The organism is Pseudomonas azerbaijanoccidentalis (genome assembly GCF_019145495.1).
GTDB lineage: Bacteria > Pseudomonadota > Gammaproteobacteria > Pseudomonadales > Pseudomonadaceae > Aquipseudomonas > Aquipseudomonas azerbaijanoccidentalis.
In genome coordinates, this window is sequence record NZ_JAHSTU010000002.1 from 170645 (window position 1) to 226417 (window position 55773).

Consider the following 55773-nt stretch of genomic DNA (forward strand, 5'->3'; position numbering starts at 1 on the left):
GCCAGTTCAGAGTTGGGGATCATGATCATTTCAATGATCGGGTTGTTCGGCTTTGCTTCATTCATTTTTGAATACCTGAGCGCCAGACGCGCGAAAAAAAGGGGCAGATGACACCTGCCCCTTTTTCACCTCAGCGCGTCGCCACCAGAAACAAACGCGGAAACGGCAGCAGCACCGAACCATCGCTCAGCGCCGGATAAGCCTTTTCGATAGCCGCCTGATATTGCTTCAGATACTGCGCCCGTTCTGCCTCATCCAGCGGTTCGAGAAACGGCCGCAAACCGCTGCCCTTGAACCACTCGACTACGCCCGAGGCACCGTCCGCCAGCGGATGATGGTAAGTGGTGCGCCACACATCGACGCGGGAGCAGCAAGCCCTCAGTATCGAGTAATAGCCGCTGGCACTTTCCATGTCAGTTCGCTGGCCAGCGGCGCCCGCCAGTTTGCCTGCCCATGGTCCATCAGCCGCGACTTCACGCATCAAGCGGTGCGAAGGTTCGTTGAGATTGTCCGGCATCTGGATCGCCAGACTGCCACCCGGCGCAAGTTTGTTCACCAGTGAAGGCAGCAACGTGGCGTGATCCGGCACCCACTGCAATACCGCGTTGGCGAAAATCACGTCAAAGGGGCCGTTTTCATTCCAAGTGTCGATATCGGCGATATCAAACTGCACATTCGGCAGGCGCTTGCGTGCTGCATCGATCATGTCGGTGGAACTGTCCAAGCCACGCACCTCAGCGCCGGCAAAACGCTCTACCAGCAGCTCTGTGGAATTACCGGGGCCGCAACCGATGTCCACGGCCGAACGCACATCCCCAGCGGGGATTGCCGCCAGCAGATCACGGGCGGGACGGGTGCGTTCATCTTCAAAAGCGACGTATTGTTTGGCGGACCAACTCATTGCGTTCTCCTGTCGGTGCGTTGTTCAGGCCTCGGCCGACAACCGGTTCCCTACAATACATCGATGGGTGGATTGCGCTCTATTCCACCTTTGGTCAAAGCGTTATTGAACCCTCCACAAATCCACAACCCGTAGCAGCTGCCGAAGGCTGCGTTCGGCTGCGCAGCAGTCGTAAAATCAGAGGTCGCGGTCTGTCAGACAGACCTCACACGCCGGGTCTACGACTGCTTCGCAGCCGAACGCAGCCTTCGGCAGTTGCTACATGGAGCGCGCGGGGGCATCTCTCCAATGGCGGTTCATTCGCGCAACCCCAGCCGAATTTTCAGCCCGCCCCCGATGTCTGAATTTCAGGTTCATCCCCAATAAGGAACACGGCCATGAAATTCGCAAAAGTCGCGCAGAAACTCGCCCTGTGGGCCGGCAGCCCCACCACCTTCATGGGAGCGATCATTCTGATTTTTTTGTGGGCGGTGAGCGGTCCGTTCTTTGGTTACAACGACACTTGGCAACTGGTCATCAACACCTCGACCACCATCATTACGTTCCTGATGGTGTTCCTGATCCAGAACACGCAGAACCGCGACACGGACATTTTGCATTTGAAGGTCGATGAATTACTGCGAGTGACCAAGGAAGCGCAGAACGCGATGCTGGGCCTGGAAGCGCTGGACCTCAAGGAACTGGAGGCGCTGAGAAAGCAGTACCGCAAGCTTGGCGAAGGACAGACGATAAAACTGGAAGGTACTGTTGTCGAAGAAAAGGGCAAGTCAGGTTTGCAGGACTGCTGAAGTTGCTCAGGCGACCGAAGTCGCCTGAGCAATGCAGAGTCTAGCGACTGGCCTGCAACGCCCTGGCCATCTGCAGGTGATTTTGCAGTTTGGGCAGGGTTTCTTCGGCGAAGGCTTTGATTTGCGGCACGTCGGTGGTCTGTGCCGTTTGCTCAAGCTGCTCGATGGCTTCCTGAGTGGTTTTTATCTGGTTTGCGGTGTAGGCCTCGTCGAACGTCGTGCCTTCCATGACCTCTGGCATCAAGGTCTTGGCCTTTTCCACCACTTCTTCGCGCGGGGCCACAGGCAAGTCCAGTTGCTTGGCGATTTTCGCCAAGTGCTGGTTGGCGGTGGTGCGGTCGTTGATCACAACGATGGTGTAGTCCTTGACCTCTTTGGATTCGGACTTTTGATGCGCCAGACGGCTGGCTTCGATTTCGGCCACGCCTTGGGCCGAGGCATCGTTGATGAATTCGGTGGGGGTCTGGGCGAAGGCGCTATTGGCGCACAGGCCCAGTAGTACGGCAAAACCGCTGTTGCGTAATCGGGTGGCCATCGGGCTCATGGTCGCGCCCTCCTCTTAACATTCAAACGGGAGCTTTCGCTCCCGCTTCTCGATCAAAACCACCTTCATCCACTAGCGAGACTTTTGCTCGTTATGTCCGCCTTTACGGCCCATGTCGGGTTTCGCAGGCTCTTTATCGACAGTCGTGGTGGTGGTTTTCCCACCTTTACGACCCGCTTCAGACGCCTTGGTTTTATCGTTGGCGAAATTTCCCGAGTTCGAGTTTCTTGAGTTAGGCATGATTCTCTACCTCTTGGTTTTAGTCGCGGCGAGCTGGGGCCCGCATAGAATCTGAATTTTCGCGCAGCAAAAGGTTTAGAAAACCTGAAATCGTCACGACGAACGGTGGTGATATTTTCAGACGAGCCGCAGGTGATGCTCGCGCTTGGCGGTGTACATCGCTTCGTCGGCGTGCCGGAACAGCTGCTTTTCTTCCGTGCCGTGTTCGGGGTATTGGGCAACGCCGATGCTCGGCTGGATGTTCAGGCTGTGGCCGTCCAGGCGCAGCGGCGCGGACAGCACCTGGCGGATTTTGCCAGCCACGCAATCGGCATCGCCCGAGGCGTGGATGCTGTGCAGCAACACCACAAACTCGTCACCGCCAATGCGCGCCACGGTGTCGGTTTCACGCACGCAGCCCTTGAGCCGATTGGCCACGGTTTGCAGAAGCATGTCGCCCACCGCATGGCCGTGCGTGTCGTTGACTTGCTTGAAGCGATCGAGGTCGACATACAGCAGCGCCATGCGCCCCTGCGCCATACGCGCCGCTTCGATGGCAACTTTGAGCCGGTCACGCAGCAACCCTCGGTTGGGCAGCTGGGTCAACTGATCGTACTGAGCCATGCGTTGCAGTCGCTCGTGCAATTGCTTGCGTTCGATCGCCGTGGCCACCTGGGCGCAGACGTACTGCAACAGTTCTTTGTCCTGCTCGGTGTAGCGCTCGCCGCCGGGAATGCTTTTGACGATCAGTGCGCCGATGGTGCCGTTTTGCGAGTTCAGCGGCACACCCAACCAGCATGGCGAGTTCTGGCCGGTCACCAGCACCTCGAAGCCCTGGGGTGGGTTTTCCTGGTCCGGGGTCAGCAGAATCGGCAGGCCGCTACGGATGACCTCGGCGCACAGGCGCCCGGTGATCGTGCCGGGCTGTTCGGGTTGTGGCTCGTGGTCGTCGACGTGATACGGAAAGTTCAGCTCTGCGCAATGTTCGTCATACAACGCCACGGAAAAATTCAGTGCCGGCAACCACTCACCGATGATCAGGTGGATGCGTTTGAACAACGCCAGCAAGTCCTCCGCCGCATGGGCCGCTTCGGATATCGCATACAGCGCCGCTTGCCGGGACTCGGCCTGCTTGCGTTCGGTGATGTCGCGGGCGACGGCAATACGCAGCTGATCGACCTCCGACCAGCGCGCCGACCAGAGGATGTGTACCACTTGGCCGTCCTTGCGCAAGTAACGGTTTTCGAAGTTGAGTTTGGGCTCGCCGCCCATGATCTCGCGTGCGGCATCAAGGGTGCGCTGGCGATCGGCCGGGTGCACCAGATCGATCATTGGCTGGCCGATCAACTCGTCGGGGCTGTAGCCGAAAATGCGCTCACAGGCAGCACTGACAAAAACGAAGCGGCCTTGCTTGTCGACCGCGCAAACGGCGTCCAGCAACAGGTCGATGTAGCTCGCCATCGGCGCGGAATTTCTGGTGGTCATGGTGCCGAGCGCGTGTCCGAACAATGCAGCAATAAAAAACCATCCCTGACCCGTACGTGTGCGGCTGATGCATCCAAGCGATCAGCGTCAAACCTTGTTCGTCACCAGCCCCGGCAATGCATGGGCCAAAGCGTTGATGGCAAAACCAATGAACATCACCCCGCACAACCGGGTAATCGCCAGCTCATGGCGTTGGTACAAGGTGCGTACCCGCTGCGCCCCGACAATGCCGATGAGGATAGCGTAGGCGATAAGGCCACCGATGAAGCTCAGGAAGATCAGCCATGGCAGCATCGACCACGTCAGCAGCTCGGCTCGGCTCGACAACAATGCGGTGAACGTGGCCACCGCCACCGGGTACGCCTTCGGGTTGGTCAGGCCGAACAGGATGCCGTGCCAGAACGGCTGGCGCGCCGGGCCTTGCGGTGCCTCGGCGCTGTTACGACGAGCCCGTACCGCGCGCCAACCGAGCCAGAACAGATAGAGCCCGCTGAGCACGCCGAGCACGTCAAACGCAGTGCTGCCGATCTCCCGCGCACCGACAATCGCCACCAGCGCGGTGCTGCACCAGATCACATCGCCCAGCAAATGCCCGCAAAGAAACCCCGCCCCAGCCCGTCGACCATGCGCCGCGCCAATGCCAAACACCGCCAGCACGCCCGGTCCCGGGGTGATGCCATAGATGAATCCCGAGGCGAGAACAGCCATCAGCAGCGAGGGGGTCATGGGAAGTCCTTTGAACGATTTGGTGAATGGGCGCCAGTCTATATCAGGTCCTTGCCTGTCGACTGAAACATCTCGACAGACGAACGGGCTAGCTGCGCCCCATAGATGACGGTGTAGTATGTTGTATTACAAACCACTACATCGAAGACCACCATGTCAGTCATGTCTCTGCGCGTACCGGACGAAATTGCGGATACCCTCGCCCGCCTTTCCAAAGCAACTGGGCGCAGCAAATCATTTTTGGCTGTGGATGCGTTGCGCGAATACCTGGCCCGCGAAGCGTGGCAAATCGAGGAAATTCAGAAAGCCTTGAAAGAAGCCGATGAGGGGGACTTCGCTACACAAGAAGAAGTGACCGCCATCGCTGATAAGTGGACGGCCAATGCGCGTTGAGTGGTTGCGTACCGCGTTAAAGAATCTGGATGACGAAGCCGCGTATATAGCAATGGAGAGCCCGAAAGCGGCAGCAGATTTCGTTCAGGCTGTTCTAGCCAGTGTCGATCACCTCGCCCGCTTTCCAGCGACAGGCCGAGAAGGACGTTTACCCGGTACTCGGGAATGGGTCATGCCTGATCGCCCGTATTTGATTCCCTATCGGGTTCGTCAAGGTCAGCTTCAGGTACTGCGCGTATTTCATACGCGTCGACTTCCGCCTTCAAATTGGTAAAGGTCACTCAGAAAATTTTATAGCTTTGACTCTTCTCCAATCCGCTCAAAAGATCGCAGCCTCCGGCAGCTCCTACAGGGATGCGTGGTCCGCGTAGGAGCTGCCGAAGGCTGCGATCTTTTAAAACTTGTCGAGGGTGCGCAGCTTCTGCGGCAGTCCCCACATCAGCAATGCCACGGCGATCAGCGCGCAGACACCAATGACATACAGCGCCGGTGTGGTGCTGCCGGTCAGGTCTTTGATGCGGCCCACCATGACCGGGCTGACGATGCCGCCGAACTGGCCCAGGGTGTTGATCACCGCAATCCCGCCGGCCGCACCTGCGCCGGCACCGGCCAGCAGTTTCGGTGGCAAGGTCCAGAAGCTCGGGATCGAGGCGATGATCCCGGCGCCGAGCAGGCCCAGGGCGACGATCAGGAACGTCGTGTGGTTGGCGAAAATCCCCGCGCAGAAGAAACCGATAGCCCCCACCGCCACCAGGCCGGCGACAAACTTGCGACGTTCGCCGGAGGCATCGGACAAGCGCCCGATCACCACCATGCTGATCGCGCCGCAGATGTACGGAATGGCGGTCAGCAGGCCAATCATCACGGGGCTTTCGGTGCCGGCGCTGCGGATCAGTTGCGGAGCCCAGAAGTTCAGGCCGTAGGACGCGACCTGAATCAGGAAGTAGATCAGGCCGAGGGTCAGGAAGCCCGGAATGCGCAGCGCCGCAAGCAGAGAGCCGCCGCTCTTGTGCGGTTCATGCTGAGCGATACGGCTGGCCAGCAGGGTTTTCTCCGACGACGTCAGCCAATGGGCGTCTTCGATGCGATCCTTGAGCAAGGTCAGCACCAGCAAACCGAGGCCGATGCACGGCACGCCGCCGAGCAGGAACAACCAGTGCCAGCCGCGCATGTCCATGAAGCCGTCGAGGTGTTGCAGTACCAATCCGGAGAACGGCGCACCGACCAGACCGGCGAAGGCCGACGACAGGAACAACATCGATGTAATGCGCCCACGGTAGTGCTGCGGGAACCACAGCGTCAGGTAATACAGCACGCCGGGGGCAAAACCGGCCTCCATCGCGCCGATCACGAAGCGCAGCACGTAGAACTGCCATTCGCTGTTGACGAACACCATCAGTGCAGTCGCCAGGCCCCAGGACATCATGATCCGGGCGATCCAGCGACGGGCGCCGACCTTGTACAGCATCATGTTGCTCGGCACTTCGAAAATCACATAACCGACCACGAACAGCCCTGCACCGAGACCGTAAGCGGTGTCGCTGAGGCTCAAGTCGGTTTGTAGCTGGAATTTGGCGAAGCTGATGTTGATGCGGTCGAAAAAGGCGAACAGGTAGCAGACCATGATCAGCGGCATCAGGCGCCAGGCGACCTTGCTGACCAGGGCTTTTTCTTCGTCGTGGCTAACGGCCGGGCTCGCGCCGGCCTCCAGTGCATTAAGGCTCATTGCGTTTCTCCAGACGGACTTCCCTTGGGGTGTCCGATTGTTTTTGTTATCTGGTTGAAGTGCTTTTTACTGTGGGAGCGGGCTTGCTAATGCGGTTTCGAGTTCAGCATTGATGGCGACTGCTACTCCGCCTTCGCGAGCAAGCCCGCTCTCACAGGGGTTATGTGTTTAGTCAGGAGGGCACTGGGTGCAGGTCGCAGTTGCGTCCGGCCTTGGCCAGTTGGCCAGGCACTTCGTGGCCCAGCAGCGTTGGCAATCCTCGGGATAGCTTGAGCAGCAGCGGCAGATCGATACCGGTGGGAATGCCGATTTCATCGCACAGGTTGACCAGGTCTTCGGTGCAGATGTTGCCCGAAGCCCCGGGTGCGAAAGGACAACCGCCGAGGCCGCCGAGCGCCGCGTCGAAACGCCGTGCGCCAGCCTCGTAGGCGGCCAGCACATTGCACAGGCCGAGGCCTCGGGTGTTGTGGAAATGCAGGGTCAAATCCGCCGGCGACACCCGCTGCAAAACACGGCGCACCAAACGATCGACCTGTCGCGGGTTGGCCATGCCGGTGGTGTCGGCCAGGGTGATGCCCTGGATGCCGAGTTCCTGATAGGCCTCGACGATCTGCAGCACCCGGTCTTCATCAATCTTGCCTTCGAACGGGCAGCCGAAGGTTGTAGCGATGCTGGCATTGAGTCGCACTTTCGTTTCGCCAACGAACTGCACGATTTCGCCAAACGCGGCCAAGGAGTCTTCGCAGCGCATGCGCATGTTCGCCAGGTTGTGCGTCTGGCTGGCGGACATCACCAGGTTCAGCTCATCGGCGCTACAGGCCAGTGCCCGTTGCGCGCCCTTGAGGTTGGGGATCAACGCGACATAGATCACCCCCGGTTGCCGGGCGATGCCTTTGAACACCAGCTCACCGTCGCGCAGCGCCGGAATGGCCTTGGGCGACACGAACGAACCGGCTTCGATGCGGCTGAATCCTGCCAATGACAGTTGATTGATCAGGGCGATTTTATCGACGGTTTCGACCCACGTCGGTTCGATCTGCAGGCCGTCGCGCGGGGACACTTCCTGAACGATCAGGCGCTCGGAATAATCAGTGATCATTGCACCACTCCTTCAGTTTTCAGGCGTTGGATGTCCGCAACGGTCAGGCCCAGTTGCGCGAGGACGCTGTCGGTGTGTTGGCCCAAACCGGGGCCGGACCAATTCACGCCGCCGGGGGTTTCCGAGAGTTTCGGTACGATGCCCGGCATCTTTACCGTGGCGCCGCCCGGCAGTTCGGCGTTGAGCAGCATGTCCCGCGCTTGATAGTGCGGATCGGCAACGATGTCGGCCACCGAATAAATGCGCCCGGCCGGGACTTCGGCGGCTTCCAGCGCGGCCAGCACTTCGTCGATCGGCAGGCTGCTGGTCCAGTGGGTGATGGCCGCGTCGAGCAATCCGCTCTTGGCGGCACGCCCGTCGTTATGGGCGAACTCAGGCGCGTCGGCCAGATCGCGGCGACCGATGGTTTCCATCAGGCGTTTGTAGATCGGGTCGCTGTTGCCGGCGATCACCACGTAGGCGCCATCCGCCGTGAGGTAGGTATTGGACGGTGCGATGCCCGGCAAGGCGCCGCCGCTGCGTTCACGCACATGGCCGAGCATGTCGTATTCCGGTACCAGGCTTTCCATGACGTTGAACACGCTTTCGGCCAACGACACATCGACGATTTGCCCGCCGCCCTGCCCGGTCTTGACCCGCAGCAGCGACATCAGCGCACCGATCACCGCGTGCAGCGACGCCAGCGAATCACCAAGGCTCACGCCGACCCGCGCCGGTGGCGAACCGGGGGTGCCAGTGGTGTAGCGAATCCCGCCCATGGCCTCGCCGATGGCGCCGAAACCCGGACGGTCGCGGTAGGGGCCGGTCTGGCCATAACCGGAAATCCGCACCAACGTCAGGTTGGGATTGAGGGCGTGCAACACGTCCCAGCCGAGGCCGAGTTTTTCCAGGCCGCCGGGGCGCAGGTTTTCGATCAGCACGTCGGCGCTGGTTGCCAATTGCTTGACCAGTTCGATGCCTTCGGGGGATTTGAGGTTCAGCGCCAACGACTTCTTGTTGCGCGATTGCAAGTACCACCACAGCGAAGTGCCTTCGTGCAGCTTGCGCCATTTGCGCAGGGGATCGCCCTGCCCCATGGCTTCGATCTTGATCACTTCGGCGCCGAACTCGGCGAGCATGCGCGCGGCAAATGGCGCAGCGATCAGCGTGCCGATCTCGATCACTTTGATTGCACTCAAGGGGGCAGTCATCGCGGGGTACCTCTAGTTGTTCTTGGAATTGAGGCCAAGGCTAGAGGACCGGGGACCAAGGAATCCAACCTTCAGTTGGCAACGAGCGTTCGCGAAATGCGAACGCCCGCGGAGATCGTGGGACCTTCAAACCGCCATCGCGGGCAAGCCCGCTCCCACAAGGATCTTCGGTGTTCGCACAATTTGCGCTTCACATTGCCCACTGTGGGAGCGGGCTTGCCCGCGATGGGGCCCATGCTACCAGCCAGGATCTTTAGAAAGACCCACGCAAATGCTCAAACAACATCCGGCTCACCGGCGACAGCAACGCCTCATCGCGCACTACCACGATCAAGGCGCGATCCGACCAGTCGTCGGTCAACGGCACCGCCGTCAGCCCCAGTGCCCGACCGAACAATTCATAAGCCCGCTGCGGCAGCACGCCGATGCCCATGTTGGCCTGGACCATGCGGCACATGGCATCAAATCCCGGCACATGGATGCGAACCCGTAACAGTTTGCCGGCCTCACGCGCCGCCGCGTGGGTGCGCATGTTGATCGAACTGGCGGCGTGCAGGCCGACGTAATCGCTGCCCAGCGTATCGGCGAACGCCAGGCTTGAACGATTCGCCAACGGATGATGCGCAGGCATCAGCACCACCAGTTTGTCCTGTCGATACAACACGCTGTGCAAGCCTTTGATGTCGCTGTCGATGGAGCAGATCCCAAGGTCGGCCACGCCATCCAGAACCCCTTGAATCACCCCGGCGCTGGGCCGTTCTTCCAGATCGGTCTTGACCTGCGGGTGGCGCTCGGAAAAGTCCCGCAGGTCTTCCGGCAGGAACTGAATGATCGCTGACAGGTTGGCGAGCATCCGCACATAGCCGCGCACCCCGTGGCTGTGCTCGCCCAACTCCAGGCCCATTTTCTCGACGTTGAACAGCATTTGCCGGGCATGATGCAGCAAGGTCTCGCCGGCTGGCGTCAACGTCATGCCTTTGGCCTGACGCACGAACAGGCTGATCCCCAAGGCTTCCTCCAACTCCATTAAACGCTTGCTCGCCGCCGACACGGCAATCGCTTCGCGCGCGGCGGCACGGGTCAGCGTGCCCTCTTCGTGAACGGCGACAAACAGTTGCAAGGTGATGAGGTCGAGGCGGCGGATCAGGCTTTTCTGCAGCATCTGGGGCTCGGTGAGGTGGGTTCGGACGAAGTCGCAGCATAGCGTTCTTCGCCCGCGCTGTACCCGGTCAGAACACGCAGGCTCAGCGTCCGGTCGTGATAAAGTCGCCGCCCATCAGACCTTTTGCCGTGAGACGAACAACGCAATGAGCGATTTCCAGGATGTCGATGCCCAACTTGAAGACTGGAGCGCCCTGCGCGCCAGCGCTGCGTTCGGCGGCCTGCTGGTAGGCAATGGCGCCAGCCGTGCGGTGTGGGACGATTTCGGCTACGACTCGCTGTTCGAAAACGCCCGTACCGTCGAAGAAAAACCGCTGAGCCCCTCCGAGTTGAGTGTGTTCGAGGCGATGCAAACCCGCAGCTTCGAGCAGGTGTTGAGCGCGCTGAAAACCACCAGCCGTGTGAACAAGGCGTTGGCCGTCAGTTCCGCCGCGCCGCGCAATCGTTACTACGCGATCAAGGAAGCGCTGATCAACACCGTGCACGCGGTGCACATTCCCTGGCGGTTGGTGGTGCCATCGACGCTGGCAACGATCAACCAGGAGTTGGCCAGCTATCGCACGGTGTTCACCACCAATTACGACTTGATCAATTATTGGGCGTTGCAGCACCAGCCCGAGGCGATCACCGATCTGTTCCAGGGCGCCGAACCCGCTTTCGACCTGAGCACCACGGCCACCGACAAAACCCGCCTGCTGTACCTGCACGGTGGCCTGCACCTGGTGCGCAACCAGGACGGCACGGCGCGCAAGCTGATGTCGACCGAGGGCACGTTGCTCGGTAATTTCGCCATCAACAACACGATCAAGACCCTCGACGACGTACCGCTGTTCGTCAACGAAGGGCCGAGTGCAGACAAGCTCAAGACCATCCGCAGCTCGGATTACCTGTCGTTCTGCTATCAGCAGTTACTCGGCCATACCGACGGTTTGTGCATTTTCGGGCATGCGCTGGCTGAGCAAGACAATCACATCATCCATGCCTTGCGTATGGCCAAACCGAAAGTGCTGGCGATCTCGATTTACCCGCGCAGCAAGGCGTTCATCCAGCATCAGAAGCGGCATTACGCGAAGGTGTTTGAGGGAACGGGTGTGGAATTGCGGTTCTTTGATTCGAAGACGCATGCATTGGGCAGCCCGAAGCTGACGGTTCCAGTCGAGGTTTAGATCAAGATCAAAAGCTCGCAGCCTTCGGCAGCTCCTACATAGATCGGTGTAGGAGCTGCCGAAGGCTGCGATCTTTAGCGGGGGTCATTCCTCGGCGCTGTGCACCACCACCAGCAACTGCGCCTGCACCTCGCCCACCGAGCGGATCCGGTGCGGCTTCTGTGAGTTGAAGTGCAACGCATCACCGCGGTTGAGCAGCACCCGCTCACTGACGAAATCGACCTCCACCTGCCCTTCGTGGACAAACAGAAACTCCTCGCCCAGGTGTTCCTTGAAGGTCTTGTCGGTAAATTCCGCCGGCGGATAAGTGATGAACGGCAACAGGCTGCGTTCACTCACTTGGTGGGCCAGTACCGCGTACCCCTGATTGTGCTCGCTGGTGCCCAATGGTTGCCGTTCGTGGCTGCGCACCAGGCTGTAGCTGTCGAGGCTGACGTTGTCTTCGCTGAACAACTCCTCGACTTTCACGTTCAACGCCTTGGCCAGTTTCAACGCAGCCGCAATCGACGGCGTATTGAGCCCGCGTTCGACTTTCGACAGATAACTCTTGGTCATGCCGGATTTTTCCGCCAAAGCCTCAAGGGTCACGCCAAGTTTTTTTCTCAATAATTTCAAACGGATAGACATGTGGAGCGATTAATCCATCAAGAAGGTGACGAATTGTCCTTGCTCATGACACAAGGTGTCATATAGCATCTTTCGTGTCATCTGCATGACTAGCCAAAGAGGACACCGATATGGCCAAGACATTAGCACTGCCCAAAGATCAACTGGTCAAGCAAGCGCTCAGCCAGATGCAAAATACCCTGGCGGATAATACGTGGACCGACCGGCAAAAGCTGGCCCTGACTTGCCGCATTCTGTTCGAGAACGGTCATGATTCCGGCCTGGCCGGGCAAATCACCGCCCGAGGCCCGCAACCGGGCACTTACTACACTCAACAACTGGGCCTGGGTTTCGACGAAATCACCGCGGGCAATCTGTTGCTGGTCAACGAAGACCTGGAAGTGCTCGAAGGCCACGGCATGCCAAATCCGGCCAACCGTTTCCACAGCTGGGTGTACCGCGCCCGGCCGGATGTGAACTGCATCATTCACACCCACCCGACCCATATCGCGGCGTTGTCGATGCTCGAAGTGCCGTTGCAGATTTCCCACATGGACCTCTGCCCGCTCTACGACGACTGTGCGTTTCTCGAAGGCTGGCCGGGCGTGCCGGTGGGTAACGAAGAAGGCGATTTGATTGCCGGAGCGCTGGGCGACAAACGCGCGGTGCTGCTTTCCCACCACGGCCAGCTGTCCACCGGCGCCACCATCGAGGAGGCCTGTGTGATCGCCCAACTGATCGAGCGTGCCGCCAAATTGCAGCTGCTGGCGATGAGTGCCGGAACGATCAAACCGATCATCCCCGAGCTGGGCCGTGAAGCGCACGACTGGATTGCCCGGCCGAAACGCCACGCTGCCGCGTTCAACTATTACGCGCGGCAGAACCTGCGCCAGCACGCCGATTGCCTGAACTGACCACTGACCTTTTTCGAAGGAGAGACACCATGTCCACCACCACCATTCACGGCATCATCGGCTACACCATCACCCCGTTCACCGCCACTGGCGAAGGCGTTGACCTGGACGCGCTCGGGCGCTCCATCGACCGTTTGATCGACGGCGGCGTGCACTCCATCGCCCCACTGGGCAGCACCGGCGAAGGCGCTTACCTGAGCGATGCCGAGTGGGACCAGGTCGCCGAATTCAGCATCAAGCATGTGGCCAAACGCGTGCCGACCATCGTCAGCGTGTCCGACCTGACCACCGCCAAAGCGGTGCGCCGCGCACGCTTCGCCGAGGCCCACGGCGCTGACGTGGTGATGGTACTGCCGACGTCCTACTGGAAACTCAGCGAAGCGGAAATCCTCGCGCACTACCGCGCCATCGGCGACAGCATCGGTGTGCCGATCATGCTCTACAACAACCCGGCCACCAGCGGCACCGACATGTCGGTGGACCTGATCCTGCGCATCGTCAACGGCGTGGAAAACGTGACCATGGTCAAGGAGAGCACCGGCGACATCCAGCGCATGCATCAACTGCAACGCTTGGGCGAAGGCCGGGTGCCGTTCTACAACGGCTGCAACCCGCTGGCGCTGGAAGCCTTCGCGGCCGGAGCCAAAGGTTGGTGCACGGCGGCGCCGAACTTGATCCCGCAGCTCAATCTGGATTTGTACAAAGCGGTGCTGGCCAATGATCTGGGCAAGGCGCGCGAGTTGTTTTACCGCCAGTTGCCGTTGCTGGACTTCATCCTCAAGGGTGGTTTGCCGGCGACGATCAAGGCGGGCTTGCGGGCGACCGATCTGGAAGTTGGGGATCCGCGGCTGCCGGTGTTCCCGCTGAGCGAGGCCGGTTGTGAACAACTGCAAGGGTTGCTCAAAACCCTACGTTGATCTGCCACCCTGCACAGCCCTTTTGTAGGAGCTGGCTTGCCAGCGATAGTGTCATGTCAGACGACACCATCGTTGGATGTGCCGGACCCATCGCTGGCAAGCCAGCTCCCACAGGGGATGTGTCGGGGTTCAAAGCACCGGCAAGGTCTTGTCCTTGATCACTTTGCTCGGGCCGTTGGCCTTCACGCTGGCGATGCCTTTGTCCATGGCAGCGTCGGAGGAATAGGACTCGCTGCTGCCAATGATCTCGTGGTTACCGGCCTTGAGGTTGAAGTAAGGATGGCCGTCCTTGGTGCTTTTTTTCTCGTAGCGCTCATCCAGCGGGCTGTTGGCCTGGACCGACGCGATGCCTTTGTCGGCTGCGGCGCGGGTGGTGTACAGCTCGCTGGTCAGAATGGTTTCGGCGTTCGCCGCCTTCAGCACAAACCTGAACTGACCGCTGCTGCTTTTACTCACTTCGTACCATCCGGACATGCTGTTTCTCCTTGGCGATTGAGAGGTTGCGCGCTTCAGAGTAAAGACCAAGCCGGGATTTCTGTCGCCTGAACTGGCCCTATCGCCAGCAGGCTGGCTCCCACATTGGACTGATGTACACAATCAACTGTGGGAGCCAGCCTGCTGGCGATGGGGCCAATAAGCACGCCGCAAACCTACTTGACTGAACGCTTCACCACCGACAGTTCCGGAGACGCCACCCGCCGCTGACTCAAATAGCGCGTACAACTCACCCGCAAGAACGAGGCGAAGTTCACCACCTCGCCGCGGTAGTCCATCACCTCTTCGTACAGCTTGGCGATCAACTGGTTGGTGGTCATGCCGTCGACCTCGGCGATTTCGCTGAGGATGTCCCAGAACTGGTTTTCCAGGCGCAACGTGGTGACCACCCCACAGATGCGCAGCGAGCGGGAGCGCGACTCGTAAAGAATCGGGTCGGCCTTCACATAAAGCTCGCACATGGACAGGTTCCTCGTTACAGGGTGATTTTGGTGCCCAGCAAACCGAGGAAACCGGCGAGCCAGCTCGGGTGCGCAGGCCAGGCCGGTGCCGTCGCCAGATTGCCTTGAACATGGCCGTCCGTCACCGGGATATCGATAAACGTACCGCCCGCCAGGCGCACTTCCGGGGCGCAGGCCGGGTAAGCGCTGCATTCGCGACCTTCGAGAACCCCGGCCGCCGCCAGCAATTGCGCGCCGTGGCACACAGCGGCAATCGGTTTGCCGGCCTTGTCGAATGCGCGCACCAGTTCCAGGACTTTTTCATTCAGGCGCAGGTATTCCGGCGCACGACCGCCCGGGATCAGCACCGCGTCGTAATCTGCTGCTTTGACCTTGGCAAAATCGAAGTTCAGGGCGAACAGGTGACCGGGTTTTTCGCTGTAGGTCTGGTCGCCTTCGAAGTCATGGATCGCCGTGCGGACAGTCTGGCCAGCGGTTTTGTCCGGGCAAACGGCGTGCACCGTATGACCGACCATCAGCAGCGCCTGAAACGGCACCATCACTTCGTAGTCTTCGACGTAATCGCCGACCAGCATCAGAATTTTTTTAGCGGCCATGGGGAGGACTCCTCTGGAGAATGCTTGGGAGTATTGAAGGTAGTCCGATTCCGGCGGGTCGGGTAACAACCGGCTACTACGGTAAATCACCTGTAGGAGCTGTCGAGTGAAACGAGGCTGCGATCTCTTAAAAACAGAATCAAAAGATCGCAGCCTTCGGCAGCTCCTACGTTGGGGGCTTCGCTCCCAACTGTACGGATAACTCTGCACCTAGCTGTAACAGCGGAAAACCCACGGTTTATGGCTAGATGAAGCCTTACTTCCATCACCCAACATTCTGGTTGCCATCATGTCCTCCCGCGAAAACACCGGCATGGCCCTGGGCCTGCTCGGCGTTGTGATTTTCAGCCTCACCCTGCCCTTCACACGGATTGTCGTGCAGGAACTCCATCCGTTGCTCAATGGCCTGGGCCGGGCGCTGTTCGCGGCGGTTCCGGCGGCGTTGCTGTTGTTGTGGCGCCGGGAAAAGTGGCCGACCTGGAAACAGATCAAAGGACTGAGCCTGGTGATTGCCGGGGTGATCCTCGGTTTTCCGGTGTTGTCAGCGTGGGCCATGCAAACCTTGCCGGCGTCCCACGGTGCACTGGTCAACGGTTTGCAGCCGCTGTGCGTGGCGCTGTATGCCGCGTGGTTGTCCCATGAGCGTCCGTCAAAAGCCTTCTGGGCCTGCGCCGCACTGGGCAGTGCGCTGGTGCTCGGTTATGCGCTGATCAGCGGTGCCGGCAGCATTCAGGCCGGTGATTTGCTGATGCTCGGCGCGATTGCGGTGGGTGGTCTGGGGTATGCCGAAGGTGGCCGGTTGGCCAAGGAGATGGGCGGCTGGCAAGTGATCTGCTGGGCGCTGGTGCTGTCGACGCCACTGCTGATCGGGCCGGTGGTGTATCTGGCGCTGCAACATCAGGGCGAGATCTCCGCCAAGACCTGGTGGGCCTTCGGTTACGTCTCGCTGTTTTCGCAGTTCATCGGCTTCTTTGCCTGGTACGCCGGGTTGGCCATGGGCGGCATTGCCCGGGTCAGTCAGATCCAGTTGCTGCAGATCTTCTTCACCATCGCCTTTTCGGCGTTGTTCTTCGGTGAACATGTCGAGCCGATCACCTGGCTGTTTGCGGCCGGGGTGATCGTGACGGTGGTGCTGGGCCGTAAAACGGCGGTCAGACCCGCGCGCATTGCCACCGCATGAACCCTGTAGGAGCTGCCGTAGGCGGCGATCTTTTGATTTTAAAGATCAAGATCAAAAGATCGCCGCCTTCGGCAGCTCCTACAGGGGGCGCGATCATCTCAGGTAACCATCAGCACGCAGCAGGGTTTCCAGACAATGTTCGCTGATGTGATAGAAGTCCTTCAGTTCCTGGATCTTCGCCAGCAGCTGGGCCGGATCAACCGGCTCGGCGCGTTTAACCGCCAAAATCATCTTGTTCTTATTGGTGTGGTCCAGTGAGATGAACTCGAACACCTTGGTCTCATAGCCACAGGCTTCGAGGAACAGCGCACGCAAACTGTCCGTGACCATTTCCGCCTGTTGGCCCAGGTGCAAGCCGTATTGCAGCATCGGCTTGAGCAGCGCCGGGCTCTGGATCTGCAAACGGATCTGCTTATGGCAGCACGGCGAGCACATGATGATCGACGCCCCGGAACGGATGCCGGTGTGGATGGCATAGTCGGTGGCGATGTCGCAGGCGTGCAGCGCAATCATCACGTCCAGCTCGCTCGGCGCCACGCTGCGGACATCGCCGCACTTGAACACCAGCCCCGGATGCTCGAGCTTGGCCGCCGCCGCGTTGCACAGGGTGACCATGTCTTCACGAAGCTCGACGCCGGTGACTTCACCCTCGGCCTTCAGGGTATTGCGCAGGTAATCGTGAATGGCGAAGGTCAGGTAACCCTTGCCCGAGCCGAAGTCCGCCACCCGCACCGGTTTGTCCAGCGCCAGCGGCGACGAGGTCAGCGCATGGCTGAACACTTCGATGAACTTGTTGATCTGCTTCCACTTGCGCGACATCGCAGGAATCAACTCGTGCTTACTGTTGGTCACCCCAAGGTCGGCGAGGAACGGTCGGCTCAAATCCAGAAAGCGATTTTTCTCGCGGTTATGCTCGGCGGATGGTACTTCACGCAATTGCTGGGGTTTGCTCTTGAACAGCGAAGGCTTGCCCTTTTTGCTGTATTCCAGCTGCGCTTCGTCGGTCAGTGCCAGTAAATGCGCATTTTTGAATGACGCCGGCAGCAGTTCGGAAATGTGCGCCACGCCTTCGCTCAGCGCCAGGTTCTTGGTGATGTCGCGAGTCTTGTAGCGATAGACGAAGGACAGGCAAGGCTGGGTCTTGACCGTCACCGGCTTGATGATGATCCGCTGCAGGTCGGTTTCATCGCCCACGTACTTGGCCAGCACCAGTTTGATGAAAGCGTTTTGCTCAAGGCTGGTTTGCAGCAGGTCGATGAACTGGGCGTGATGATCCGGCGCGAGGCTGGCGGGAGTGGCGGTGACAGACATGAAAAAACGGCCTCAGGCGGGGCGAATCGGGAATGGCGGGTATTTTAGGGGGGATGGCGTGCGAGGGCACGGCTAATTTCCCGAACGGCGCCCTCAGTAGCAGCTGGCGCAGCCTGCTACAGGTTGCGCAAGCGTCAGCCTAGAACCACCAAGCGGTTCGGCAATTCATTGCGCACATGGGTTACCGGCACATGCACCTTGAGCAGTTCGCCACACGCTTCGACGCAACTGACAAACCCTTGCAGCGTCTGCCCCTGCCGCACCTGCTGGGTGAACGTGGCGACAATCGCGTCCCAGTTCTTGTTGTCGAGGCGGCTGGAAATACCCTCGTCCACCAGGATTTCCACGTAGCGCTCGGCTTCAGAGACGAAAATCAAGATACCGGTGCTGCCTTCGGTGTGGTGCAGGTTCTGCTCCAGGAACTGCCGACGCGCCAGGTTCGAGGCGCGCCAGTGGCGCACTGAGCGCGGGATCAGGTGCGTGGTGACTGTCGGCAACCGGAACACCAGACACAACACGATGAAGGAAATCCATTGCACCAGCAGCAGGCTGTGCAGGGTCAGCCAGCCCGTCAGGTAATGCACGATCCCCGGCACCACCAGCGCCAGCAGGCTGGCCCACAGCAGCGGGATGTACGCATAGTCGTCGGCGCGGGCCGCCAGCACCGTCACCAGTTCGGCGTCGGTGTCGCGCTCGACCCGGGCAATCGCTTCGGCGACTTTGCGTTGTTCGTGTTCAGTCAGTAATGCCATGATGTGAAGTGCCTGCTCATTTTTATTGTTACCAGCCGCCGGACGAACCACCGCCCCCGAAACTGCCACCGCCGCCGCTGAAGCCCCCGCCTCCACCGCCGCCGCCAAAACCGCCTCCGCCGAAACCACCCCCGGAGCCGCCCGAACCGCCACGACCGGCGGGAAGAATACCGAGCATCTGGCAAACAAACACAGTCAGGATGAACAACAACACCAAAAACACGAACAGCCCCGGGTGCCGTGAGACGAAATCATCACTGGGATCGCCCGTGGATTCATACACCGTCGAGGGCTCGTCCAGCGGATTGCCACCCAACACCACGAGCATCGCCGCCACACCGTCGCTGATGCCCTTGCTGAAATTGCCGGTCTTGAAGGCGGGCGTGATCACCTGTTGGATGATCACCGAACTCTGCGCATCGGTCAGGCGATCCTCCAGGCCATAGCCGACCTCGATGCGCAATTTGCGCTCATCCCGCGCGACGATCAGCAGCGCGCCGTTGTTCTTGTCCTTTTGCCCGATCCCCCAGTGGCGCCCCAGTTGATAGCCAAAGTCGGCAATGTCGGTGCCCTGCAAATCCGGCAAGGTGACGACCACCAGTTGCTCACCTGTGGCTTTTTCATGGGCCTGAAGTTGTTGCGTCAACTGCTCGCGCACCGCCGGCTCGATCATCTGGGCGTTATCGACCACCCGCCCGGTCAACGCCGGGAAACTCAGTTCAGCCTGGACCGCCAGGGTAAACACCCACAGCACCAACACCAGGCCAGCTTTCAACACGCGCATGGGCTACCTCTTTCACACATCTACCCCCCTGTAGGAGCTGCCGCAGGCTGCGATCTTTTGATTTTTAGCTATTCCGAAAAGATCAAGATCAAAAGATCGCAGCCTGCGGCAACTCCTACAGGGATGTTTATCCGACATCAAAGGATGTTGGATTCAGAATTTCACCTCGGGCGGTTTTTCCGACCCCGGTGTGGCTTCGAAGGTCTCGCGCACCGGCAGGTTGCTGTACATCACGCTGTGCCACAGGCGACCGGGAAAGGTGCGGATCTCGGTGTTGTACTTCTGCACCGCCAGGATGAAATCGCGCCGGGCCACGCTGATGCGATTTTCGGTGCCTTCCAGCTGCGACTGCAGGGCGAGGAAATTCTGGTTGGCTTTGAGGTCCGGATAGCGCTCCGAGACCACCATTAACCGGCTCAACGCACCGCTGAGCTGATCCTGGGCTTGCTGGTACTGCTTGAGCTTTTCCGGGTTATCCAGCGTAGAAGCGTCGACCTGGATCGAAGTCGCTTTGGCCCGGGCCTCGATCACGGCAGTCAGGGTGTCCTTCTCGTGGGCGGCGTAACCCTTGACGGTTTCCACCAGGTTGGGGATCAGGTCGGCGCGGCGCTGATACTGGTTCTGCACCTGGCCCCAGGCAGCCTTGGCCTGTTCGTCGAGGGTCGGAATGTTGTTGATGCCGCAAGCGGTCAGTAGCGTCGCCAGCACCAATAACGTGGCCACTTGCAGGCTGGACCGGTAGGACTCTCGTACATTCATTTCGGTGATACTCCTTTCACACTGCATGGGAAAAACAACCGGCGACCCTCTCGGCCGGCTCTTGGGGCATAATCGGCCGCGCCACTGGATTGCATCGGGGCAATGGGCTAAAAGATGCCCTGCGCAAACAAACGCATCCGGCATTTTTTGAACCGGCACCCGAACAACAATAGTCGCTCCCTAAATTTTGGCTGGCCGGCGTGTACATCGCCGTTTGGGCCCTTGAGAAAACTATTCATGAAGAAGCTGTGTTTGCTGGGCCTGTTCGTCAGCCTGGCCAGTCATAACGTATTGGCCGCCACGACGCCCGCACCCCTGGAGAACAAGGAAGCCTTCGTCAGCAACCTGATGAAGCAAATGACCCTCGATGAAAAAATCGGCCAGTTGCGCCTGATCAGCATCGGCCCGGAAATGCCTCGCGAAATGATCCGCAAGGAAATCGCAGCCGGCAACATCGGCGGTACGTTCAACTCGATCACCCGCCCGGAAAACCGTCCGATGCAGGACGCGGCCATGCGCAGCCGCCTGAAGATCCCGATGTTTTTCGCCTACGACGTGATCCACGGCCACCGCACCATTTTCCCGATCCCGTTGGCTCTGGCGTCGAGCTGGGACATGGACGCCATCGGCCTGTCCGGGCGTATCGCCGCCAAGGAAGCCGCAGCTGACAGCCTCGACATCACCTTCGCGCCAATGGTCGATATTTCCCGCGACCCGCGTTGGGGTCGTACCTCCGAAGGCTTCGGCGAAGACACCTATCTCGTTTCGCGCATTGCCGGTGTGATGGTCAAGGCGTTCCAGGGCACGGGTGCCAACGCGGCCGACAGCATCATGGCCAGCGTCAAGCACTTCGCCCTGTACGGCGCGGTCGAGGGCGGTCGCGACTACAACGTGGTCGACATGAGCCCGGTCAAGATGTACCAGGATTACCTGCCACCGTACCGCGCGGCGATTGACGCCGGTGCCGGCGGGGTGATGGTTGCGCTGAACTCGATCAACGGCGTGCCAGCCACCGCCAACACCTGGCTGATGAACGACCTGCTGCGCAAAGAGTGGGGCTTCAAGGGCCTGGCCGTTAGCGACCACGGGGCGATTTTCGAGCTGATCAAGCACGGCGTCGCACGCGACGGCCGCGAAGCCGCGAAGCTGGCGATCAAGGCCGGCATCCACATGAGCATGAACGACACCCTGTACGGCAAAGAGCTGCCGGGGTTGTTGAAGTCCGGCGACATCCAGCAAAGTGACATCGACAACGCCGTGCGTGCGGTGCTCGACGCCAAATACGACATGGGCCTGTTCAAGGACCCGTACCTGCGCATCGGCAAGGCCGAGGATGATCCGGCCGACACCTACGCCGACAGCCGTCTGCACCGCGCCGAGGCCCGCGACGTCGCGCGTCGCAGCCTGGTGTTGCTGAAAAACCAGAACGAAACCCTGCCACTGAAGAAAACCGCGAAAGTGGCCCTGGTCGGCCCGCTGGCCAAGGCGCCGATCGACATGATGGGTAGCTGGGCAGCCGCCGGTCGCCCTGCGCAATCGGTAACCCTGTTCGATGGCATGACCGCCGCGCTGGGTGATAAATCGACGCTGATCTACGCCCGTGGCGCCAACATCACCAGCGACAAGAAGATCCTCGACTACCTGAACTTCCTCAACTTCGATGCCCCGGAAGTGGTCGATGATCCACGCCCGGCGAACGTGCTGATCGACGAAGCGGTGAAAGCCGCCAAGGATGCAGACGTCGTCGTGGCGGCTGTGGGCGAGTCCCGCGGCATGTCCCACGAATCGTCGAGCCGCACCGACCTGAACATCCCGGAAAACCAGCGCGCGCTGATCCGTGCCCTGAAAGCCACCGGCAAACCGCTGGTGCTGGTGTTGATGAACGGTCGCCCGCTGTCGATCCTCGAAGAAAAAGAACAGGCTGATGCGATCCTGGAAACCTGGTTCAGCGGCACCGAGGGCGGCAACGCCATTGCCGACGTGCTGTTCGGCGACTACAACCCGTCGGGCAAACTGCCGATCACCTTCCCGCGTTCGGTGGGCCAGATTCCAACCTACTACAACCACCTGAGCATCGGCCGGCCATTCACGCCGGGCAAACCAGGCAACTACACCTCGCAGTATTTCGATGACACCACCGGCCCGCTGTTCCCATTCGGCTACGGCTTGAGCTACACCGACTTCAGCCTGAGCGACATGGCGCTGTCGTCGACCACGCTGAACAAGACCGGCAAGCTCGACGCCAGTGTCACGGTGAAGAACACCGGTAAACGTGACGGCGAAACCGTGGTGCAGTTGTACATCCAGGACGAAACCGGCTCGATGATCCGCCCGATCAAGGAACTGAAGAACTTCCAGAAAGTGCTGCTCAAGGCCGGCGAACAGAAAGTCCTGCACTTCACCATCTCCGAAGATGACCTGAAGTTCTACAACAGCCAGCTCAAGTACGCAGCGGAACCGGGCAAGTTCAACGTGCAGATCGGCCTGGATTCCCAGGACGTGACGCAGCAGAGTTTTGAGTTGTTGTAACCCTTAAAAGCAAAAGATCGCAGCCTTCGGCAGCTCCTACAGGTGTACACATAACCCTGTAGGAACTGCCGCAGGCTGCGATCTTTTGATCCTGCTTTACCCCCGCCGATCCAGCAGATTCACCACCAACCGATCCACCCATCCCCACACCCGCTGCTTGACCCGCCGCCACAACGGCCGGCGTTGCCATTCTTCCAGGCTGACTTGCTGGCTCAGGGCAAAATCTTTCTCGAAACTCGCCGCCACGTCACGGGTCAATCCGGGGTCCAGTGCTTCCAGATTGGCTTCGAGGTTGAAGCGCAAATTCCAGTGATCGAAGTTGCATGAGCCGATGCTCACCCAATCGTCGATCAACACCATTTTCAAGTGCAGGAAACACGGCTGGTATTCGAAAATCTTCACGCCGGCCTTGAGCAGGCGCGGGTAATAGCGATGTCCGGCGTAGCGCACCGACGGGTGATCGGTGCGGGGCCCGGTCAGCAGCAGGCGCACGTCAACACCGCGGCCGGCGGCACGGCGTAGGGAGCGGCGGACTTTCCACGTCGGCAGAAAGTACGGCGTGGCCAGCCAGATGCGTTTCTGGCCGCTGTTCAGTGCGCGAATCAGCGATTGCAGGATGTCGCGGTGTTGGCGGGCGTCGGCGTAGGCCACTCGGCCCATGCCCTCGCCCTTGGACGGCACGCGGGGCAACCGCGGCAAGCCGAAATGCGAAGCCGGTTTCCACGCGCGGCGATGGCGGTTGGCGATCCATTGACGGTCGAACAACAACTGCCAGTCGAGCACCAGCGGGCCGGTGATTTCCACCATCACTTCGTGCCATTCGCTGACGTCTTCACCCGGCGTCCAGAACTCATCAGTGACACCGGTGCCGCCGACCACTGCCAGGCTTTGATCGACCAGCAACAACTTGCGGTGATCGCGGTAGAAATTGCCGACCCAACGCCGCCAGTTCAGGCGATTGTAAAAGCGCAGTTCAACCCCCGCCGCCATCAGGCGCTGACGCAAGTTCAGGGTGAACGCGAGGCTGCCGTAGTCATCGAACAGGCAACGCACCCGCACTCCGCGTTCAGCAGCCTGGACCAGCGCCTGGACCATGGCTTCGGCGCAGGCGCCCGCCTCCACCAGATACAGCTCCAGTTCGACCTGTTCTTCGGCGCGCGCAATCGCCACCAGCATGCGCGGGAAGAATTGCGGGCCATCGATCAACAGCTCGAAGGAATTGCCTTCGCGCCAGGGGAAGATTGCACCGGCCATGTCAGCGCGCCGTGAAAATCAGCACCGCACCCACCGGCACCGACAGACTGATGGCCGACAAACCGGCGACCTTGCGCAGTGCTTCCAGCCCCGGTGCCAGGTCGAAGTCTTCGGCGTTGATCACCAGCGGTTCCAGCGTCACGACTTGAAAGCGTCGATCATCGAGGCGGGTCGCCAACAATTCGGCGTTGTAGGTGTGTTGCTTGCCATGCAGGTCGACGGTCAGCGGCAGACGCAACTCCAGTTGTGCGCCGGGAGCGAGGTCGTTGATCGGGCGCAGGTCGATCTGCGTGGTGATCAGCGCTTCGGCAAATTTGTCGACCTCGAACAACTCTTTGCGCATGCGTTCATCGCGCAGCGGGATGCCACTGTTGATCGAGTCCAGCTCGACTTCAACCTGCGCCAGTCCCTTGGGATCGACTTTGCCGTGCAACACCAGAAAGCGCTGCACTTCGGAAACATTGGCGTTTTTGGTGCTGACGAACGACAGCCGCGAAGACTCGCCGTCCAGATACCAGTTGGCCTGGGCCGACAGCGAAGCGCCGGCCAACAGCACTAAGGCGAGGGTTTTGCAGACAGACCGCTTGAACATAAAGACTCATAGGGCAGATAAACCTGTGCTGACCTTAACTGCCTGCTGCGCTCTTGCAAACCGAAGATCAAAAGATCGCAGCCTTCGGCAGCTCCTACAGCAGTACAAAAAACCGTGTAGGAGCTGCCGAAGGCTGCGATCTTTGGCTGTCAGGCCATCGCCTGCTGCACATTGCCAATGGTCGTGGCCAGGTTGTTGAGGTGCAGGCTCAACACCCGTTCCACCGGCGCCTGATCCATCGGCCAGTGCAGCGCCATGCTGCCGACCAGTCGGCCGTTGGTGCGGATCGGCAAGGCCACCGCGCGAATCAGGAACGGCAAACGTACCGGGTATTCCCAATAACCTTCGGTGCGCTGGCCGAAGCCTTGATGCAAGGCCGTTTCAGTGGCGCTGAACAGCGTTTCATCATTCAACCGTTCCCGCTCGGCCAAGCGTTCCACTTCAGAACTTTCCAGTTCGCCGAGGCACGCCCGGCCCATGGCCGAATGAAACAGGCTGGCGTGCTGGCCGACGATCTGGCAATTGTTCGGATAGCGTTTGCGCAGCACCGTGGGAATGGCACTTTCCATGACCTCGATTCGCTCGCCATCAAAACACGACAGGTCCACCACCAGACCGGTGCGCTCGCTCAGTTCCAGCAACAGCGGCGCGGCGTTTTCCACCAGCCGCCGCTTGAAGCGCTGCTGGCTGTCGCCAAACAAACGCTTGGCGCACAAGCGGTAACGCCGGTCACTCAAGCCGCGATAGATCCAGCCCTGCTCCTGCAAGGTCAGCAACATGCGCGACACCGTGGCCTTGGGCAGAGCGGTCAGGTAATGCAACTCCTCCAGCCCCAACGCCTGATGCTCACCCAGCAATTCGACAATCGCCAGGGCGCGCTCGACGGAACGCACGCTGCCGGTTTCTGCCTTGCTCTCCATAGGTTCGATCTCCCTAAGCGCAGATGGATGATCGCTTCATGCAGCAAGATGTGGGCCTTTGTAACGGTCTCAGGCATTTTCCAGACAACCGGGTGGCCGGCGCTTGACCCATTGGGTCAATTGTTCATGGGCATACGCCAGTTGCAGCACCGCGAAGTCAGCCTGGGCCGGACCAATGATTTGCAGGCCCATCGGCAACCCGGCGGGGTTGAAGCCCACCGGCACATTCATGCTCGGTAGCCCGGCCAGGGTCGGCCCGATGACGACCTCCATCCAGCGGTGATAGGTGTCCATGCTCTGCCCGCCCACGACGCGCGGCCACGGTGTTTGTGCATCAAAAGGAAACACTTGGGCCGTGGGCAGCAACAGGAAATCGTAACGCTCGAACAATTCGTTCAAGGCCCGATACCAGTCGCTGCGGCTGATCGATGCCTGATAGACATCCGCTGCGGTCAGGCGCAGTCCACCTTCGATTTCCCATTGCGCCTCGGGTTTGAGCTGCTCGCGTTTTTTGGGATCGGCATACAACCCGCCGAGGCTGCCTTGCACCAGCCAGTGGCGATGCGTCAACCAGGTTTGCCAGAGGCGCTCCATGGAAAAATCCGGCTGACACGCTTCGACTTTGCAACCCAGTGCCGCGAAGTCCTGCAGCGCCGATTCGCACAGGCTCATCACACCGGGGTCCATTGGCAGATAGCCGTTGTAGTCCCCCAGCCATCCCACGCGGACCTCGCTGAAATCCTGTGCCAGTGACTGATGGAAAATCTGCGGGTCTTGAGTCAGCGACAACGGCACGCGCGGGTCGTAACCGGCCTGCGTCCCGAGCAATCGTGCGACATCGGTGACGGTGCGGCCCATCGGCCCTTCAGTAGCCAGTTGCTGGACAAACACCTCCGGCTGCGGACCGTGCGGCACGCGGCCTTGGGACGGGCGAAATCCGAAGACGTTGTTGAACGCCGCCGGGTTGCGCAACGAGCCCATCATGTCGCTGCCATCGGCCACCGGCAGCATGCGCAGCGCCAGCGCCACCGCGGCCCCGCCGCTGCTGCCGCCGGCGACCAGCGTCGGGTCGTAGGCGTTGGTGGTGGTGCCGAAAACGCTGTTGTAGGTCTGCGAGCCGAGGCCGAATTCCGGAACATTCGTCTTGCCAATGATGATCGCCCCGCTCTTACGCACCCGCGCCACGCTGATGGCGTCGTGTTGCGGCACTTGTTCGGCGAACAACGGTGAGCCCATGGTGGTGCGCAAACCGGCCGTGGCGGCGAGATCCTTGACCGCCTGCGGCATGCCGTGCATCCAGCCACGGGACTGGCCCTGATCCAGCTGCCGGTCGCAGGCATCGGCTTCTGCCAACAGATCATCATCGGCACGCAACGACACCAGCGCGTTGACCTGCGGATTGAACTGTTCGATTTGCGCCAGATACGCCTGCATCACCTCACGGCAAGACACCTGCCGCCCGTGGATGGCCCGGGACAGCGCATCGGCGTCCATTTCTACAATCGGATTGATGCTCAAGGTTTCACCCCAAGGTTGAGTTCGACAGATCGCTTTGCCCGTGGTGCTTCCTGCATGCAGTAAGTGCCCAATAGCGTCAGCAGGCAAGCGAACAATACGTAGAACGATGGCGCCACCGGTGTTGCCAACACCTTGCTCAGCCAGGTGACGATCAGCGGTGCGAAACCACCGAAAACCATGACCGCCACGTTGTACGCAACGGAGACCCCGGTGGAGCGCACTTCAATCGGAAACTGCTCGGCCAGCGCGGTCGGCGCCGGGCCGAAAAAGCCGCCGATCGCGCTGCACAGCAACAGTTGCATCACCAGCAAACGCTCGATGGACGGTGCTGCCGCGACCCATACGTAAAGCGGATACACCATCACAAAGAACGCCAGGGTGAAGGCCATCAATACCGGGCGTCGGCCCAGGCGATCCGACAGTGCTCCGGACAGTGGAATGATCACAGTCATCAGCGCCACGGCCAGCATTTGCACCAGCAACACCTGGTCCAGCGGCAGGCCGAGATTCTTGTGGGCGAACGTCGGCATGTTCACTAGCACCACGTAGAACGACACGGTCGCACCACACGCCAGGCCCATCGACACCAGAATGGCGCGGCGATGTTCGCGGATCACTTGCATCAGGCTGGGGCTGGCGCCTTTGGCCTGTTTGCGCGCTTCAAGAAACTCCTCCGGCTCTTCCATGTGCTTGCGAATCCACAAGCCCACCGGGCCGATCAGCAAGCCGATCATGAACGGAATGCGCCAGCCCCAGCTGTCCAGCGCCTCGGGGGTCAACAGGTGGGTGAACAACGCCACCATGCCCGCGCCGGAAAACACCGCCAGGCACTGCCCGACCAATTGCCACGAGCCGTACAAACCCTTGCGATGCGCGGGCGCACTCTCCACCAGGAACGCCGTGGCACTGGCGTATTCACCGCCCGTGGCGAACCCCTGGAGCATCCGCGCAACCACGATCAGCAGCGGCGCGCCCATGCCGATCGCGGCGTAATTCGGCGCGAAGGCGATCAACGCGATGGATACGGTCATCAGGCGGATGATCATCTGCATCGCCGCCTTGCGCCCTTTGCGGTCCGAATACATGCCCAACAGAATGCCGCCCACCGGGCGCATGAAAAAGCCGACACCGAAGGTCGCCAGCGCCATCAGCAACGACGCGTACTCGTCTTCAGACGGGAAGAATTGCCGGGCGATGATGCTCGCCAGAAAGCCGTAAACGATGAAGTCATACCATTCCAGCGCGTTGCCGATAACGGCGGCGACCACCTGCCGGGTGCGCGAAACGCCTGTGCTCGAAGTCTGCATGGGGAACTCTCCAAAAACCTGATGGGTAACGGCGGGCACGCCAGCGCGTGCCCAGTCCAGCGGCAGTAGAAAGTTTGGAAATCAGGCAGGCTTGAGCCAGCTCTCGGTCAGCGCGCCCCAGAACGCCGCGCCGGTCAGCAGGATGTCATCGTTAAAGTCGTACGCGGGGTTATGCACCATCGGCCGCGATACGCCGTTGCCGATGAACAGGTAGGCGCCAGGGCAGCGTTGCAGCATCCAGGCAAAGTCTTCGCTGCCCATGAGTTTGGGTGTGTTGCCGTCCACCGCATCGGCGCCCACCAACTCGACACCAACCTGGCGGGCGAACTCGGTTTCGGCGGCGTGGTTGACCAGTACCGGATAGGCCGGGCGATGCTCGATGCGTGAGGTGCAACCGAAGCTTTGCGCCTGGGATTCGATGATTGCGCGCACACGTTCAAGGGTCTGCTCGCGCACCTGAGCGTTCAGCGCACGCAAACTCAAGCGCAGGATCGCCTGCTGCGGAATGACGTTGGCGGCCTCCCCGGCCTGCAACGCACCGACCGTGACCACCGCCGCTTGTTGTGCATCGATGTTGCGCGCGACCACCGTTTGCAACGCCATCACCACGCTAGCCGCCGCCACCAGCGGATCGACCGCCAGATGCGGCATCGAACCATGGCCGCCAACACCTTCAATAGTGACGGTGAGCAAATCCTGCGAGGCCATCATCGGCCCTTCACGAAACCCCAAATGTCCGGCAGGCAGGCCCGGCATGTTGTGCATGCCGAACAGCGCATCGCAGGGGAAACGTTCGAGCAGGCCATCGGCGAGCATCGCTTCAGCGCCGCCCTGGCCTTCTTCGGCAGGCTGGAAAATCAGGGTCAGGGTGCCGTCGAACTGGCGGGTCGCCGCCAGGTAGCGCGCCGCGCCCAATAACATCGTGGTGTGGCCGTCATGCCCGCATGCGTGCATGCAACCCTTGTGCTGGCTGCTGTAGATGGCGCCAGTGTTCTCGATGATCGGCAGTGCATCCATGTCAGCCCGTATCCCGAGTTTGCGTTGGCTGCGGCCGTTGCGCAGGACGCCGACTACGCCGGTCTTGCCGACCCCGGTGTGCACTTCGTAGCCCCAATCCGCCAGGGATTTGGCCACCAGCGCCGAGGTACGATTTTCTTCGAAGCCGAGTTCGGGGTGGGCATGGATGTCCTGGCGGGTGGCGTGCAGGTCGCTGGCCACGTCGCTGAGCCAGGCAAGGATGTGCTGATGTCGGGTCATGACGATTGTCCTCAGGCCGGGTGATTTCCCGTTCTTGTTGTTCGCTGTGATTTCACGACACAAAAAAGGCAGGTCGCGCTCACCGCCAGATAACCGCGAGTCGCGCGCGAGGACAATCGAAAGTGGTTCCACTCTGTGGAACCACACAGATCCAGGTAGCAGCTGGCGAAGCCTGCTGCTACATGGCCATGTGTTCAGGGGTTAAGGCGGCAGCCCTGGCGTTCGCCGAGCCACGCGGCGCTGTTGCTGCGCCCCATGCCGCTGACGGTGATGCGCTTGCTGGCGGGGTCATCGGTAAAGCCGCTGGTGGGCAGCCACTGTTTCACATAACCACGGCAATACTCAGCGTCGTTGTTCATCACGTAGCGGCACGAGCAGTATTCCTTGGCGGTGTAGGCGCTGATGATGTCGGGGAACGCCCACAGCGCCACCCGCTCGTGCCAGACCCAGCCGAGCAACGCTAGCAGCAGGATCAGCAACAATGAACTGAACGGTCGACGACGAACAAATCCGCTCATGGTTGCACCTTCCCGGCAAAGGCCTTCAACACGAGTTTAAGCAACTCGTTGTGCCGATAGCTGCCGTCGCGGTCATCGCCGTAACGCACGATCACCAGGTTTTGGCTGGGGATCACGTACATGGCCTGGCCCCAATGGCCCAGCGCCGCGAAGGTATCGGCGGGGGCATCGGGCCAGGGACGAGCGGCGCTGTCTACGGCACGGTTGAGCCACCAGTGGCCGCCGGGCACGGCTTCATCCTGGTTGGCTCGATAGTGTTCGAACGGTTCACGATTGAACGCGACCCAATCCTTGGGCAGCAGTTGTTGATCGCCCCAACGTCCGTCGCGGGCCATCAGCAAACCGATCCGCGCCAGATCCCGCGCGGTGAGGTAGGCATAAGAGGACGCGACGAAAGTGCCCGTGGCATCGGTTTCCCACACTGCGTGACGAATGCCCAGCGGTTCGAACAGTGCGGTCCATGGATAGTCCGCATAACGCTTCGGACCAACGATGGTTTTCAGTGCGGCGGACAACAGGTTGCTGTCACCGCTGGAATAACGAAACGCCTGACCCGGCGCCGCGTATCGGTCGTGACCGGCGGTGAACGCGGCCATGTCCCCATGGCCTCGGGTATAGAGCATGGCCACCACAGAGGACTTCAGCGGTGCGTATTCGTAGTCTTCCTGCCAGTCGATGCCCGAAGCCCAGTGCAGCAGGTCGGCCATGCGGGTGTCCGGGTAATTCTTCAGCGGTGGATAAAACGTCTGTACCGGGTCCTGAAGTTTGAACAGGCCTTCGCCGTAAGCCACGCCGAGCACCGTGACCATCAGGCTTTTGCTGATCGACCAGGTCAGGTGCGGGGTTTCGGCGGTGGTCGAGCCGGCGTAGTGTTCGTAGATCAACTGACCGTCGCGGATAACCAGCAAGGCGTCGGTGCGGATGCCTTGGCGGGTGGATTCATCGCGGGGTGGGAAGGCGTAATTCTCCAGAGCCTGAAGCGCCGGGCCGTTGATGGCCGGGGCGGTCGGCCATTGCTCGGCGGGCCAGTTTTCAGCGTGGGCCGTGAGGCTGAGCAGTAGCAGGAGGATCAGGGACAAGCCTTTGGGCATGGTGGGGGCTCATGGGGAATAATCTGGTGAGCCTAGTCCAATCAAATGACACTCACGCGATCCTTGTAGGAGCTGCCGAAGGCTGCGATCTTTTGATCTTGTTCTTTTTGATCTGGCTAAAAGCAAAATCAAAAGATCGCAGCCTTCGGCAGCTCCTACAGGGATCGTTAGATGTCCGCCATTGCTTTGGTAAGACGTTTAGCTCGCGCCCCCGCCGCCAAATCCATCACCACCTGATCCCGCTGCCACATTGCCGCCCACTCCGACGGTCCCTCGGCCAGCGCTTCATTGATTTCAGTTTTCAGCGATTCGAACTGCGCAAACAATCCACCGAGCAATACATGCCCGGCCGGATGACTCGGCGCCTGTCGGCTGACTTCCGCACACCCGGCCAACAGCGCCAGCAAGCGCAATTGTAGAGATTGCGGCCAGGCGCAGTCATCGCCGACGCCATACAGCCAAGCGCTCATGGCACTCAGCACATAGATGTCTTCCAGGGTGCGGAACGGTTTGACGTAGGCATCCCAGCCATCCCCCGCGAGCAACTCGCACAACGCGTTATCCAGAAACAATCGGCCGTGGCTGATGTCTGGCATCAACGGAATCGCCGGCACCTGTTCCACTCGCACACCGGGTTCATCAGGGTAAATCACCGCCAGACTCAATCGCGGATCATCGCCGGGGTCTTCACTGCGCGCCGCCACCAGCAGCCAGTCGGCGGCATCACCGGCGGTGACGAAATCCTTGCGCCCACTCAAGCGCAAACCGTTCAGCCGGGTTTGCATGTCGGCCGGGCGCAGGCTGCGTTGCTCGGTTGCGCACAGGGCGCCGAGGCTCAACGGCGCGCTCGGCCAGAGCATGCGCAGCGCCGCCTGATAGCCCACCAGAAACGCCAGCCCCGGCGTTGCCATCAAACGCCCGCCCGCCACCGCCAACTCGAACGGGGTGACGCAGCCCAAGTGCTGCAACAACGTCGCGAAGCCTTCGCCCAGATCCGGGTTGACGGGCAAGCGATCACGGCGTTTCAACAGGGTTTGCCAGGGCATAAGAGGCTCCTTGTGGGCTGTCATATAAGCATCACCAAAGCTTAACGGCGATGACACCGGGGCTACATAGCCTGACTTTGCACAACAAGGCTGGATAAAGAAAGTCGATCCGCTGTAACCCAAAGACGGGTGAGCAGCCCGCACGGAGATTCGCCATGACTCAGATCGCCCGCATCAGCGACACCGGCAACGAACGCCGCCTGCAAGCCGAACGCCTGGTGGGCGCCGAGGCTTTGCAGGAAGCCCAGGCCTTGCGTTTCAACGTGTTCAGCGGCGAGTTCAACGCCAAGCTGAAAGGCGCGGAACTGGGTCTGGACATGGATGACTATGATGTTCACTGCGCCCACATCGGCGTGCGTGACTTGAACACCGGACGCCTGGTGGCGACCACCCGTTTGCTCGACCACACCGCCGCCAGCAGCCTCGGCAAGTTCTACAGCGAAGAAGAATTCAGCCTGCATGGCCTGGTTCATCTGCAAGGCCCGATCCTGGAAATCGGCCGCACCTGCGTCGACCCGGCCTACCGCAACGGCGGCACCATCGCCGTGCTCTGGGGCGAACTGGCCGAAGTGCTGAACCAGGGCGGCTACAGCTATTTGATGGGTTGCGCGAGCATTCCGATGCAGGACGGCGGCATCCAGGCCCACGCGATCATGCAGCGCCTGCGTGAGCGTTACCTGTGCACCGAACACCTGCGGGCCGAGCCGAAAAAACCGCTGCCTACCCTGGATATCCCTTCAAACGTGATCGCCGAAATGCCGCCGCTGCTCAAGGCTTACATGCGCCTGGGCGCGAAGATCTGCGGCGAGCCGTGCTGGGATGAAGACTTCCAGGTCGCCGACGTGTTCATCCTGCTCAAACGCGACGAACTCTGCCCGCGCTACGCCAAACACTTCAAGGCGGCTGTGTGATGAGCCGGCTGCGCGTGTACGCGCGAATCGCGCGAGTGTTGCTGGTGGTGGCGCTGGGGCTGAGCATGGCCAGTGTGTTTGGGTTGTTCGAGCGCTTGGGCATGGCCCATTCGATGGAACGGCGCCAGCGCTGGTCGCGGTTTTTCATGGCACGCCTGAGCAACGCCCTGCCCTTCGACGTGACCGTCCACGGTCAATTACCGAAAGCGCCGATGCTGTGGGTCAGTAACCACGTGTCCTGGACCGACATTCCGCTGCTGGGGATGCTCACCCCGCTGTCGTTTCTGTCCAAGGCTGAAGTGCGCACCTGGCCGGTAGCCGGTTGGTTGGCGGCGAAGGCCGGCAGTTTGTTTATCCGCCGCGGTTCAGGTGACAGCCAGTTGATCCGCAAACAGATGACCCGCCATCTGCAACAAGAACATCCACTGCTGATGTTCCCAGAAGGCACCACCACTGACGGCCGTTCGCTGCGTACCTTCCACGGTCGCCTGCTGTCCGCCGCCATTGATTCGGAGGTGGCGTTGCAACCGGTGGCGATTCGTTATGTGCGCAACGGTGAGTTCTGCACGCTGGCGCCGTTCATTGGCGACGATGATTTGCTCTCGCACCTGATGCGTCTGTTTGCCAATGACCGTGGCGGCGTGGAGATTCATTTGCTCAAGCCGATTGCTTGCGAAGGCCGGGAGCGTGCGGCACTGGCGTTTGAAGCCCAGCAGGCTGTGCAGAAGGCGTTGTTTGGTGACGTGGCAAAACCAGCCGAGCCATGCCGTGCCGGCGAACTCATCGCCGCCTGACACGCACCCTGTAGGAGCTGCCGCAGGCTGCGATCTTTTGATTTGGCTTTTCAAGATCAAGATCAAAAGATCGCAGCCTGCGGCAGCTCCTACGGGGTGTGGTGTCAGCGGTTCTGGGCAAAGTCCTGCAATTGCGGGTAGAACAACCGAAAATCCTCGCTCAACGGTTCATATAACCGCCGCAATTCCTGCATCGCCGGTGCCAGCTCTTCCGGGCGGGTCAAGCGCCGCGAAATCCCCCGCAGCACCTGCTCCAGCACTTCGAACTCCTGATACGAACCCAGCCAGTCGTTGGCCACCATGTACGGCGCAATCTTCGCCAGCCGCTCCGGCAGTTGTCGTTCGCTGGACAGTACGCGGTACACGTCTGAGGTGAACAACTGCAGCGGTCGGTCGGCGTACAGCGTCCAGTCCCGCGCCAGGCAATGGTCGAAAAACACATCGAGAACGATTCCGGCATAACGCCGGCGCGTCAGGGAAAACCGCGACAACGCGACGTCCACCAAAGGATGCCGATCGGTAAACACGTCGATGCTGCGATGCAGCTGGATGGCCGCTTCGATCTCCGGTTCGAACTGCCCTTGCAGCCTGCCTTTGACGAAATCGCCATACAGACTGCCGAGCAATTGACCGGGACGCTGGCCACCGAGGTGAAGATGTGCGAGATAGTTCATGGGCGCAGCTTAGCACTGCGTCCTGGTATCTACATCCATCGTATCGTTATAACCCGATATACCGATTTATTCGGTCATCAGACCAAAATCATATTGGTGTATCGCGAAATAGCGATATAAAGTTCGCCTCATCGCGATATAGCGTTTTACTGATCACGAGCACACTGCCATGAACCTTGACCTCGACGAAATAATAAAAGCCCTGGCGCACCCAGTACGGCGAGACATCCTGCACTGGCTCAAAGACCCGACCGTCGAATTTCCCGACCAGTCCCACAGCAACGAGCACGGCGTTTGCGCCGGGCAGATCGATCAACGCTGCGGGTTATCGCAGTCCACGGTGTCCGCGCACCTGGCGACCCTGCAGCGCGCCGGCCTGATCAGCAGCCGCAAAGTCGGCCAGTGGCACTTTTTCAAACGCAATGAGGAAACCATTCAGGAATTCCTCAAAGTCTTCAGCAAAGAGCTCTGACCCTTTACGTCAGCCAGCCAAAAGGAATTACCCATGCCCCTTTCGCTACTCATATTGGCCCTGAGCGCCTTTGCCATCGGCACTACCGAATTCGTCATCATGGGCTTGCTGCCCGATGTGGCGGCCGACCTCGGCGTGTCGATCCCCGGCGCCGGCTGGCTGGTGACCGGTTACGCCCTGGGCGTGGCCATCGGTGCGCCGTTCATGGCGCTGGCCACCGCCAGGCTGCCGCGCAAGGCTGCATTGGTGGCGTTGATGGGCATTTTCATCATCGGCAACCTGCTGTGCGCCGTGGCCAGTGACTACAACGTGCTGATGTTTGCCCGCGTGGTCACAGCCCTGTGTCACGGTGCCTTCTTCGGTATCGGTTCAGTCGTAGCCGCCGGCCTGGTGCCAGCGAACAAGCGCGCCTCGGCCGTGGCCCTGATGTTCACCGGCCTGACTTTGGCCAACGTGCTCGGCGTGCCGCTGGGCACCGCCCTCGGTCAGGAAGCCGGCTGGCGTTCGACCTTCTGGGCAGTGACCGTCATTGGTGTGATTGCGCTGATCGGCCTGATCCGTTTCCTGCCGGCCAAGCGCGATGAAGAAAAACTCGACATGCGCGCCGAACTGCGCGCCCTCAAAGGCGCTGGTATCTGGTTGTCGCTGAGCATGACTGCACTGTTCGCCGCGTCGGTGTTCACCCTGTTCACCTACGTTGCACCACTGCTGGGCGAAGTCACCGGTGTTTCGCCCCGTGGCGTGACCTGGACTCTGATGCTCATCGGACTGGGCCTGACGGTCGGCAACATCATCGGCGGCAAGTTGGCCGACAAAGGCCTGGCCGCCACGCTGATCGGCGTCTTCATCGCCATGGCCGTGGTCTCCACGGTGCTGACCTGGACCAGCGTCGCGCTGATCCCCACCGAAATCACCTTGTTCCTGTGGGCCACTGCGTGTTTCGCCGCCGTACCGGCCTTGCAGGTCAACGTGGTGACCTACGGCAAGGCCGCGCCAAACCTGGTTTCGACCCTGAACATCGGCGCCTTCAACGTCGGTAACGCCTTGGGCGCCTGGGTCGGCGGCAGCGTCATCGCCCACGGTTTCGGCCTGACCAGCGTGCCGCTCGCGGCAGCGGTGCTGGCGGTACTCGCCCTGCTGGTGACCCTGATTACTTTCCGCCAGAACGGCAATCCCGAACTGGCTCCTGCTACCAACTGATCAACCATTACCTCACGAGGGTTGCAATAAATGACGACAATTTTCGATCCAATCAAACTGGGCGACCTTGAGTTGGCCAACCGCATCATCATGGCCCCGCTGACCCGCTGCCGCGCCGACGAAGGCCGAGTGCCGAACGCGCTGATGGCCGAGTATTACGTGCAACGCGCCAGCGCCGGGCTGATCCTCAGCGAAGCGACCTCGGTCACGCCATTGGGCGTCGGCTACCCGGACACCCCGGGTATCTGGTCCAACGATCAGGTGCGTGGCTGGGCCAACGTGACCAAGGCGATCCACGGCGCGGGCGGCAAGATCTTCCTGCAACTGTGGCACGTAGGCCGGGTTTCGCACTCTTTGTACTTGAATGGTGAGGCACCGGTCGCACCGAGCGCCGTCCAGCCAAAAGGTCACGTCAGCCTGGTTCGCCCGCTGTCCGACTACCCGACGCCTCGCGCCCTGGAAACCGCTGAAATCGCCGACATCGTCGACGCTTACCGCACCGGTGCCGAGAACGCCAAGGCCGCCGGTTTCGACGGCGTGGAAATCCACGGCGCCAACGGCTACCTGCTCGACCAGTTCCTGCAAAGCAGCACCAACCAGCGCACCGACCATTACGGCGGCTCCCTGGAAAACCGTGCCCGCCTGCTGCTGGAAGTGACCGACGCTGCGATCGAAGTCTGGGGCGCCGGCCGCGTCGGCGTGCACCTGGCACCGCGCGCCGACTCCCATGACATGGGCGACGACAATCTGGCCGAAACCTTCACCTACGTCGCTCGTGAGCTGGGCAAGCGCGGTATCGCGTTCATCTGCTCCCGTGAGAAAGAAGGCGCCGACAGCCTCGGCCCACAAATCAAGGAAGCCTTCGGCGGCCCGTACATCATCAACGAACGCTTCACCAAGGACAGCGCCAACGCGTGGCTGGCCAGCGGCAAAGCTGATGCGGTGGCCTTCGGTGTGCCATTCATTGCCAACCCGGACCTGCCGGCACGTTTGAAGGCCGATGCGCCGCTGAACGAAGCGCGTCCGGAACTGTTCTACGCCAAGGGCCCGGTCGGTTACATCGACTACCCGACGCTGTAAGCATCCTGCGCTGAAACGCAAAAAGCCCCGACTCGAAAGAGCCGGGGCTTTTTATTACATGCACTTCGATATCCCTGTAGGAGCTGCCGAAGGCTGCGATCCTTTGATTTAACGTGTGTTTGATGACGCCAAGATCAAAAGATCGCAGCCTTCGGCAGCTCCTACAGGGATTGCACGCTCACAAACCCGACACAAAATCCCTACAAAATACCGAGCTTGCTACCTGTCAACCTGCCGAGTGTAAGTATATAAAAGCAGCCCATTATCACCGGGCGCGTGAAGAACTGTTCATCTGTGGCTTCGACGGTTGACACACAAGTCGTCGATTCCGCATTTTGCTTTATTTGCGCAGGCTGGGGCTGAAGCGCAACAGATCCAGCCCGGTATCGACCCAGCGCTCGGCCTCGATGTGCAGCTGGAAACTGTCCGGGGCCAACAGCCATTGATACAGGATGCCATCGATGTAAGCGTGCAGGCTGATGGCGGCTCGGGCGGTGTCGAGGTTTTCCGGCAACTGTCCGCGATTCACGGCGTTACTCAAGGCCAGGCCGATCCGCACATTGCAGTCGAGGCTGGCTGCCACGCGCTGTTGGCGCAGGTCGCACATTTCATCGGTGAATTCGCACTTATGAAACAGAATTTCGTTGATGCGCCGGGTTTTCGGGTCCAGTGCAATTTGATGAAACAAATGAATCAACAAATTGCGCATGCAGCCCAGGGGATCGAGTTCGTCTTCGCTCTCGCTGGCCTTGGCCATTTCTTCCAGCGGCTCGTGCAAGGTGTCGAGCATGGCCTGCACCAGATCGGCCTTGTTGCTGAAATGCCAATAGATGGCCCCGCGTGTGACGCCGGCCAGGGTCGCGATATCCGCCAGGGTCGTACGGGCCACGCCCCGCTCGTAAAAGGCTTTTTCAGCCGCCTCGAGTATCTGGCTGCGGGTTTCTTGAGCTTCCTCTTTGGTACGACGGACCATGGCAGTACAACCTCAATCAGGATGCTTCAGCGATGTCTGAATATCAGCTGAATAAAAGTGGGGCGAGCGCTCTTGGGTATCGTCCCCGGGCCTACAATTCCAACCTTTCAGCGGCGTCCGTAACGGCATGGATACACAGCCAAGGTATTTACAAACAACCGTGAACGTAAGTATATTCCTTAGCATGCTACTTATCCACCCGGTACCCAATTTTTACCTTCCATCTTTTCTTGTGCGTTTATTTCGCGCCTGACCCGAGGATTTTCATGCAATTCAAGCCAGCTGTTACCGCTCTGGTCGCCGCCGTCGCCCTGGCATCGCTGCTCAGCGGATGCAAAAAGGAAGAAGCGGCACCGGCCGCACCACCGCCTCAGGTCGGCGTTGTCACCCTGCAACCGCAAACGTTTACGCTGACCTCCGAACTGCCCGGCCGCACCAGTGCATTCCGCATTGCTGAAGTGCGTCCGCAGGTCAACGGCATCATTCTCAAGCGTCTGTTCAAGGAAGGCAGCGACGTCAAAGCCGGCCAGCAGCTCTATCAGATTGACCCGTCGGTCTATGAAGCGACCCTGAAAAGCGCCGAAGCCAACCTGCGTTCGACCAAATCGATCTCCGACCGCTACAAGCAACTGGTCGACGAGCAAGCCGTAAGCCGTCAGGAATATGACACCGCCGTCGCCAACCGCCTGCAATCGGAAGCCGCGCTGCAATCGGCCCAGATCAACGTGCGCTACACCAAGGTCTATGCCCCGTTGACCGGTCGCATCGGTCGTTCTTCGGTGACCGAAGGCGCGCTGGTCAGCAATGCCCAGGTCGAAGCGATGGCGGTCATTCAGCAACTCGACCCGATCTACGTCGACGTGACCCAGTCCTCGGTCGAGCTGCTCGAGCTGCGCCGCGAACTGGAAAGCGGTCGCTTGCAGAAGGCCGGCGACAATTCCGCCAAGGTCAAGCTGACCCTCGAAGACGGCAGCCAGTACAAACTCGACGGCAAGCTGGAATTCTCCGAAGTCTCGGTTGACCAGACCACCGGTTCCGTGACCCTGCGCGCCGTGTTCCCGAACCCTGACCACACGCTGCTGCCGGGCATGTTCGTGCACGCCCAGTTGCAGGCCGGTGTGAACAGCGCGGCGATTCTGGCCCCACAGCAAGGCGTGACCCGCGACCTCAAAGGCACGCCGACCGCACTGGTCGTCGGCCCGGACAACAAGGTTGAATTGCGTCAGCTCAAGGCCAGCCGCACTGTCGGCAACCAATGGCTGATCGAAGACGGCCTGAAAGCCGGCGATCGCCTGATCACCGAAGGCCTGCAATACGTCAAACCGGGCATCGAAGTCAAAGCCAGCGATGCGACCAACGTAACCGCAAAAAACCCGGCCCCCGCACAGGCAGCTGATAAAGCGTCTGGCGGCAAAGGGGAGTAAACCATGTCGAAATTTTTTATCGACCGTCCGATTTTCGCCTGGGTAATTGCCCTGGTGATCATGCTGGTCGGGGCACTCTCGATCCTCAAGTTGCCGATCAACCAATACCCGAGCATCGCGCCGCCTGCGATCGCCATTTCCGTGACCTACCCGGGTGCTTCTGCGCAAACCGTGCAGGACACCGTGGTTCAGGTGATCGAACAACAGCTCAACGGTATCGACAACCTGCGGTATGTGTCTTCGGAAAGTAACTCCGATGGCACCATGACCATCACCGCGACCTTCGAGCAAGGCACCAACTCCGATACCGCGCAGGTTCAGGTCCAAAACAAACTGAACCTGGCCACCCCGCTGCTGCCGCAAGAAGTGCAGCAACAGGGTATCCGCGTGACCAAGGCAGTGAAGAACTTCCTGCTGGTGATCGGCGTGGTGTCGCGTGACGGCAGCATGACCAAGGACGACCTGTCCAACTACATCGTGTCCAACATGCAGGACCCGATCTCGCGGACCGCCGGTGTCGGTGACTTCCAGGTGTTCGGTTCGCAGTACGCCATGCGTATCTGGCTCGACCCGGCCAAGTTGAACAACTTCAACCTGACCCCGATCGACGTCAAGACCGCCATCGCCGCACAGAACGTGCAGGTGTCGTCCGGCCAACTCGGCGGCTTGCCTGCCCTGCCCGGCACCCAGCTGAACGCAACGATCATCGGCAAGACCCGTCTGCAGACCGCCGAGCAATTCGACAAGATCCTGCTTAAGGTCAACAAGGACGGTTCTCAAGTTCGCTTGAAAGACGTTGCCGAAGTTGGCCTGGGGGGTGAGAACTACAGCATCAACGCCCAGTTCAACGGTGCTCCGGCCTCCGGTCTGGCAGTGAAACTGGCCACCGGCGCCAACGCGCTGGATACCGCCAAGGCACTGCGTACCACCATCGATAACCTCAAGCCGTTCTTCCCGCAAGGGATGGAAGTGGTGTTCCCGTACGACACCACGCCGGTGGTGACCGAATCGATCAAGGGCGTGGTTCACACCCTGGTTGAAGCGGTAGCGCTGGTGTTCCTGGTGATGTTCCTGTTCCTGCAGAACTTCCGCGCCACCATCATCACTACGATGACCGTGCCGGTGGTATTGCTGGGTACGTTCGGCATCCTCGCGGCCGCCGGCTTCAGCATCAACACCTTGACCATGTTCGGTATGGTACTGGCCATCGGTTTGCTGGTGGACGACGCCATCGTCGTGGTGGAAAACGTCGAGCGGGTGATGAGCGAAGAAGGCCTGTCGCCCAAGGAAGCCACCAAGAAATCCATGGGCCAGATCCAGGGTGCCCTCGTGGGTATCGCCCTGGTACTGTCGGCAGTATTGCTGCCGATGGCGTTCTTCAGCGGCTCCACTGGCGTGATCTACAAGCAGTTCTCGATCACCATCGTCTCGGCCATGGCCCTGTCGGTACTGGTTGCGTTGATCTTCACCCCGGCGCTGTGCGCCACCATGCTCAAGCCGATTCGCAAAGGCGAGCATCACACGCCGAAACGTGGCTTCTTCGGCTGGTTCAACCGCAACTTCGACCGCGGCGTCAAAAGCTACGAGCGTGGTGTGGGCAGCATGCTCACGCACAAGGCGCCGTACCTGTTGGCGTACCTGATCATCGTCGTCGGCATGATTTGGCTGTTCACCCGCATTCCAACCGCGTTCCTGCCGGAAGAAGACCAGGGCGTACTGTTCGCCCAGGTGCAAACGCCGGCCGGTTCGACGGCCCAGCGCACCCAAGTGGTCGTGGACGAAATGCGTGAGTTCCTGTTGCGTCCGGGCAAGGACGGCGGTGAAGGCGATGCGGTGAACTCGGTGTTTACCGTGACCGGCTTCAACTTCGCCGGCCGTGGCCAGAGCTCGGGTATGGCGTTCATCATGCTCCGCCCGTGGGACGATCGTAACGCCGACAACAGCGTGTTCAAGGTGGCGGCCCGTGCCCAACAGCACTTCTTCACCTTCCGCGACGCCATGGTGTTCGCCTTCGCCCCGCCTGCGGTCCTGGAGCTGGGTAATGCCACCGGTTTCGACGTGTTCCTGCAGGACCGCGCCGGTATCGGTCACGACAAGTTGATGGAGGCGCGCAACCAGTTCCTCGGCATGGCGGCGCAAAGCAAGATTCTGACTCAGGTGCGTCCGAACGGCCTGAACGACGAGCCGCAATACCAGCTGGAAATCGATGACGAGAAGGCCAGTGCCCTGGGCATTACCATCGCCGACATCAACAACACCCTGTCGATCGCCTTGGGCAGTAGCTACGTCAACGACTTCATCGACCGTGGTCGGGTGAAGAAGGTTTACGTGCAAGGCCAGCCAGGCGCGCGCATGAGTCCCGAAGACCTGAAGAAGTGGTACGTGCGCAACAGCGCCGGCACCATGGTTCCGTTCTCGGCGTTCGCCAAGGGTGAATGGATTTACGGTTCGCCGAAACTGGCCCGTTACAACGGCGTGGAAGCGATGGAAATCCTCGGCGCCCCGGCTCCGGGTTATTCCACCGGTGAAGCCATGGCCGAAGTCGAAGCCATTGCCAAGAAACTGCCGGCCGGTGTCGGTATTTCCTGGACCGGTCTGTCGTACGAGGAACGTTTGTCCGGCTCGCAAGCGCCAGCGCTGTATGCCCTGTCGCTGCTGATGGTGTTCCTGTGTCTGGCGGCGCTGTATGAAAGCTGGTCGATTCCGATTGCGGTGATGTTGGTGGTGCCGCTGGGGATCATTGGTGCGCTGATGGCCACCAGCCTGCGCGGCTTGTCCAACGACGTGTACTTCCAGGTGGGCTTGTTGACGACCATCGGTCTGGCGGCGAAAAACGCCATCCTGATCGTCGAATTCGCCAAGGAACTGCACGAACAGGGACGCAGCCTGCGCGAAGCGGCTATCGAAGCCTGCCGCATGCGTCTGCGACCAATCATCATGACCTCGCTCGCCTTCGTGCTCGGTGTGGTACCCCTGGCGATATCCACGGGCGCAGGCTCGGGTAGCCAGCATGCCATCGGTACCGGGGTGATTGGCGGTATGATCACCGCAACCGTACTGGCGATCTTCTGGGTCCCACTGTTCTTCGTCACTGTGTCGGCCATGGGTCAGCGTAAAAACGTCGACCAGGATGACGCTACTGAAACTCCTAAAGAGGCTGGCTAATGAGCAAGTCGCTACTCTCCCTGGCAGTCGCCGCCTTAGTGCTCAGTGGCTGCTCGCTGATACCTGATTATCAGCAGCCGGATGCTCCGGTGGCGGGCCAATACCCTCAAGGGCCGGCGTATTCGCCGGCCCAGGCACCGGCACAAGCCGCTGCCGAGCAGGGCTGGAAGCAGTTTTTCCATGACCCGGCGTTGCAGCAGTTGATTCAGGTCTCCCTGGAAAACAACCGTGACCTGCGCGTCGCGGCCCTGAACATCGATGCGTTTGCGGCTCAATACCGTATTTCCCGCGCCGATCTGTTCCCGGCCGTTTCGGCCAATGGCACCGGTTCGCGCCAGCGCGTTCCGGCCGATGCGTCGCAGACCGGCGAATCGAGCATCACCAGTTCCTACTCGGCCACCGTCGGCGTCAGCGCGTACGAACTCGACCTCTTCGGTCGGATTCGCAGCCTGAACGAAGAAGCGCTACAGCAATACTTCGCCACTGAAGAAGGCCGTCGCAGCACTCAGATCAGTCTGGTGGCCAGCGTGGCCAACGCCTACCTGACCTGGCAGGCTGACAAGGAACTGCTCAAGCTGACCCAGGACACCCTCGCCGCGTTCGAAGAGAGCTACAAGCTCACCGCGCGCAGCAACGAAGTGGGGGTCGCCTCGGCCCTGGACCTGGCGCAGTCGCGGACCTCGGTGGAAAACGCCCGGGCACAACTGGCCAAGTACACCCGTCAGGTTGCCCAGGACGAGAACAGCCTGGTGCTGCTGCTCGGCACCGGTATTCCGGCCAACCTGCAAGCGGCCAAACCGCTGGCGGACGATCTGCTGAGCGACGTTCCGCCGGGTCTGCCGTCCGACCTGCTGCAACGTCGTCCGGACATCCTGCAAGCCGAATACAACCTGAAGGCGGCCAACGCCAACATCGGCGCGGCGCGCGCAGCGTTCTTCCCGAGCATCAGCCTGACCGCCAATGCCGGGACCTTGAGCCCGGATTTGTCCGGTCTGTTCAAGGGCGGTTCGGGTACCTGGCTGTTCCAGCCGCAGATCAACCTGCCGATCTTCAACGCCGGCAGCCTGCGTGCCAGCCTGGATTACTCGAAAATCCAGAAAGACATCGGCGTGGCGAACTACGAGAAGTCCATTCAAACGGCCTTCCAGGAAGTCGCCGATGGCCTGGCAGCCCGCCAGACCTACGTTCAGCAGTTGCAGGCACAGAAAGATTTCGTCAGTGCCAACCAGGACTACTACCGCCTGGCCGAGCGTCGCTACCGCATCGGTGTCGACAGCAACCTGACCTTCCTCGACGCCCAGCGTCAGCTGTTCAGTGCGCAACAGGTATTGATCACCGACCGTCTGGCGCAACTGGTAAGCCAGGTCAACCTGTACAAGGCACTGGGTGGTGGCTGGAACGAACAGACGGCGAAGGTCGAGCCGTTGAAGGAAGAAGCACCGAAGTTGAAGTTGTTCTGATAGCGCAGTGAAAACAAAAAGCCCACCGATTGGTGGGCTTTTTGTTGGTTGCGGGGAAAGGTGTGTTAGCCGTGCGGGCCTCATCGCTGGCAAGCCAGCTCCCACAGTGTCCGTGTCGTACGTAAATTTTATGGTCCACTGTGAACCTGTGGGAGCTGGCTTGCCAGCGATGAGGCGCTGAAGAACAGCAAAGAAACCAGACCCAATCTTGCGTTCGATAATCGCCCAAAATCCGCTTTTAACAATTGAACCATTCAGTACATTCCCCGCACCATCCGATCCACAAAACCAATAACAACAGGTTCGACACCATGCCCCCGCGCCCTGCCCTCTCCGGCTGATCCCGGTTCGTTCGCCCTGATTTCGAATATTGGTCTGCAACCCCGAGTTGCGGCATCACCCCGTTTCATCCCCAAGAATTAGAGAGACCCGAGCCCATGACGCCTTCCACCGCGCAGTTTTTCGTTCCCAGCCTGATCGCCGCCGCCCTGGCCAGTGCCGCCCTGCCCGCTTACGCCGAGGAGTCGGGTTTTGTCGAAGGGGCCAAGGTCAACCTGAACCTGCGCAACTTCTACATCAACCGCAACTTCACCAACCCGACCAAAACCCAAGGCAAGGCCGAAGAGTGGACGCAAAGTTTCATTCTCGATGCCAAGTCCGGGTTTACCCAAGGCACCGTCGGGTTCGGTATGGACGTACTGGGGCTGTACTCGGTGAAGCTCGATGGCGGCAAAGGCACTGGCGGTACGGCACTGCTGCCGCTGGACAGTGATGGTCGTCCGGCCGACAACTTCGGTCGCACCAACGTGGCGTTCAAGGCCAAACTGTCGCAGACCGAAGTGAAGGTCGGCGAGTGGATGCCGGTGCTGCCGATCCTGCGTTCCGACGACGGCCGCTCGCTGCCGCAAACCTTCCGAGGTGGCCAGATCACTTCGAAGGAAATTAACGGTTTGACGCTCTACGGCGGCCAGTTCCGCCAGAACAGCCCGCGCGACGACAGCAGCATGGACGACATGTCGATGACCGGCAAAGCGGCATTCACCTCCGACCGTTTCAATTTTCAGGGCGGCGAATACCTGTTCAATGAGAAGCGCACCCAGATCGGAGTGTGGAACGCGGAACTCAAGGACATCTACAGCCAGCAGTTCATCAACCTGACCCACAGCCAACCGGTGGGCGACTGGACCCTGGGCGCCAACCTCGGCTTCTTCTACGGCAAGGACGACGGCAGCGCCCGGGCCGGCGAGCTCGACAACAAAACCATGTACGGCCTGCTCTCGGCCAAGTATGGCGGCAACACCTTTTACGTCGGCCTGCAAAAGCTCACCGGCGACAGCCCATGGATGCGGGTCAACGGCACCAGCGGCGGAACCCTGGCCAACGATAGTTACAATTCCAGCTACGACAACGCCCGGGAAAAATCCTGGCAGGTGCGCCACGACTACAACTTCGTCGCCCTCGGCGTACCGGGCCTGACCCTGATGAACCGCTACATCAGCGGCGATAACGTGCACACCGGCACAATTACCGATGGCAAGGAATGGGGTCGCGAAAGTGAACTGGGCTACACCGTGCAAAGCGGTGCGCTGAAAGACCTGAACCTGAAATGGCGCAACTCGACCATGCGCCGCGATTACAGCAACAACGAGTTCGATGAGAACCGCCTGATCATCAGCTATCCGATCAGCCTGCTGTAAAATCAAAAAATCGCAGCCTTCGGCAGCTCCTACAGGTGTTCACTTTCCCCTGTAGGAGCTGCCGCAGGCTGCGATCTTTTTATCCGCGACTCTATTCCCGCGATTCAACCCCCAACTCATCCCACACCGACTCGGCCAGATGGAACGTCGCGTTGGCCGCCGGGATGCCGCAGTAAATCGCGCTCTGCATGATCACTTCCTTGATCTCGCCACGGCTCACGCCGTTGTTGGCGGCGGCGCGCAGGTGCAGTTTGAGCTCACCTTCGCGGTTCATGCCGATCAGCATGGCGATAGTGATCAGGCTGCGGGTGTGGCGCGGCAGGCCCGGGCGGGTCCAGATGTCGCCCCAGGCGTGGCGGGTGATCATTTCCTGAAACTCCGAGTTGAACTCGGTCAGGGTGGTCAGGCTGCGGTCGACGTGAGTGTCGCCGAGGACCGCGCGGCGGACTTTCATCCCCTCGTCGTAACGTTGTTTCTCATCCACAGGAAAACCCTCAATCAGCCGACAGAAACGCCAGTACCCGCTCGCTGAACGCGTTGCCGGCCTGGACGTTGGACAGGTGCGCAGCATAAAACTCGGCGTATTTGGCGCCCGGCACATGTTCCTGAATGAAATGCCCGCCGGACGGCGGAGTCACAGCGTCTTCGGTACCGGCAATCACCAGCAACGGCGCCTTGATCGACGACAACTGGTCGCGGAAATCGGCATCGCGCACTGCCGCACAGTTGGCCGCATAACCTTCTGGCGAAGTGGCCGCGAGCATGTCGGTAATTTGCTTGGCCGCGCCCGGGTTGGCTTCGGAGAAGTCCGGTGTGAACCAGCGTGCAATCGATGCATCGCGCAGGGCAACCATCGCCGCCTGACCATCGCGCAGCACCATTTCGATGCGCGGGTTCCAAATCGACGGATCGCCGATTTTCGCGGCGGTGTTGCACACAATCAGTTTGTTCAGGCGATCGCCGGCATTGACACCCAACCACTGGCCGATCAACCCGCCCATGGACAGACCGCAGAAATGCGCACGCTCAATGTGCAGCGCGTCCAGCAGCGCCAGCACGTCGTGGCCCAGTTGCTCGATGCTGTAAGGGCCCGGTGTCACCAGCGACTTGCCGTGGCCACGGGTGTCGAAACGCAGCACGCGAAAATGCTCGGTGAACGCCGGGATTTGCGCGTCCCACATGTGCAGGTCGGTCCCCAGCGAGTTGGACAGCACCAGCACCGGTGCATCGACCGGTCCATCGAGTTGGTAATGTAGTTCGCCATCGGCGAGTTGAACGAAAGCCACAGCAGTCTCCTTCAGGCAGTCAATGCAGAATGTTCAGTCACCGCTCGCTCGACCCAGGTTTTGGCCTGACCGAGATAATGGGCGGGGTCCAGCAGATGATCGAGTTCGGCAGCCGTGAGCTCGGCCGTCACTTGTGGCTCGTCGCCAAGCACCGCACGCAGATGACGCTGTTCGGCCACGGCGCGTTTGCAGCATTGTTCCAGCAGATGATGCGCGGTATCGCGCCCCACACGTTGCGCAAGGACGATGCTCACCGCTTCGGCAAGCACCAGGCCCTGGGTCAAATCGAGGTTGCGGGTCATGCGCGCAGCGTCCACTTCCAGCCCCTGCGCGATCAACAACGCCTGTTGCAGGCTGCCGGACACCAGGCAGCAGATCTCCGGCAGGGTTTCCCATTCGGCATGCCACAGGCCCAGGCTGCGCTCGTGCTCTTGCGGCATGGCGCTGAACAGCGTCGAGAGCAGGCCTGGCACGCGGGTCGCCGCGCCAATCAGCACGGCCGCGCCGACCGGGTTGCGTTTGTGCGGCATGGTCGAGGAACCGCCCTTGCCCGGCGCCGAAGGTTCGAACACTTCACCCGCTTCGGTCTGCATCAACAGGCTGATGTCGCGGCCCATTTTGCCGAGGCTGCCGGCGATCAGGCCGAGCACGGCGCCAAACTCCACCACGCGATCGCGCTGGGTGTGCCACGGCTGATCGGGCAAGGTCAGTTGCAGTTCTTCAGACAGCGCCTGGGCGACTGGCATCGCCTGCTCGCCGAGTGCCGCGAGGGTTCCGGAAGCGCCGCCGAACTGCAGCACCAGAAGACGCGGTTTGAGTTCCAGCAAACGCTGGCGGCTACGAGTCACGGCGCCCAACCAACCGGCGATTTTCATGCCGAGGGTGACCGGAGTTGCGTGCTGCAGCCAGGTGCGTCCCGCCAACGGCGTGGCCGCGTAACGCTGAGCCTGGGTCGCCAGGATCTGCCCCAACTGCGCCAGATCGTTTTCAATCAGTTCCAATGCACGACGAAGTTGCAGCACCAGGCCACTGTCCATTACATCCTGGCTGGTCGCACCGAGATGCACGTAGCGCTCAGCCTCGGCATTGTGTGCGGCAATCTGTTTACCCAGAGCCTTTACCAGTGGAATCGCCGAATTGCCGGCCGTGGCAATCGCCTCGCCGAGGTCGGCTAAGTCGTAAAGCCCGGCGCTGCACGCGGCCTCGATCGGCGCGACGGCACTCACTGGAATCAAGCCCACCCGCGCCTCGGCCCGGGCCAGTGCCGCTTCGAAATCGAGCATGGCCTGGACCCGGCCCTGATCGCAGAACACCTCACGCATATCGCGGGCAGTGAAATAGGCATCGAACAATTGATTGCCCGGTCGCTGGTTCATAAACAGTTCCTGAAGGCGCGGGCTTTCGCAGCCCGCGCGTGAAGATCAAAGATCGTGGTGCAGATACTTCGCTTGTTTCGGCAGACGCAGGCTGAACAGGAAGGCGATCGCCATCATCGCCGTCACGTACCAGTAGAAGGAGTTTTCCATGCCCACGTTCTTCAGGCTCAGTGCCACAAATTCCGCCGAACCGCCGAAGATCGCGTTCGCCACCGCATACGCCAGGCCCACGCCCAATGCGCGCACTTCCGGCGGGAACATCTCGGCTTTCACCAGGCCGCTGATCGAGGTATAGAAACTGACGATCGCCAAGGCCAGGGTAATCAACACAAAGGCCAGGAATGGGCTGCCGACGGTTTTCAGGCTCAGCAGGATTGGCACCGTGCACAAAGTACCCAAAGCGCCGAACCAGAGCATCGAGTTACGTCGGCCAATCTTGTCGGCGAGCATGCCGAAGATCGGCTGCATGCACATGTACAGGAACAGCGCCCCGGTCATGATGTAGCTGGCGGTCTTGGCGTGCATCCCGGCGGTGTTCACCAGGTACTTCTGCATGTACGTGGTAAAGGTGTAGAAAATCAGCGAGCCACCGGCGGTGTAACCGAGCACGGTGATGAACGCGGCTTTATGGTCGCGAAACAGCGCCCTGATGCTGCCGGCGTCTTTGTTCTCGCGCATTTCCTTGCTGGTGGTTTCTTTCAGCGAGCGACGCAGGAACAGCGAAATCAACGCCGCCACCGCACCGACCACGAACGGAATCCGCCAGCCGTAGGCGCGCAGGTCCTCTTCAGTGAGGAATTGTTGCAGGATCACCACCAGCGACACCGCGAGCAACTGGCCGCCAATCAACGTGACGTACTGGAACGATGCGAAGAAACCGCGCTGGCCCTTGAGCGCCACTTCACTCATGTAGGTGGCGGTGGTGCCGTACTCGCCGCCCACCGACAGGCCTTGCAGCAAACGGGCGAACAGCAACAGGATCGGCGCCCAGACGCCAATATCCTTGTAGGTTGGCAGACAGGCGATGAGCAGCGAACCGAAGCACATCATCAGAATCGAGATGAGCATCGAGTTCTTGCGCCCGTGCTTGTCCGCGACACGGCCGAAGATCCAGCCGCCAATCGGCCGCATCAGGAACCCGGCGGCGAACACGCCAGCGGTGTTGACCAGTTGCACGGTGGGGTTATCGGACGGAAAAAAAGCCGGGGCGAAGTAGATCGCACAGAAGGCGTAGACGTAGAAGTCGAACCATTCGACGAGGTTGCCGGACGAAGCGCCGACAATGGCAAAGATCCGCTTGCTGCGTTCTTCGCCGGTGTAGAGAGGTTCTGTAGCGGAGGTCGTTGTCATTGTTTTTTACTCAATAGGGACTGTGAGAGTCTAGACATACTTTGCAACAGTCCCGTTCCACAGCAACAAGCATCAAAAGATCGCAGGCTGCGGCAACTCCTACAGGGTGTACGCCGTCTTTACGTAGGAGCTGCCGCAGGCTGCGATCTTTGATCTAGACCCTAATAATCGAAGAACACCGTCTCGGCATCAGTGCCTTGCAGGATGACGTTCCACTGATAAACACCGGTCGCATCCTGCTTCGCCAGCAGCGTCTCGCGGCGCTCGGCTGGTACGCACTCCAGCAACGGATCTTCGACGTTGGCCGGTTCGCCTTCAAAGTAGATCCGCGTCAGCAAGTGCTTAACCAGGCCACGGGCAAACACCAGCACCACCAGGTGCGGCGCCTGGGTCGTGCCCTTGAGGCCTTCGACAGTGCCCGGTTTGATCGTGGTGAAACGGAAGCGCCCTTCGGCATCCACCGGCACCCGGCCAAAACCTTCGAAATTCGGGTCCAGGGGTTTATCCTGGTCGTCTTCGGGGTGGTCGTACTTGCCGGCAGCGTTGGCCTGCCAGACTTCCAGCATGGCGTCGTTGACGACATCGCCGTTGCCATCGACCACTTGCCCGGTGATCGCCACGCGCTCGCCCAGGGTTTGTTCGACGGTCAGGTCTTCGCGGTTCAGCCAGGTCAAGCCGATGTGGTAGTACGGCCCGACGGTGTGGGACGTGGTCGCATTCAACGTCATCTTATTTCTCCATCGGCGTGGCGTCGCGGCCGCGCAATACGATGTCCCAACGATAACCGAGGGCATAGGAAGGGATTGTTTTTTCCAGGTCGAAACTGGCGATCAGACGCTCTTTGGCGCGGGTATCGGGCACGCAGTTGTAGATTGGGTCGTACGCCAGCAGCGGGTCGCCCGGGAAATACATTTGTGTCACCAGCCGCGTCAGGATGCTCGGCCCGAACAGCGAGAAATGGATATGTGCCGGGCGCCACGCGTTGTGGTGGTTGCCCCACGGATAAGCGCCAGGCTTGATGGTCTGGAACTGGTACCAGCCATCGGCGTCGGTCACGGTGCGGCCGGTGCCGGTGAAGTTCGGGTCCAGCGGTGCGTCGTGCAGGTCACGGGCATGGGCGTAGCGACCGGCGGCGTTGGCCTGCCAGATTTCTACCAGAATCCCGGGCACCGGCAGACCGTTTTCGTCCAGCACGCGGCCGTGGATGATGATGCGTTCACCTTGAGGTTCCGCGTCATGTTGGGCTGTCAGGTCATTGTCCTTCTCATTGACGCGCTCGGCGCCAATGGTAGGACCGGTGATTTCCGACAACGAATGGGGCAGGAACACCAACGGTTTCGACGGCGAGCGCAGGTTGGTTGATTGGTAGGTCGGATGCAGGTACGGCGGTTGAGTGCCTTCCTGCGGACGACGGTAACCAGGCTTGTCAGTCATGAAACATTCCTCAGTTCTTATAAGTCTTCAGAGCGCGTCAAACGCGCTCGATTGCCAACGCCAGACCTTGGCCGACACCGACGCACATGGTCGCCAAACCTTTCTTGCCGCCGGTTTTTTCCAGTTGATGCAAAGCCGTCAGTACCAGTCGCGCACCGCTCATACCCAATGGATGGCCCAAGGCAATGGCGCCACCGTTCGGGTTGACCTGAGCCGCGTCGTCGGCGATTCCCAGTTCACGCAGCACCGCCAAGCCCTGGCTGGCGAAGGCTTCGTTGAGTTCGATCACGTCAAACTCACTGACTGCCACACCGAGGCGCTCGATCAGTTTACGCACCGCGGGCACCGGGCCAATACCCATCACACGCGGGGCAACACCGGCGCTGGCCATGCCGAGCACTTTGGCACGGGCGGTCAGGCCGTGTTTCTTCACTGCTTCGGCCGAAGCCAGGATCAACGCGGCGGCGCCGTCGTTCACACCCGAGGCGTTGCCGGCAGTCACGGTTTTGTCGGGGCCGTTGACCGGTTTCAGTTTGGTCAGCGCTTCCAGGGTGGTGTCGGCGCGAGGATGCTCGTCCTGGCTGACCACGGTTTCACCCTTCTTGTGGGTGATGCGCACTTCGACGATTTCTTCGGCGAAGAAACCTGCAGCTTGTGCGGCGGCAGTACGTTGCTGGCTGCGCAAGGCGAACGCGTCCTGATCGGCGCGCGATACCTTGTAGTCGTCAGCCACGTTGTCAGCAGTTTGCGGCATCGCGTCCACGCCGTACTGGGCTTTCATCAACGGGTTGATGAAGCGCCAGCCGATGGTGGTGTCTTCCAGTTTCATGTTGCGCGAAAACGCGGCGTCAGCCTTGCCCATCACAAACGGCGCACGGGACATCGACTCGACGCCACCGGCAATCGCCAGCTCCATTTCACCACTGGCGATAGCGCGGAATGCGGTGCCGATGGCATCCATGCCCGAAGCGCACAGGCGATTGAGCGTCACGCCGGGAATGGTTTCCGGCAGACCCGCCAGCAGCAGCGCCATGCGCGCCACGTTGCGGTTGTCTTCACCGGCCTGGTTGGCGCAGCCGAGGAACACCTCGTCCACGGCATTCCAGTCCACCGACGGGTTGCGCTCCATCAGGGCCTTGATTGGCACGGCGGCCAGGTCGTCAGCGCGAACCGTCGACAGGCCCCCGCCGAAACGGCCGATAGGGGTACGAATCGCGTCGCAGATATAAACGTCACGCATTGTGCTTCTCCAGGTGCTTGGCTGTGGGCGGCCGCTGTGCGGGCTTCAAGATCGCGCAGCGCGGTCAGCTCGACTTCAGTCGGCTCGGCGGTTTGTTCAACGTTGTCGGCAAAGCGAATCGCCCACCACCGCATCTCGCAGCGAAAGAATTTCAGCCATTGGGGCAGGCTCCCGTTTGTTATTAACCGCCAGTGAAAAAAGGCGCCGATGCGCAGCGCCGGAGTGACTGAAGATTAAGCCTGTGAAAAACACCAAACAATCCGATAATCGACTGAGCGTTCGCTTATCGAACACATTGTTGTCTGGCTACCGATCGTCGCCGTGCTCAAAAGATCGCCGCCTGCGGCAGCTCCTACAGGAGGAATGCATGCCCTTGTAGGGGCTACCGCAGGCTGCGATCTCTTCATCTAGTACAAAGCAGGGTCAAGTCGCATCCGCATGACTGACAATGCCCTTGATCACCACCGCCATGGTCGCCACCGCCGCCGGGATCACCAGCGCTGTCAGCACCTGCTCAAAGTTCCAGCCCAGGCCCAACAGCGTCGCACCCATCCAGGCGCCAAGGATTGCGCCGAAACGGCCGATACCCAGCATCCACGACACTCCGGTGGCTCGACCCTGAGTCGGATAGAACCGCGCGGCCAGCGATGGCATCGCCGATTGCGCGCCGTTGACACACATCCCGGCCACCAGCACCAGGGTCGCCAACAGCGTGATGTTGCCCAGGCTCTGGCCTACCGCGTAGGCAAATACCCCGGCCAGCAGGTAGAAAATGCCGATGACCTTGTGCGGATTGAACCGGTCCATCGCCCAACCCACGCCCACCGCGCTCAGCACGCCACCGAACTGGAACAACGCGCCGATGAACGCCGCCTGCTCCATGCTCGCGCCGCTGTCGCGCATCAGGGTCGGCAGCCAACTGGTCAATAAGTAAACAATCACCAGGCCCATGAAGTAGGTCAGCCACAGCAGCAAGGTGCCGACGCTGTAGGTGCCGGAGAAGATCACCGCAAACACGTTGCGCGCCTTCACGGTTTTCTGTTCCGGGACGCTGAAGCTGGCAGCCTGGGCGACCATTGTCGGATCAATCGGCGCCAGTGCCTTGCGCACTTTGTCGGTGCCGCGGTTGCGTACCACCAGGTAACGCGCCGACTCCGGCAGCCAGAACAGCAAAACGACCGCGAGGATCAACGGCAGAATCCCGCCGATCAGCAGCAAGCTGTGCCAGCCAAACGCTGGAATCAGCTTGGCTGAAATGAAACCGCCACCGGCCATGCCCAGGTTGAAGCCGCAGAACATGCTGGTCACTAGCAGGGATTTCTTGCGCTCCGGGGTGTACTCCGACAGCAGCGTCGTGGCATTGGGCATACCCGCACCCAGGCCCAACCCCGTCAGGAAGCGCAGTACCAACAGTTGCTCAACGTTGGTGCTGTAAGCCGAAGCCAGGCTGAACGCACCGAACAACAGTACAGCGCCGACCAATACGACTTTTCGCCCAAAGCGGTCAGCCAACGGGCCGGAGCCCAGTGCGCCGAAGACCATGCCGATCAACGCCGCGCTCATCACCGGGCCAAGGCTGGCGCGATCGATGCCCCAATCCTGAGAAAGCGCAGGCGCAATGAACCCCATGGCCGCCGTGTCGAGGCCATCGAGGAAGACAATCAGGAAACACAGGATTACCACGCGCCACTGGTAACGCGAAATGGGTTGGGCATTGATGAAGGACTGCACGTCGAGGCAGTTACCTACAGCAGACTGAGGCTGGTTCATTATTTTTATTCCGTGGATCACTGTCGAACAGGGAGCCAGCCAACGCTGGCGCAGCCGCGACAGTAATGATCCAGAGGAAACAGCGTCAATTCGCCAGACGCGACTCTGTGCGTTTATCGAACACCTTAGGCAAACAATTGAGCGCTAAGATCGCGGCTGGCGCTTAACAGACCGGGAAGGAAGCGCTGCTCCAGCTCGTTGCGACTGACTCGCCCGGCATGGGTGCTGACGTTCAGCGCAGCAACCACCTGACCGGACGCGTCGTACACCGGCACGGCAATCGAGCGCAGGCCTTGCTCAAGTTCCTGATCGACGATGCACCAGCCCTGCTGCCGAACTTCCTGCAAACACTCAAGCAATGCCTCGGGTGTGTGGATCGTGCGGCTGGTCTTGGCCTGCAATTCGGCGTGATCCAGGTACTCGCGCAGCGAGGTGTCATCCAGCGCTGCCAGAAGAATCCTGCCCATCGACGTGCAATAGGCCGGCAAGCGTCCACCGACCGAAAGGTCCACTGAAATCAGGCGCTGGGTGGTTGCCGAGCGGGCAATGTACAAAATGTCTTCGCCTTCGAGGGTGGCCATGTTGCAGGCCTCGTGCAGCTGCTCGCTCATGCGATCAAGGTACGGTTGAGCCGAAACCGCCAGTGGTGTCGACGACACATAGGCATGGCCGAGCGTCAGCACTTTGGGCAGCAAGGAATACGTGCGACCGTCGGTGGTGGCGTAGCCGAGTTTGATCAGCGTATGTAGGCAACGTCGCACAGCAGCGCGGGGAATTTCCGTGCGGTGGCTGATCTGCGCGATGGTCAGGTGCCGTTTGCGCTCCTGAAACGCTTGCACCACTGCCAATCCACGGGCCAGCGAGGTCATGAAATCCGGGTCACCGGTCAGGGCCTGTATCCGCTTGGCGGGCGAAGCAACGATTGGCGGTGCTACAGAAGCGAAGGAATTGCGCAATTGATCGTTCATACAAGGTCCTTGTCCCACACGGATCAGGGGCTATTACACGCCGCTACCGGCCCGGCACACAAGCCCGGACCACCAAGATTGGGCGATTATCGAACGACCGGTCGATAATCGCAAGCGGTACCCTTGTCCCAAGCAAACGACGCAAGGAACGGCTACATGCTTTTATTACGACCAGGAAACAGAGTTACAGGGCCGATGTAACTTTCTTAAGTTGTTCGACTTAATGGCGCCAGAAAGACATCACTGCACAGTGACATCATTGCGCGTTCTAGTTGGCAGTAAAACTTGCGAGTA

Annotated in this window: 54 protein-coding genes and 1 pseudogene; 17 read left to right on the plus strand and 38 right to left on the minus strand. The window is 60.4% G+C overall.

Features of this window, described 5'->3' with window-relative positions:
* Positions 1 to 130: 130 nt before the first annotated feature.
* Positions 131 to 901 carry a trans-aconitate 2-methyltransferase gene (gene tam, locus KVG88_RS07340; RefSeq protein WP_217870977.1) on the minus strand — a complete coding sequence of 257 codons (771 nt, stop codon included), beginning with the start codon at positions 899 to 901 and terminating at the stop codon, positions 131 to 133.
* Between the two features lie 377 nt (positions 902 to 1278).
* Here tam and KVG88_RS07345 point away from each other — a divergent pair, with 377 nt between their 5' ends.
* Positions 1279 to 1689 carry a low affinity iron permease family protein gene (locus KVG88_RS07345; RefSeq protein WP_150705076.1) on the plus strand — a complete coding sequence of 137 codons (411 nt, stop codon included), beginning with the start codon at positions 1279 to 1281 and terminating at the stop codon, positions 1687 to 1689.
* 40 nt (positions 1690 to 1729) lie between these two features.
* On the opposite strand, the gene KVG88_RS07350 is transcribed toward KVG88_RS07345, so the two are convergent.
* From KVG88_RS07350 to KVG88_RS07365, 4 genes are all read right to left on the minus strand, one after another.
* A complete protein-coding gene (locus KVG88_RS07350) occupies positions 1730 to 2233 on the minus strand; it encodes a DUF4142 domain-containing protein (RefSeq protein ID WP_150705077.1) in 504 nt (167 codons plus the stop codon).
* A gap of 72 nt (positions 2234 to 2305) precedes the next feature.
* On the minus strand, positions 2306 to 2473 hold the full coding sequence (locus tag KVG88_RS07355) for a KGG domain-containing protein (RefSeq protein ID WP_150705078.1): 168 nt from the start codon (positions 2471 to 2473) through the stop codon (positions 2306 to 2308).
* A 117-nt stretch (positions 2474 to 2590) separates the two neighbouring features.
* A complete protein-coding gene (locus KVG88_RS07360; RefSeq protein ID WP_217870978.1) occupies positions 2591 to 3937 on the minus strand; it encodes a sensor domain-containing protein in 1347 nt (448 codons plus the stop codon).
* An 87-nt stretch (positions 3938 to 4024) separates the two neighbouring features.
* A complete protein-coding gene (locus tag KVG88_RS07365) occupies positions 4025 to 4663 on the minus strand; it encodes a LysE family translocator (RefSeq protein WP_217870979.1) in 639 nt (212 codons plus the stop codon).
* A gap of 153 nt (positions 4664 to 4816) precedes the next feature.
* Here KVG88_RS07365 and KVG88_RS07370 point away from each other — a divergent pair, with 153 nt between their 5' ends.
* Positions 4817 to 5056, plus strand: a complete 240-nt coding sequence (locus tag KVG88_RS07370; RefSeq protein ID WP_075947522.1) for a CopG family ribbon-helix-helix protein — start codon at positions 4817 to 4819, stop codon at positions 5054 to 5056.
* Complete coding sequence (locus tag KVG88_RS07375; protein ID WP_217870980.1) at positions 5046 to 5330, plus strand: type II toxin-antitoxin system RelE/ParE family toxin; 285 nt, start codon at positions 5046 to 5048, stop codon at positions 5328 to 5330. The genes KVG88_RS07370 and KVG88_RS07375 overlap by 11 nt, the downstream gene beginning before the upstream one ends.
* Positions 5331 to 5450: 120 nt before the next feature.
* Here the strand turns inward: KVG88_RS07375 and KVG88_RS07380 are convergent, their stop codons facing one another.
* The 4 genes from KVG88_RS07380 to KVG88_RS07395 all read right to left on the minus strand — a co-directional run bounded on the left by KVG88_RS07380 (position 5451) and on the right by KVG88_RS07395 (position 10233).
* Positions 5451 to 6782: an MFS transporter gene (locus tag KVG88_RS07380; protein WP_150705169.1), complete on the minus strand. Its 1332-nt coding sequence runs from the start codon at positions 6780 to 6782 to the stop codon at positions 5451 to 5453.
* A 172-nt stretch (positions 6783 to 6954) separates the two neighbouring features.
* Positions 6955 to 7881 carry a hydroxymethylglutaryl-CoA lyase gene (locus KVG88_RS07385; RefSeq protein ID WP_217870981.1) on the minus strand — a complete coding sequence of 309 codons (927 nt, stop codon included), beginning with the start codon at positions 7879 to 7881 and terminating at the stop codon, positions 6955 to 6957.
* Entirely contained in the window at positions 7878 to 9071 is a 1194-nt protein-coding gene (locus KVG88_RS07390) for a CaiB/BaiF CoA transferase family protein (RefSeq protein ID WP_217870982.1), read from the minus strand. Before KVG88_RS07390 ends, KVG88_RS07385 begins: the two co-directional genes overlap by 4 nt.
* Before the next feature lie 253 nt (positions 9072 to 9324).
* Positions 9325 to 10233: a LysR family transcriptional regulator gene (locus KVG88_RS07395; RefSeq protein ID WP_217870983.1), complete on the minus strand. Its 909-nt coding sequence runs from the start codon at positions 10231 to 10233 to the stop codon at positions 9325 to 9327.
* A 145-nt stretch (positions 10234 to 10378) separates the two neighbouring features.
* On the opposite strand from KVG88_RS07395, the gene KVG88_RS07400 reads away from it, so the two are divergent.
* Positions 10379 to 11398: a DUF4917 family protein gene (locus tag KVG88_RS07400; protein ID WP_150705165.1), complete on the plus strand. Its 1020-nt coding sequence runs from the start codon at positions 10379 to 10381 to the stop codon at positions 11396 to 11398.
* Positions 11399 to 11482: 84 nt separating this feature from the next.
* On the opposite strand, the gene KVG88_RS07405 is transcribed toward KVG88_RS07400, so the two are convergent.
* The gene (locus tag KVG88_RS07405) at positions 11483 to 12025 is read right to left on the minus strand and encodes a helix-turn-helix domain-containing protein (RefSeq protein ID WP_150705164.1); all 543 of its coding nucleotides are present in this window, start codon (positions 12023 to 12025) and stop codon (positions 11483 to 11485) included.
* Between the two features lie 110 nt (positions 12026 to 12135).
* On the opposite strand from KVG88_RS07405, the gene KVG88_RS07410 reads away from it, so the two are divergent.
* Complete coding sequence (locus KVG88_RS07410; protein WP_150705163.1) at positions 12136 to 12918, plus strand: aldolase; 783 nt, start codon at positions 12136 to 12138, stop codon at positions 12916 to 12918.
* Positions 12919 to 12947: 29 nt separating this feature from the next.
* A complete protein-coding gene (locus KVG88_RS07415; protein WP_217870984.1) occupies positions 12948 to 13835 on the plus strand; it encodes a dihydrodipicolinate synthase family protein in 888 nt (295 codons plus the stop codon).
* A gap of 129 nt (positions 13836 to 13964) precedes the next feature.
* Here the strand turns inward: KVG88_RS07415 and KVG88_RS07420 are convergent, their stop codons facing one another.
* The 3 genes from KVG88_RS07420 to KVG88_RS07430 form a co-directional block, all read right to left on the minus strand.
* Complete coding sequence (locus KVG88_RS07420) at positions 13965 to 14309, minus strand: YegP family protein (RefSeq protein ID WP_150705161.1); 345 nt, start codon at positions 14307 to 14309, stop codon at positions 13965 to 13967.
* 176 nt (positions 14310 to 14485) lie between these two features.
* Positions 14486 to 14791, minus strand: a complete 306-nt coding sequence (locus tag KVG88_RS07425) for a ribbon-helix-helix domain-containing protein (RefSeq protein WP_150705160.1) — start codon at positions 14789 to 14791, stop codon at positions 14486 to 14488.
* A gap of 14 nt (positions 14792 to 14805) precedes the next feature.
* Positions 14806 to 15387: a DJ-1/PfpI family protein gene (locus KVG88_RS07430; protein WP_217870985.1), complete on the minus strand. Its 582-nt coding sequence runs from the start codon at positions 15385 to 15387 to the stop codon at positions 14806 to 14808.
* A gap of 289 nt (positions 15388 to 15676) precedes the next feature.
* Between KVG88_RS07430 and KVG88_RS07435 the strand changes: the two genes are divergently transcribed.
* Positions 15677 to 16567 (plus strand): DMT family transporter, encoded by an 891-nt coding sequence (locus tag KVG88_RS07435; protein WP_217870986.1) that lies wholly within the window; start codon positions 15677 to 15679, stop codon positions 16565 to 16567.
* A 93-nt stretch (positions 16568 to 16660) separates the two neighbouring features.
* Here the strand turns inward: KVG88_RS07435 and KVG88_RS07440 are convergent, their stop codons facing one another.
* The 4 genes from KVG88_RS07440 to KVG88_RS07455 form a co-directional block, all read right to left on the minus strand.
* Positions 16661 to 17878 carry a class I SAM-dependent methyltransferase gene (locus KVG88_RS07440; RefSeq protein ID WP_217870987.1) on the minus strand — a complete coding sequence of 406 codons (1218 nt, stop codon included), beginning with the start codon at positions 17876 to 17878 and terminating at the stop codon, positions 16661 to 16663.
* A gap of 134 nt (positions 17879 to 18012) precedes the next feature.
* A complete protein-coding gene (locus KVG88_RS07445) occupies positions 18013 to 18630 on the minus strand; it encodes a TPM domain-containing protein (protein WP_150705156.1) in 618 nt (205 codons plus the stop codon).
* A gap of 28 nt (positions 18631 to 18658) precedes the next feature.
* Entirely contained in the window at positions 18659 to 19414 is a 756-nt protein-coding gene (locus KVG88_RS07450) for a TPM domain-containing protein (protein ID WP_217870988.1), read from the minus strand.
* 153 nt (positions 19415 to 19567) lie between these two features.
* Positions 19568 to 20173, minus strand: coding sequence for a LemA family protein (locus KVG88_RS07455; RefSeq protein WP_150705154.1), 606 nt, complete (start codon positions 20171 to 20173; stop codon positions 19568 to 19570).
* Between the two features lie 237 nt (positions 20174 to 20410).
* Between KVG88_RS07455 and bglX the strand changes: the two genes are divergently transcribed.
* The gene (gene bglX, locus KVG88_RS07460) at positions 20411 to 22702 is read left to right on the plus strand and encodes a beta-glucosidase BglX (protein WP_217870989.1); all 2292 of its coding nucleotides are present in this window, start codon (positions 20411 to 20413) and stop codon (positions 22700 to 22702) included.
* Positions 22703 to 22798: 96 nt separating this feature from the next.
* Here the strand turns inward: bglX and KVG88_RS07465 are convergent, their stop codons facing one another.
* From KVG88_RS07465 to KVG88_RS07505, 9 genes are all read right to left on the minus strand, one after another.
* Positions 22799 to 23956 carry a phospholipase D-like domain-containing protein gene (locus tag KVG88_RS07465; RefSeq protein WP_217870990.1) on the minus strand — a complete coding sequence of 386 codons (1158 nt, stop codon included), beginning with the start codon at positions 23954 to 23956 and terminating at the stop codon, positions 22799 to 22801.
* Position 23957: 1 nt separating this feature from the next.
* A complete protein-coding gene (locus tag KVG88_RS07470) occupies positions 23958 to 24548 on the minus strand; it encodes a YceI family protein (RefSeq protein WP_150705151.1) in 591 nt (196 codons plus the stop codon).
* 149 nt (positions 24549 to 24697) lie between these two features.
* Entirely contained in the window at positions 24698 to 25468 is a 771-nt protein-coding gene (locus KVG88_RS07475) for an IclR family transcriptional regulator (RefSeq protein WP_150705150.1), read from the minus strand.
* Between the two features lie 69 nt (positions 25469 to 25537).
* Entirely contained in the window at positions 25538 to 26962 is a 1425-nt protein-coding gene (locus KVG88_RS07480; protein WP_264084086.1) for an amidase, read from the minus strand.
* A 20-nt stretch (positions 26963 to 26982) separates the two neighbouring features.
* On the minus strand, positions 26983 to 28293 hold the full coding sequence (locus tag KVG88_RS07485; RefSeq protein ID WP_217870991.1) for a citrate-proton symporter: 1311 nt from the start codon (positions 28291 to 28293) through the stop codon (positions 26983 to 26985).
* A gap of 81 nt (positions 28294 to 28374) precedes the next feature.
* On the minus strand, positions 28375 to 29550 hold the full coding sequence (locus KVG88_RS07490; protein ID WP_217870992.1) for a M20 aminoacylase family protein: 1176 nt from the start codon (positions 29548 to 29550) through the stop codon (positions 28375 to 28377).
* 194 nt (positions 29551 to 29744) lie between these two features.
* Entirely contained in the window at positions 29745 to 30068 is a 324-nt protein-coding gene (locus KVG88_RS07495; RefSeq protein ID WP_150705147.1) for an amidase, read from the minus strand.
* Positions 30065 to 31159 (minus strand): serine hydrolase domain-containing protein, encoded by a 1095-nt coding sequence (locus KVG88_RS07500; RefSeq protein WP_217870993.1) that lies wholly within the window; start codon positions 31157 to 31159, stop codon positions 30065 to 30067. Before KVG88_RS07500 ends, KVG88_RS07495 begins: the two co-directional genes overlap by 4 nt.
* A 167-nt stretch (positions 31160 to 31326) precedes the next feature.
* Positions 31327 to 32205 (minus strand): acyl-CoA dehydrogenase middle domain-containing protein, encoded by an 879-nt coding sequence (locus KVG88_RS07505; RefSeq protein WP_217870994.1) that lies wholly within the window; start codon positions 32203 to 32205, stop codon positions 31327 to 31329.
* 155 nt (positions 32206 to 32360) lie between these two features.
* Here KVG88_RS07505 and olsB point away from each other — a divergent pair, with 155 nt between their 5' ends.
* Together olsB and KVG88_RS07515 are read left to right on the plus strand one after the other, a co-directional pair.
* Entirely contained in the window at positions 32361 to 33116 is a 756-nt protein-coding gene (olsB, locus tag KVG88_RS07510) for an L-ornithine N(alpha)-acyltransferase (RefSeq protein WP_034146715.1), read from the plus strand.
* Positions 33116 to 33910, plus strand: a complete 795-nt coding sequence (locus tag KVG88_RS07515; RefSeq protein WP_217870995.1) for a lysophospholipid acyltransferase family protein — start codon at positions 33116 to 33118, stop codon at positions 33908 to 33910. The genes olsB and KVG88_RS07515 overlap by 1 nt, the downstream gene beginning before the upstream one ends.
* 104 nt (positions 33911 to 34014) lie before the next feature.
* Here KVG88_RS07515 and KVG88_RS07520 read toward each other — a convergent pair whose 3' ends face one another.
* Positions 34015 to 34584, minus strand: a complete 570-nt coding sequence (locus KVG88_RS07520) for an acyl carrier protein phosphodiesterase (RefSeq protein ID WP_217870996.1) — start codon at positions 34582 to 34584, stop codon at positions 34015 to 34017.
* A 169-nt stretch (positions 34585 to 34753) separates the two neighbouring features.
* Here KVG88_RS07520 and KVG88_RS07525 point away from each other — a divergent pair, with 169 nt between their 5' ends.
* Genes KVG88_RS07525 through KVG88_RS07535 form a run of 3 tightly spaced genes read left to right on the plus strand, consistent with a single transcriptional unit; the run spans position 34754 to position 37336 of the window.
* Positions 34754 to 35056: an ArsR/SmtB family transcription factor gene (locus KVG88_RS07525; RefSeq protein ID WP_008056907.1), complete on the plus strand. Its 303-nt coding sequence runs from the start codon at positions 34754 to 34756 to the stop codon at positions 35054 to 35056.
* A gap of 33 nt (positions 35057 to 35089) precedes the next feature.
* Positions 35090 to 36256 carry an MFS transporter gene (locus KVG88_RS07530; RefSeq protein ID WP_150705142.1) on the plus strand — a complete coding sequence of 389 codons (1167 nt, stop codon included), beginning with the start codon at positions 35090 to 35092 and terminating at the stop codon, positions 36254 to 36256.
* Positions 36257 to 36286: 30 nt separating this feature from the next.
* On the plus strand, positions 36287 to 37336 hold the full coding sequence (locus KVG88_RS07535; RefSeq protein ID WP_217870997.1) for an alkene reductase: 1050 nt from the start codon (positions 36287 to 36289) through the stop codon (positions 37334 to 37336).
* 340 nt (positions 37337 to 37676) lie between these two features.
* Here the strand turns inward: KVG88_RS07535 and emhR are convergent, their stop codons facing one another.
* Positions 37677 to 38309 (minus strand): efflux system transcriptional repressor EmhR, encoded by a 633-nt coding sequence (gene emhR, locus KVG88_RS07540; RefSeq protein ID WP_150705140.1) that lies wholly within the window; start codon positions 38307 to 38309, stop codon positions 37677 to 37679.
* Between the two features lie 266 nt (positions 38310 to 38575).
* Between emhR and emhA the strand changes: the two genes are divergently transcribed.
* The 4 genes from emhA to KVG88_RS07560 all read left to right on the plus strand — a co-directional run bounded on the left by emhA (position 38576) and on the right by KVG88_RS07560 (position 46055).
* Positions 38576 to 39733, plus strand: a complete 1158-nt coding sequence (emhA, locus tag KVG88_RS07545; protein ID WP_150705139.1) for an efflux RND transporter periplasmic adaptor subunit EmhA — start codon at positions 38576 to 38578, stop codon at positions 39731 to 39733.
* A 3-nt stretch (positions 39734 to 39736) separates the two neighbouring features.
* Positions 39737 to 42898, plus strand: coding sequence for an efflux RND transporter permease subunit EmhB (gene emhB / locus KVG88_RS07550; protein ID WP_150705138.1), 3162 nt, complete (start codon positions 39737 to 39739; stop codon positions 42896 to 42898).
* Positions 42898 to 44358, plus strand: a complete 1461-nt coding sequence (gene emhC, locus KVG88_RS07555) for an efflux RND transporter outer membrane subunit EmhC (RefSeq protein ID WP_217870998.1) — start codon at positions 42898 to 42900, stop codon at positions 44356 to 44358. Before emhB ends, emhC begins: the two co-directional genes overlap by 1 nt.
* Before the next feature lie 437 nt (positions 44359 to 44795).
* Positions 44796 to 46055: an OprD family porin gene (locus KVG88_RS07560; RefSeq protein WP_150704546.1), complete on the plus strand. Its 1260-nt coding sequence runs from the start codon at positions 44796 to 44798 to the stop codon at positions 46053 to 46055.
* A gap of 91 nt (positions 46056 to 46146) precedes the next feature.
* On the opposite strand, the gene pcaC is transcribed toward KVG88_RS07560, so the two are convergent.
* The 10 genes and pseudogenes from pcaC to pcaR form a co-directional block, all read right to left on the minus strand.
* Positions 46147 to 46539 (minus strand): 4-carboxymuconolactone decarboxylase, encoded by a 393-nt coding sequence (gene pcaC, locus KVG88_RS07565; RefSeq protein WP_150704545.1) that lies wholly within the window; start codon positions 46537 to 46539, stop codon positions 46147 to 46149.
* Positions 46540 to 46549: 10 nt separating this feature from the next.
* Positions 46550 to 47341: a 3-oxoadipate enol-lactonase gene (gene pcaD, locus KVG88_RS07570; protein WP_150704544.1), complete on the minus strand. Its 792-nt coding sequence runs from the start codon at positions 47339 to 47341 to the stop codon at positions 46550 to 46552.
* 11 nt (positions 47342 to 47352) lie between these two features.
* Positions 47353 to 48717 carry a 3-carboxy-cis,cis-muconate cycloisomerase gene (locus tag KVG88_RS07575; protein ID WP_217870999.1) on the minus strand — a complete coding sequence of 455 codons (1365 nt, stop codon included), beginning with the start codon at positions 48715 to 48717 and terminating at the stop codon, positions 47353 to 47355.
* Positions 48718 to 48762: 45 nt separating this feature from the next.
* Positions 48763 to 50067, minus strand: a complete 1305-nt coding sequence (locus KVG88_RS07580; protein ID WP_150704542.1) for an MFS family transporter — start codon at positions 50065 to 50067, stop codon at positions 48763 to 48765.
* A 161-nt stretch (positions 50068 to 50228) separates the two neighbouring features.
* A complete protein-coding gene (pcaG, locus tag KVG88_RS07585; protein WP_150704541.1) occupies positions 50229 to 50795 on the minus strand; it encodes a protocatechuate 3,4-dioxygenase subunit alpha in 567 nt (188 codons plus the stop codon).
* A gap of 1 nt (position 50796) precedes the next feature.
* Entirely contained in the window at positions 50797 to 51501 is a 705-nt protein-coding gene (gene pcaH, locus KVG88_RS07590) for a protocatechuate 3,4-dioxygenase subunit beta (RefSeq protein ID WP_150704540.1), read from the minus strand.
* 37 nt (positions 51502 to 51538) lie between these two features.
* On the minus strand, positions 51539 to 52741 hold the full coding sequence (pcaF, locus tag KVG88_RS07595; protein ID WP_150704539.1) for a 3-oxoadipyl-CoA thiolase: 1203 nt from the start codon (positions 52739 to 52741) through the stop codon (positions 51539 to 51541).
* A gap of 2 nt (positions 52742 to 52743) precedes the next feature.
* Positions 52744 to 52866 (minus strand): annotated as a pseudogene (locus KVG88_RS07600) (CoA-transferase subunit beta); the annotation flags it as partial.
* A 298-nt stretch (positions 52867 to 53164) separates the two neighbouring features.
* On the minus strand, positions 53165 to 54511 hold the full coding sequence (gene pcaK / locus KVG88_RS07605; RefSeq protein WP_150704538.1) for a 4-hydroxybenzoate transporter PcaK: 1347 nt from the start codon (positions 54509 to 54511) through the stop codon (positions 53165 to 53167).
* Between the two features lie 125 nt (positions 54512 to 54636).
* Positions 54637 to 55479, minus strand: coding sequence for a pca regulon transcriptional regulator PcaR (gene pcaR / locus KVG88_RS07610; protein ID WP_150704537.1), 843 nt, complete (start codon positions 55477 to 55479; stop codon positions 54637 to 54639).
* Between the last annotated feature and the right edge of the window lie 294 nt (positions 55480 to 55773).

Excerpts from the sequence above, each read along its gene's own strand:
- tam (WP_217870977.1), bottom strand. The coding sequence starts at position 901 with ATGAGTTGGTCCGCCAAACAATACGTCGCTTTTGAAGATGAACGCACC.
- KVG88_RS07345 (WP_150705076.1), top strand. The coding sequence starts at position 1,279 with ATGAAATTCGCAAAAGTCGCGCAGAAACTCGCCCTGTGGGCCGGCAGC.
- KVG88_RS07350 (WP_150705077.1), bottom strand. The coding sequence starts at position 2,233 with ATGAGCCCGATGGCCACCCGATTACGCAACAGCGGTTTTGCCGTACTA.
- KVG88_RS07355 (WP_150705078.1), bottom strand. The coding sequence starts at position 2,473 with ATGCCTAACTCAAGAAACTCGAACTCGGGAAATTTCGCCAACGATAAA.
- KVG88_RS07360 (WP_217870978.1), bottom strand. The coding sequence starts at position 3,937 with ATGACCACCAGAAATTCCGCGCCGATGGCGAGCTACATCGACCTGTTG.
- KVG88_RS07365 (WP_217870979.1), bottom strand. The coding sequence starts at position 4,663 with ATGACCCCCTCGCTGCTGATGGCTGTTCTCGCCTCGGGATTCATCTAT.
- KVG88_RS07370 (WP_075947522.1), top strand. The coding sequence starts at position 4,817 with ATGTCAGTCATGTCTCTGCGCGTACCGGACGAAATTGCGGATACCCTC.
- KVG88_RS07375 (WP_217870980.1), top strand. The coding sequence starts at position 5,046 with ATGCGCGTTGAGTGGTTGCGTACCGCGTTAAAGAATCTGGATGACGAA.
- KVG88_RS07380 (WP_150705169.1), bottom strand. The coding sequence starts at position 6,782 with ATGAGCCTTAATGCACTGGAGGCCGGCGCGAGCCCGGCCGTTAGCCAC.
- KVG88_RS07385 (WP_217870981.1), bottom strand. The coding sequence starts at position 7,881 with ATGATCACTGATTATTCCGAGCGCCTGATCGTTCAGGAAGTGTCCCCG.
- KVG88_RS07390 (WP_217870982.1), bottom strand. The coding sequence starts at position 9,071 with ATGACTGCCCCCTTGAGTGCAATCAAAGTGATCGAGATCGGCACGCTG.
- KVG88_RS07395 (WP_217870983.1), bottom strand. The coding sequence starts at position 10,233 with ATGCTGCAGAAAAGCCTGATCCGCCGCCTCGACCTCATCACCTTGCAA.
- KVG88_RS07400 (WP_150705165.1), top strand. The coding sequence starts at position 10,379 with ATGAGCGATTTCCAGGATGTCGATGCCCAACTTGAAGACTGGAGCGCC.
- KVG88_RS07405 (WP_150705164.1), bottom strand. The coding sequence starts at position 12,025 with ATGTCTATCCGTTTGAAATTATTGAGAAAAAAACTTGGCGTGACCCTT.
- KVG88_RS07410 (WP_150705163.1), top strand. The coding sequence starts at position 12,136 with ATGGCCAAGACATTAGCACTGCCCAAAGATCAACTGGTCAAGCAAGCG.
- KVG88_RS07415 (WP_217870984.1), top strand. The coding sequence starts at position 12,948 with ATGTCCACCACCACCATTCACGGCATCATCGGCTACACCATCACCCCG.
- KVG88_RS07420 (WP_150705161.1), bottom strand. The coding sequence starts at position 14,309 with ATGTCCGGATGGTACGAAGTGAGTAAAAGCAGCAGCGGTCAGTTCAGG.
- KVG88_RS07425 (WP_150705160.1), bottom strand. The coding sequence starts at position 14,791 with ATGTGCGAGCTTTATGTGAAGGCCGACCCGATTCTTTACGAGTCGCGC.
- KVG88_RS07430 (WP_217870985.1), bottom strand. The coding sequence starts at position 15,387 with ATGGCCGCTAAAAAAATTCTGATGCTGGTCGGCGATTACGTCGAAGAC.
- KVG88_RS07435 (WP_217870986.1), top strand. The coding sequence starts at position 15,677 with ATGTCCTCCCGCGAAAACACCGGCATGGCCCTGGGCCTGCTCGGCGTT.
- KVG88_RS07440 (WP_217870987.1), bottom strand. The coding sequence starts at position 17,878 with ATGTCTGTCACCGCCACTCCCGCCAGCCTCGCGCCGGATCATCACGCC.
- KVG88_RS07445 (WP_150705156.1), bottom strand. The coding sequence starts at position 18,630 with ATGGCATTACTGACTGAACACGAACAACGCAAAGTCGCCGAAGCGATT.
- KVG88_RS07450 (WP_217870988.1), bottom strand. The coding sequence starts at position 19,414 with ATGCGCGTGTTGAAAGCTGGCCTGGTGTTGGTGCTGTGGGTGTTTACC.
- KVG88_RS07455 (WP_150705154.1), bottom strand. The coding sequence starts at position 20,173 with ATGAATGTACGAGAGTCCTACCGGTCCAGCCTGCAAGTGGCCACGTTA.
- bglX (WP_217870989.1), top strand. The coding sequence starts at position 20,411 with ATGAAGAAGCTGTGTTTGCTGGGCCTGTTCGTCAGCCTGGCCAGTCAT.
- KVG88_RS07465 (WP_217870990.1), bottom strand. The coding sequence starts at position 23,956 with ATGGCCGGTGCAATCTTCCCCTGGCGCGAAGGCAATTCCTTCGAGCTG.
- KVG88_RS07470 (WP_150705151.1), bottom strand. The coding sequence starts at position 24,548 with ATGTTCAAGCGGTCTGTCTGCAAAACCCTCGCCTTAGTGCTGTTGGCC.
- KVG88_RS07475 (WP_150705150.1), bottom strand. The coding sequence starts at position 25,468 with ATGGAGAGCAAGGCAGAAACCGGCAGCGTGCGTTCCGTCGAGCGCGCC.
- KVG88_RS07480 (WP_264084086.1), bottom strand. The coding sequence starts at position 26,962 with ATGGACGCCGATGCGCTGTCCCGGGCCATCCACGGGCGGCAGGTGTCT.
- KVG88_RS07485 (WP_217870991.1), bottom strand. The coding sequence starts at position 28,293 with ATGCAGACTTCGAGCACAGGCGTTTCGCGCACCCGGCAGGTGGTCGCC.
- KVG88_RS07490 (WP_217870992.1), bottom strand. The coding sequence starts at position 29,550 with ATGACCCGACATCAGCACATCCTTGCCTGGCTCAGCGACGTGGCCAGC.
- KVG88_RS07495 (WP_150705147.1), bottom strand. The coding sequence starts at position 30,068 with ATGAGCGGATTTGTTCGTCGTCGACCGTTCAGTTCATTGTTGCTGATC.
- KVG88_RS07500 (WP_217870993.1), bottom strand. The coding sequence starts at position 31,159 with ATGCCCAAAGGCTTGTCCCTGATCCTCCTGCTACTGCTCAGCCTCACG.
- KVG88_RS07505 (WP_217870994.1), bottom strand. The coding sequence starts at position 32,205 with ATGCCCTGGCAAACCCTGTTGAAACGCCGTGATCGCTTGCCCGTCAAC.
- olsB (WP_034146715.1), top strand. The coding sequence starts at position 32,361 with ATGACTCAGATCGCCCGCATCAGCGACACCGGCAACGAACGCCGCCTG.
- KVG88_RS07515 (WP_217870995.1), top strand. The coding sequence starts at position 33,116 with ATGAGCCGGCTGCGCGTGTACGCGCGAATCGCGCGAGTGTTGCTGGTG.
- KVG88_RS07520 (WP_217870996.1), bottom strand. The coding sequence starts at position 34,584 with ATGAACTATCTCGCACATCTTCACCTCGGTGGCCAGCGTCCCGGTCAA.
- KVG88_RS07525 (WP_008056907.1), top strand. The coding sequence starts at position 34,754 with ATGAACCTTGACCTCGACGAAATAATAAAAGCCCTGGCGCACCCAGTA.
- KVG88_RS07530 (WP_150705142.1), top strand. The coding sequence starts at position 35,090 with ATGCCCCTTTCGCTACTCATATTGGCCCTGAGCGCCTTTGCCATCGGC.
- KVG88_RS07535 (WP_217870997.1), top strand. The coding sequence starts at position 36,287 with ATGACGACAATTTTCGATCCAATCAAACTGGGCGACCTTGAGTTGGCC.
- emhR (WP_150705140.1), bottom strand. The coding sequence starts at position 38,309 with ATGGTCCGTCGTACCAAAGAGGAAGCTCAAGAAACCCGCAGCCAGATA.
- emhA (WP_150705139.1), top strand. The coding sequence starts at position 38,576 with ATGCAATTCAAGCCAGCTGTTACCGCTCTGGTCGCCGCCGTCGCCCTG.
- emhB (WP_150705138.1), top strand. The coding sequence starts at position 39,737 with ATGTCGAAATTTTTTATCGACCGTCCGATTTTCGCCTGGGTAATTGCC.
- emhC (WP_217870998.1), top strand. The coding sequence starts at position 42,898 with ATGAGCAAGTCGCTACTCTCCCTGGCAGTCGCCGCCTTAGTGCTCAGT.
- KVG88_RS07560 (WP_150704546.1), top strand. The coding sequence starts at position 44,796 with ATGACGCCTTCCACCGCGCAGTTTTTCGTTCCCAGCCTGATCGCCGCC.
- KVG88_RS07575 (WP_217870999.1), bottom strand. The coding sequence starts at position 48,717 with ATGAACCAGCGACCGGGCAATCAATTGTTCGATGCCTATTTCACTGCC.
- KVG88_RS07580 (WP_150704542.1), bottom strand. The coding sequence starts at position 50,067 with ATGACAACGACCTCCGCTACAGAACCTCTCTACACCGGCGAAGAACGC.
- pcaG (WP_150704541.1), bottom strand. The coding sequence starts at position 50,795 with ATGACGTTGAATGCGACCACGTCCCACACCGTCGGGCCGTACTACCAC.
- pcaH (WP_150704540.1), bottom strand. The coding sequence starts at position 51,501 with ATGACTGACAAGCCTGGTTACCGTCGTCCGCAGGAAGGCACTCAACCG.
- pcaF (WP_150704539.1), bottom strand. The coding sequence starts at position 52,741 with ATGCGTGACGTTTATATCTGCGACGCGATTCGTACCCCTATCGGCCGT.
- pcaK (WP_150704538.1), bottom strand. The coding sequence starts at position 54,511 with ATGAACCAGCCTCAGTCTGCTGTAGGTAACTGCCTCGACGTGCAGTCC.
- pcaR (WP_150704537.1), bottom strand. The coding sequence starts at position 55,479 with ATGAACGATCAATTGCGCAATTCCTTCGCTTCTGTAGCACCGCCAATC.